Genomic DNA, 57,671 nt, shown 5'->3' with positions numbered 1-57,671 from the left:
ATGTTCGGCGACATAGAACTACCGGTTTGCCAGCCAGCTATCAACCACCTAGTTAGGCTACTGTGGATACAATTAGAATCAAAAGATCCTGACGAATCCAAACAAGCTAGTGACTACCTAAAGCGATTTGAGCAAATGCGCGTTGATGCAGATAAGTTCTTAGGGACGTCCGATCCAATATTGTTAAGCAATAAACTCAAAGAACTTTCTGACAAACACTATGATGAAAGGTCAAAGAGCCTGAAACATATTTATCTGATACCCTATAAAGAAGCTTTTCTCAAAGAGCACAGATACTGGCGAGACGTTACTTTAAAGCATGTCTCCAACCAAAAGTGGCATCAGATTGCGAAAGCAAACTGCTTCAGATGGATGCAAGTTTACAAATTCAAAGAAGGTCTTGCGGGCATAAAAAGGTTACTGGCCAAATTCAAAATCATCTAATCTTCATCCTCCTGTATATCAGGAGGATTTTTTATTCAGGCTATTTAATACTTCGTATAAATATGTTATCTTTTATAACTATTATAAGAGGTATCTATTTATGTTGAAAATTGGCGTTGTCTGCTTCGAAGATATTGAGCAGGTAGGAAAAGCATGGGCATCAATATCAGGCAATGAGGCTACACGTATTGATGGCCTCGGCGAACTTGATTCCAATGTATATTGGGTGACCAACCTTCCTTTTCGCGAGTTCAAGCGCTTTAACCTCAACAGGAAGCCTAACGTTTTCGATCAGCAGTTCTTCAGAACTTCTGTAAAGCTAATAGGGGATGAGGTCGGACTGGAAGATGATATAAAGGGTTTAGCGGAATTCTGCGCTAAAACATTCCAGCGTGTAATCAATCAGTGCCGCAATCTGTACGATATAGATCTTAAATATTCACCTTATCGCCTTAATACATTATTGAGTGACTTCGTTCTCAGCAAAGAAGTACGTCAATTTCCTATGGGAGCATCTTCAAGTCAGCTAACTGAAGCTTTCATGCAATCAACCCAGCAAAATCAAGCGATGATGCGTGAAGTTCCGCAAGGCACTAAAACCCGAACATTCTGCTTTCCTAAGGGCGCTTATGCCAGACACATAATGTCAATGCCATACCCCGTGAGCACTCAGTGGAGGGCTTTAAATGAATCTGATATTGCTACGATGATAGGCACTCGCGAAGGCATGATGATTTCAGGCACAAAGTCAGCACTAAATAAAATTCATCGCGTTTGCAAAGATAAAGCTGCCGTTTTTAGAATCTCAGTACTCCATACGGACAAGTTTTTCCGTCCTTTCGCTCTTTTCGGGCAGGGAAGCAACATCCAGAGAAACTGGGTGACTCTACCTGAGTTAGAAGAGTTATTGAAATACTGTCTGGTTGAGATCTTTGAAGGGTTTGTGTCGGAACTCGGTGAGTTGAAAGTGCATAAAGATATCGATCTTGATGCTGATGAATACTCTTATTCAAAAGGATTGATGCTGGAAAACATATGGACGGCATACTCCCTCTCTTTAAACAGAGGAAAGTTCTTTACTCCTGTCGGCGCTTACATGCGTGCTTATGATCGGATTATGTGCCTGAAAGCGGCCTACGAGTTTGAAAGGAACGGTCTTATCGTGGGTTCTTTCGGAACTGGGCGTGTCGTTGTTTACTGCAAAACCAGTGAAGAGCACATCGCCAAGGAAATAGCATTTGAAAATGGAATGATACCTCCAATGTTTATGATGAATAAGGGCTAATCAGTGGAACTATATACGAATGAAATCTTTGATTCGCTTCAAAAGCGGGTTGAGAAGGACTACTTGTTCTCGATGCACAAATTATCTTTTGAGAGAGGCGTTGCAATTTCTGAAGAGAATATCCGAGCTTTGGATGATGTTTCTGAAATTGAAAAGCCTGCTCGGCCTGAGGCATTGAAATCAATTTTTATCTCGCTATCCAAGAAAGGTAATTCCTAAATGTTTCCGTTTCAGTCAATACTCTCCAAAGCAACGAAGATGTCTATGTTTGACTACTGCAATCTCGAATCAAACGTGATTGACACTGAAGGATCGGAAAATGACACCTTCGTATGCAAGGACTCCTCTTACTCTACTATGTACCGTCTTAATGGCTCATTGGTAGCTGTAGCGGACAATGGCATCTTGGAGATCGCAAAAGACCTTGAGTCCAAGCTACAGGGCAACTTGGATAAAAAAGGTTATCGGCTTCAGTTTGTTTTCGAAAACAATCCTGAGCTATCCAGCCTGCCTATCGAAAAAAGCCTTAATCCTGTGCTTGAGTCAATGGCAAAGGTAGGAATGAAGGTATCCCCCTTAATCGAATCAAGACAAAGAGCGCTAGCGTCCTGCACAACATACGAAAGAGCTTTTCTAGTCGTTACTACGTTCCCTCTGGTAAAAAAATCTTCGCAGTCAACAATGATGCAGAACCGAGGAAAGAAAGGTCAGAAAGCTGAAACTGGGGTTAAACCTGCTGAATATGGCCAAAGCCACTTTTTTGAACTTCCCGAGCTTCTCGAAAACCACTCCGCCATTTGCTCGACAATTGAAAAAGAGCTTAAAGCCTTTATGAGCGTGGATAAGCTCAGTTGTCATGAAGCCATGTATGAAATAAAACAGTCTATTGATGACAATTCTGTAAGCGAAAAATGGAGACCTACTATTCTTGGTGACAAGATGACGCCAAGACTGGTTAAGGACGGATGTAACGATCAAGATCAATCCCACATCCTGAATATGGATATCGGATTTCAGCTATTTAATAAGATTCCTGTTCAACATGACTCGATGAGGACGAGCGTTCAGTATGGCAATAATATCATCACGCCGCTAAACATGGATCTTCCTCCTCAGGACTTGCGCCCTTTTTCAGAGCTGTTTGATGATATCGACCCTTCAATCCCATGGCGTATAAGTTTTGTCATTGAAACAGGTCACAAAGAAATTCTTTCCAAGATTAAAAACAAAAAGTCTCTGGCAAGCATCGTGGCAATCACCAGCAGTAACTCAAAAGAAGTTGTCCAAGCAGCTGAACAGCTAATTGGAGTGGGAGCCAAACATAAACTGGTGTCTTGCAAAATAGCATGCTGCACATGGGGCAAAACAGAAAAAGAAGCATCCCTGCGGAAAGAAATACTAACCCAAGCACTCCAAGGCTGGGGTTCATGCGACATAATAGAGGAGATGGGCGACCCTATAGAGCTGTGGACGAACACCATACCCGCGATATCGCAAAAATACATTGCTACCGCTTTCCCTATGCCACTAGGAGAGGCTTTTTATATCAGCCCTATAAGCAGACCTGCCAGCCCATGGAAAACAGGCTCAGGGCTATATAGAACAAAGAACAGAAAACTCTTCCCCATAGAGCAAGCGAGTGGACAACAAACTTCGTGGCTTGATATTTACGTAGCGCCACCGGGATTTGGTAAATCATTTAAGCTGGCAGCGGATAATATGTCCTTTCTAATGGGCAATGCCAGAAACGGCGTACTGCCCCGACTAGCTATGCTGGATATCGGCTATTCACTCGGCAGTTTCGTTGAATTTGCTCAGTCTCTCGCTCCTGACCATATGAAAAGCTTGTTTGCAAAAATGAAGCTAAGGATGAGCAAAACCGACACTTCTTGTGACATCAATCCATTTGATACGCCATTAGGATGTCGGACACCACTGACGCTTGATAAAGAGTTTTTATTAAACTTCCTATTGACGGCGTTTACTCCGGTTGGCTCAGACAAGACTCCTTTACGCTTGCCAGAATTATTATCATTGCTTATTGACGAGATGTATCTTCACTTTTCAGATGAAAGATCTCCCAATATATATCAATACGGGGTGGCCAAAGATGTCGATAACTATCTCGAAGAGAATGACATTGAAGTTGATGAAGAAACAACGTGGTGGCGCGTATTTGACATAATGTTTGAAAGAAAGCAGTTCGAGCTAGCGTCCAAAGCACAGCGGTTAGCGATGCCTACAATCAATGACATCAGCACTGTAATTACTGGCTCAACAAGCATTATTGAGAACTTCGGTAGCGCGATGTTCGAAGGCACAGAAGAAAAACTGGTCGATTTTGTTAAACAAATGGCAATGTCCATCGTTAATGAATATCCCATTCTTGCTCGGCCATCAGAACTTGATCTCTCTTATGCCCGTGTTGTAGCGCTCGACCTTTCGGAAGTTGCTCCTAAAGGCAGCACTGCAAAAGCCAAGCAGCGTCGCAACCTCATGTACATGGTAGGTCGATATGTATTAGGTCGGGATTTTTATCAAAACGAACAGGATACTGTTCCTCAAGTTCCTGATAAATATGCAGAATACCACAGAGTCAGACTACAAAAAGAGGGGCAAATACCTAAGAAACTGGTTTTCGACGAATTCCACCGAGTTCAGGATTGTCGCTCAATTCAAGATCAGCTTGATGGTGATGCGCGTGAAGGAAGAAAATTTTGGGTAACAATTGCTTTAGCATCTCAAGCTGTTACAGACTTCAGCCCGTCAATTCGCGGACTGGCTGATAATATATATATCCTATCAAAAGGTAAGTCTCCGGATGAATTGAAGGATATTGTTAAGTGCTTTCAGCCATCAGAGGACGCCAAAGAAGACCTTGTTCGTTATGCAACAGGCCCAACTTCCAAAGGGAGCGCATTTCTTTATTTGGGAACCATTAAGGGTTCTAACGTTCGGGTAGAACAGTTACTTTACCTTACATTAGGCCCAATTGAGCTATGGGGATACACCACCACCCTGAAAGACTATAAACTCAGACAAGAAATGATTAAGCTTGCAGGCGTAGAAGAAGGATTACAGTTTTTGGCGAAGAAATTCCCCAAAGGAAGCGCCGACAATTACATGAAGTATTTGGAAAAAACGACAGATATTCCTGAAGGAACTGCGATTTATGAAGTCGCCGCGAAAAAACTTGCTGAAGAATTATATCATTAATAGGTTGTATATATTGATTGCGGGTTAGAAAGCGTTTAGGATATGTCCAGATTATATACGTTGTATTTATTAGGGTAAGTAACATGCACAGAAAATTACTTTTACCACTAGGGTTGGTAGGCTGCTCGCTGATGATGGGCTGTACAACTACAAGTGTCAAAGAGCAGGATGTTGTTCTCGTTCAGCCAGAACAAAACGCCATGGTTGAAATTAAGCATATTGCAGCTGAAGCTCGCGATGAATTGCGCCTTTTGGCCAAGTATCAGGAGTCATTAGCACTTGAATCGCTTAGCCAAGAACAGCATGAGCAAAAATTTATGCAGGCTACGTATATACCGCCCGGATTTGAGCAAGAGGTTGATCTATATGTAACCGATAGTGCATTTAAGGTAGCTCAGGCAATTGCTGCTTTTGCAGGATACGACCTTGATCCACAAGGTGTTCCTTCTTACAAAGAACCTGACGTGACAATTAATCAGGCAGGACTGCCTTTGAATGAAGCACTGAAAGAGCTTTCCTCTCAGGTCGGCGATCTTATCACCATTGAAGTATATCCAGCTACAAAGCTAATGGTATTTAAATACAATACAGGTTACTAATATGAAGCGGATAGCAGTTGCTATAGCCGCCTTAAGTATGGTGGCAATCTCCAGTGTTGGTTATGCAAAGGAAAATCCTTCGCCCACTATAACCGAACTAATGAATATGCATCATGACAAAAGCGCAGGCAACGAACCTATCGGTGACGATGCAATTTCAGAGAAAAACTTCAATTTAAAAACGATGTACGACTCAGCCATCCAGCTAGGCATCTACTCCGGATACAACCATGAAATGAAGCGTCTTTATGCCAGCATAAAGGAGATCAAAACAAGCTTGGACATGGAATTTGATTTTGGAGTACTTATGAGAAGTACCAATACAGGTAAGTTCGAAGCGCTTTTATTACCGGGAGTGGTTGTAGAAACAAAGGAAAATCTAACAATCTCACCGGATGGCAAGCAGGCTGAGCACACTAAAAGTCGTATTGAAATTATTGCTCATGAGAGATTTGTCTCTGAAGCACCAAACTGGAGAAATTATCTGCTTATGGATGATTTCAAAGAGTATCAGCCTCCCTTTAACAGCATACTTCCGAAAACAAGCGAAGAGCAAGAGGTTTGGAGAGAAGGAATTAAGAAAGGCTGGGAGCTTGGCACCGAACAGGCAAATGAAGAGGTTATTGCAAACGCGAGAGCGTTAGGCAGAGACTTTATTGGCATGTCGAAATTCATCCGATATTCCCTATCCAATCACGTTGAAATGCCTGCGCTTGCTTTCGAGACATCGTTGGTCAAGTCTGACGGGAATGTGATGAATATAAGTGTCACAAACTATCAACTTACCTCTCCTGCCAGACTAAATAGCAAAACAGGAGAGTGGGAAATTCTGAAGCTTTCAACCCGCCAATCTCTACGTAAAGACGGAGAGTTTTAATGAGCGGATTATCAAAGGCTGAGCTGTTCGCTGAGGCAATTCAGCTACCTAGTAGAGTGCAACATAGAGAAGACTTAAACCTTTTACTTGAAAAAATGGTTTCGATGGGTGGTAGTGATATCTTTATCCGTGCGTTTGACTTCGTTATAGTTCGGCACCAAGGTAAACTTAAGAGAATCACAAACAGAACTATTTCTGACAAAGAAGCTCTGGATTTGCTTGTCTCGTTTTACGGAACTGCCGCACAAACAAAGCTAGGTATGCCTGAACCAATTGACGTCTCGTTGGTGTACAAGCGAGAAAACGAAGAAGGTAAGCAAGAATCAAGACGATTCAGGGTTAACGCCGCCAACAAAGTGCATAACGGCAGGCTCTGTTTATCAATGACGATTCGTGCTTTAGCCGCCGAACCGCCGCAAGCAGCAGATCTTAATATCCCCCAAGAGATATTGGACTTGATCCACAACTCTACAAAAGGTCTATTTATGATGGTCGGCAGTACGGGTAGTGGTAAAACCACGTCTCTCGCTGCAATGATTAGGTATGTACTGGAGCAGCCCGACTCTTATAGAAAAATGATCACAATTGAAAGCCCTGTTGAATATACTTATCACTCAATAAAAAGTGATACATGTATCATTGATCAGTTTCAGGTAGGACAAAGCTACGCTAGCTTCTATGAAGGAATGAGATCGGCGCTTCGCCAAGATCCGGATGATATTATCCTCGGTGAGGCTCGCGATGCAGAGACCATTTCTATTGCAGCTGAAGCCGCCAATACTGGCCACTTCGTAATGGCCACACTACACTCAAACTCTATTGCAGACGCCTTGCCTCGTATGATTTCTGAAATACCAGAGCATCAACAGCATTCTGTTAAAAACAATCTAATCAACGCTATGAGAGGCATGGTATGCCAAATTCTGGTCATAGGAACTGACGGGAAAAGAGTACCAATAAGGGAATGGCTAATCTTTAACGACAAAATAAAAGATGAGATCAGTAATGCTGATAATTTAGCAAGAAAGCTCAGAAGCATGGTTTTTAAGTTTGGAATGCCAATGTTTAAGCAAGCTGAAGCCCTTTATGCCAGCGGAAGAATATCAGAGCGAGAGCTTGAAAAAGTGCGTCTTAACTTTGGTGACGGCAGCGAGTTGGAGGACTAAACTATGTCGAGAGCAAACTACGCCAAAAGAGTACAGATATTCATGTTTGACATGATTGTCCTTGTACCGTTCCTGCTTTTGCTAGCCATTCCAACAGCATTTACGTTTTACCTTTGCCTGTCCGCCTTTATTCTTCTTTTTATACTGAACAAGAAGGGTCTAACTCTTGATATGCTAGGGCGCAAACTACGTACTTTTGCTGTCGGAAGGATGAGATATATCCGCCCGAGCTGGCGAAAAGAACTATAATTGCTAGCGGTTTAATTTTTATAATTAATAGTGCGTATATTTAATTGATTTATGCTTAGATTTAAGCAACAATACGCATGTTTTTACGGAAGGTATTTTAGGTATTTATTATGAAGCTGACTAAAATTTCGATTTTGCTTACAGCAGGCTTTGCTGCTTGTGTTGTGGCTGGCACCGCAAGTGCCAATCTGTACATCTCTCCAGTTAACAAAGAGTCCTCTTCTGTTAATTTTGCGAAGAATGTAATTAGCGCACCTATCACAGGACAGCAGGTTGTGACGGCTCAACAACAGCCTGTACTATATCAGCAGACCCCACAAGGGCTTGTTCAGATTCCTGTAGTTCAAGGTGTCACGCCGACTGGGCAGGTCTTTGCTGCTGCTATGCAGCAGGATGATATGTATGCTCAGTCCCAACAGCATTTCGCCACCCCGCAAAAGCGCGACGGAAACGTTGGACTAACGATGTCAGTTTACAACCAGACTCCTACTGTTCTGATGAATCAAGGTAAAGATATTCCTTTGGTTTTGGCGGTTGAAAATATTGTGCCGGACTACACAAGCTGGACGGTTAACTATGATCGCGGAATCCATAGCATGGATGTATCCTGGAGTGGTGGCGATACTTGGGAGGGTGTTCTACATTCCCTGTCACAGCAAAATGAATTGTATTCTGAAATCAATGCAGCTGAGCGCGTAATCGGAATCGCCAAAAAAGCCGAAATAGCCAAGCATCTGGCAAAGAAAATACCTACGGTATGGCACCTCGATACCGGCAAAAGTCTGCGCGAAAATATTCAAGAGTGGTGTGACAAAGCAGGATGGTCTCTGTCTTGGAAGGTTAAGGACGGAAACAAAGTAGTCGATTACTGGCCGGAGTCGAGCACAACTCTCACAGGTGATTTTGTAGGTGAAGGCGGTGTAATTGACCAAGTTCTTCGTGCAACATCATCATCTGAAATGCCTCTATCAGGTATCTTTAAGACCCGAAATAATACGCTGATAGTTGAGCGCGGCGGTTTCGAGCAACAGTTAAGCTTCTAAGGTAAGGAATATAAACAATGTATCAAAAAACCAAAGTATTTTTTCTGAGTGCCGTTGCTGCCGGTATTTTATCTGGCTGTGCGACTGCTCCAGTAGACCGAGCCGGTGAAGAAATTGAGCAAAAAGATCATGAGGCGACACAGTTGTACCGCCAAGGAAGTATTATGACCCGCTCACCATCAAGAGTAAAGGTTGTTGATGAGCTATACATCAGTGATAAGCCGTTTGTTGTAAACAATAAAGATTTGCTTCCTGATATTTTTAAAGAAAATATGATTGTATCTACCGTCAATCCCATCTCTTTGCAAGAGCTTATCTCTGATGCTGGTAAAGAGCTTGGGGTGCGTACTGAGGTAACCGCTGACGCCATTGAATACGTTACTACACTTGAGCAGGCTATGCAGGAAGATGTCTCTGCTACTGGGGTCAGACAAACAACGGCAGTAAACTCATTTGAAGTTATTGATAATGCAGGTAACGGCTTAGTTGGCAGTAAGGTCAAGTTTAGCGTAAGTTACAACGACTCTGCCGAATCTTACTTTGACTACATTAGCGCCAAAACAAATCTTAACTGGAAGTGGGAAGATAACACACTGGTGTTCTTCTACATGGACACCCAAACCTTCAAGATCGATTATCTTGGTGGTAATCGCGCTTTCACCTCTAGTGTAGGCTCAGAAGTCAGCGGAGGTTCGGATTCCGAGGGTGGCAGCGCTGCAACCGGTGGTCATACTGTAACAACTAACTACACCCCTGCTGCGGAGTGGGAGTCTCTTGCTTCCACTATTGAAACTATCAAGTCAGCTACAGGGACTTATAGCATTGATCAAGAGGCAGGCATTCTGACAATTAAAGATACTCCACGAGTTATTTCTGATGTTGAAGAGTATGTTTTAAAGCTGAACGATGTTATTACCCAGCAGATTGCAATTAAGACCGAGATTTATGAAATCAAAGTCGATGACTCAGCAGATATAGGTATCGACTGGGCAGCGCTATTCAATAGCAATACCATTAGTGCCGGTCTAACAACCAGCTTCACTGATGTTCTGTCACCCAATATTGATATCAGTATGATTGACAGCAGCAGCCCATGGGCGAATACGCGAGCACTCGTTAATGCGCTCAATAGTGTTGCTAATGTAAGCACTGTTACGAACGCCACCGCTTATACGACTCATGGCATTCCAACGCCAATCCAAAACTTGGACAAGACAGGATACCTGAAAAACGTTACTCGTGAGATTAATGACGAAGGCACCCGTGAGACGACCGGCATTGAGCAGGCGGAAGCTAAGTCTGGATTTAGCTTAGGATTCCTGCCAAAAATCACCTCTAAAGGTGAGATTATGATGGAGTTTACTGGCGACCTGTCGCAGCTTACAGGTGTAAATGACTACACCTTTGACGGAATTACAATCCAGTCTGTTAATAAAAATGAAAAGAAATTCCAAAATGTCCTTGTTGTAAGGCCGGGAACTTCGATTATGGTTGGCGGGTTTGAAAGAATCGAGAATACCGAGGAAATCGATAGTCTGGGCGGAAGAAATACTTGGATGGCCGGAGGTAAGAAGTCTGGCGGCCAGAAACGAGTGATGACTCTGATTGTACTTACACCTTACTTGATGAACCACTAAGGTTCTGCGGGGGCTTATTATGACAATGATAAAAGAGTATGGTAGCCATCAAATAGGTTTCGGCCTAAGTTGGCACCTGTCCTCTAAAGGTGCTTTAAAACGCGATATCAAGTCTGAGGCCGAAAAGCTTGGAATGACCTTCGCAGTAAGTCGTGAAATTAAATTCGACGACAAAGAGGTAATTCAGTTTTCACTGATAGATATGCCGGAGTACGAAGGCGCTCGGGCAGCAGCCGAAATGGTCGCATCATTAAAAGAAAACGCCATCTATCTTTATGCCATCTCAGAAGAAAAAATCTGGGTATGTATCATAAACAATGGAGAGGTTATCTCTGGTGGTGATGTTCTGATTAACAAAGAAGACTTTGTTGGTGAGTTTGAAGAGTTAATCGAAAGCACTGGGGTGGATACTGATCGCTTTGAGTTTTATGCAGATTCGAATATGGCTGAAATTGAGCTGGGTGACGCAGTTGGTAGCAGAGTTGATACATATATCGACTTTCTCGAATTAACTCAGTCTGTAGACTTTTCGGAGGTGCCTGCCTTCGAAAAACTACATGGAGACACTCAGAAAAAGATTTTTCTTGGCTTGGGCACTGCTGTACTGATAGGGCTTGGTTACTGGGGGATTTCGAGCATTGACTTTAGTCAGTTCGAAGAAAAAGAGCCAGTGATCAATATCGAAGAAATTCGTAAAAAGCTCCCAAACGGTATTGAAAGAGATAAGGGTGATTTTGTAAATCAAAAGGTTGGCCCTTCTCGGTCAGAAATCATAGAAACTGCATACAAGGAAGAGGTTTCTTGGGTTAATAGCGATATCAATCTGTACGACAATAAAAAGTTGCTGGATGGAATTGCGAATTACATTTCATCACAATCTCGCTTTGAGGGTGGATGGGAGGCTAACACTTACATCTTTGATTATTCACAAAAGGATTTCCACGAAGTTGTATGGGAAAAGCTTCAATATGGAACCGCCCTTATATTCAAGCAAAAAATGGGAGACAGGCTTGCTGTTAAGTTTGGAGACAAAGGACAGACTGCAAGCGTTTTCGATCCTGTCGTACATACTAAGCCTGATCACGAGAAAGATGTCCAGACTATTATGTCTTCTGATCCTCTCGTACTTGCTAATTTTATGCATAGTCTCGACAGAGCCAATATCCAATGGGTCACCGCCAAAATCCCTGTGGATGTGAGGCCTGTTCCGATTGAAGGTATTAATAACGCTGCTGAAGCGCGGAAAAGACAGTTTCAATACGAATCTCGTAACTTCACCATCACAGGACATGGCCTCTATGAACTGAAAAAGATGAGTAAGGTCATAGATGGATTTGACAGATTCATGGTAGAGCGCGTTAAGTTCGAATTCGATAACAATTTTAAGTGGATAGTTTACGGGGTATTTTATGAACAAGAAATTAGGTAAGTTAAGAGTAGTTGCGGTATTAATCACCACCACACTTGGAACTTCAGTATTTGCTGATGAGGCTTCTTCACAAGCATCTCTCGCGCTACTGAAAAAAACAGAAGTCAAGGAGGTCTCTACCCCAGCAACTTTAACTAACGCGACATCAGAAGCCACCTCCTTACCGGCAGTTGAGCCTCAAAAAGCCAATTCAGAGGTTGAAGGAGAGGCGGAAATTGATGCAATCGATCAGCTTAACTACCAAAAGCAAATGGGCGCAATTAAACTGGAGATTTTAACTCAGAAGATCGCAGAAAAGCAGGCACTAGAGGCTCTTGAGCAAAACTCCATTCAGGATAAAGTTAATGCAGCTGTAAAATCTATGGCTGAAGACTTCATGAAGAGAGAAGAAGCTTATAAGGCTCAAATTGCCGAATTGCAATCTATGGTACGAAACTTGGAAGGCCAGAATCAGGCCATTAAACTTGATTCAGCAAGAAAGTTAGCTGATATTTCTGCGACTGAAAACAAGGTGTTTGTTACGAAAGTGTTTGGACTTTCAAACAATATGAAGGCAACCGTTTACTTCAATGAAAAGGTAACTACTGTCAGAGCAGGAAGCGAGTTAAGCCCTACACTCAAGGTTGCAAAAATTCATAGCAATGGCGTGACTTTCGTGGATAATGAAGAGGAAGTTTTCGTTGCACAGACCAATGAGGAATTTGCCTTCGCGCAGACCTTCAATCAGTCAGCTATCAAGGCAGCTGAGGCAGCAGCGAAAAGTGGACGAAGCGGCTTGCGCTAATTAAACGAGCCGCATAAAGATAGTCCATCGGACTATCTTTTTTGCATTATATACGTGGTATTTTATTATGAAGACTGGATTGCTATCGAAAGCCCTCTCATTTTTTACAGATGATGAAAAAAAAGTCACTTCCTCTGCTTCGCAGCCGGTTAAGCGCAAAAAAGCTCAACTGAAAACTGGCGGTTCAGCAGCCAAACCAACCGTCAAGAAGAAACCAGCTCAGGCAAAGAAAGTGGTCACCATGCTGGAGAATTTGCCCGCAGTAAAAAAACTAATTTCTGGCCTCACCGACAAGAGCGCAATAAGAATTCCTAAGAATCAATACGGCGACTATATTGTGGCTGAAACTGAAAGCGATGACGTCCTTATTCTATGCGCAGAGCATTTAAAAGACCTTGCGGTAGACAATAACTTTCTTAAAATTGCAAATAAATGCAGAAGCTTAGGCTACAAGCCGAAAAAGGTTTTCGTTACTAAAAATGTGATGAAGATTATTTTAGAGACTCATTCCGAGAATGCCAATAAGGATGAGGTTGCCAGAAGCAAAACATCTATTGAAAACCTTAGTGATGAAGGTGAAAAGTTCCTTGAAATCGCCACACTTGCAAAAAAAATGGGTGCCTCTGACATTTTCCTTTTGGTGAGGAAAGAGCTTACAACCGTAAAATTTAAGGTTAGAGGAAAAACAGTCTTCATAGAAGAACTCACCTATAGTGAAGGTGAAACCATTTCCCGTATCACTTATTCCAAGTGGGGAGGCTTAGGCGATGTAACGTTTGTGTCATCAAAGCCTCAAGCAGCCAAGATGAAGCTAGTAATTGCCGGTGAGTTAACGGAATTTCGATTGCAGTCTTTCCCTGATGCAAACGGGTTTGATATGACCTACCGCCTGCTTGCTGGACAACCAAAAGAATTGCAACACAGAGAGCTTACAACACTGGGATTCAATAAGACTCAGGATGCCTTACTTACGATAGCGGACTCCAAACCGATTGGCGTGCATATGCTTGTAGGTGTCACAGGAAGCGGAAAAACCACAACCCTTGCGACACGCATATCAAACATTATGTGGGAAACCAACGGCGAAAAACGGGTTCTTACAATTGAAGATCCGACTGAGATCATGATTAAAGGCGTTACGCACGGCTCCGTCGTTCGCAAAAAAGGGAAAGACAAGGATGACGGCAGCACTGTAGGGTTTAATGACCTTATGGGGGCAGCATTACGTTCTGCTCCTGACATTATCATGCCGGGAGAGATCCGCGACGCTGAAGGTGCAAAGCTACTTGTTGCTGCTACGCAATCAGGTCACAGCGTACTTACTACCGTTCACTGCCCATCTGGCTTCGGCGCATATGACCGCCTAAGAGAGTTAGGGATTAGCAACAGTATATTAGCTAGTGATGACTTCATTGCGTCGATTACCTATCAATCTTTAGTTCCAGTGCTGTGCGCAGAATGCTCACTTACGGAAGAAGATTACCTTAAGAAGGTTGCGCCGGAGAAGCTTACTCTTGCCAAACGTTTAATTTCTCGCGTACATAAAGTAGCAGCGTACAATGAGTCCCTAAATGTGAGTAATGTCCGATATCCTAACACTGAAGGCTGTAAAAAATGTGCGGGAGGCCACACGGGTGTAGAGGTTATGGCTGAGGTAATTATTCCTGACAGCCATATGAGGCAGTGTATTCGCGAAGGGAATGATGAAGCCGCAAAAGATTACTACAAAAATAGCGGGGGTATGTTTTTGCGGGATCATGGCCTTGAAAAGGTGTTTTCAGGAAGATGCGACCCTGCAAGCATAGAGCGTCGGATAGGTATGATTGACGCATCCTCAGAGAGTCTGAGCGACATCCTTGCAAAAATTGCCAAAGACATTTCAGAAGATAATGCAACAGAGGGCAAGCCTAAACTGGAATCTTCACTAAACTTAAAACCTAATAAGGTAAAAAATGTTGTTGATTTAACAGGGACAAAAAAGGACAATCGTAGCAATTAATACGTTGTATATATTGGTGGGTATTTATGAGTAACATTAAAAATATTGCAGGCAGTGCCGGAAAGTGGGTTGCTAAAAAGCTGTTTACAACCAAAGCACGCTTGTCACTCTATAAAAAGCTAAAGGGATTTGTAGCAAACGGCATCCCTATGCTTGAAATTTTGCAAATGCTTGAGAAGGAATACTCTCGCAGTGATGATGTTACTGATATGAAAAAGTACGCCTTGCGAGACTGGATAAAGAAAATGGATGTGGGAGAGCCTCTTTTCAAAGCAGTAGAGGGATGGATACCAGAAAACGAAGTAATGCTTATAAGAGCCGGTGAGGAGTCTGGAGATGTCGCCTCTTCCTTTGATAACTGCATCAATGCCACTTCAGCTATCACTGCAATGAAAGGGACTATCATAGGTGCGCTAACTTATCCTGTAGGCTTACTCTTTGCCCTGTTTGGTATGATAGGAATGTTCTCGGTAAAGATTGTTCCTACCATGACTCGCATCAAGCCCCCTGAAGAGTGGCCTGCTGTTTCTCAGGACTTATATACCCTGTCAGAGTATGTAATACATCATTGGCACCACACTCTGATCGGAATAGCGGTTGGAGTATTTTTGATTGTAAAGTCTCTTGGTTTAATTACAGGAATTGCCCGAGGATATTTGGACAAGTTCCCTCCCTATTCGTTCTACCGCTCTTTTCAGTCTTCAGTGTTTTTGATTTCAATGTCCGCACTGATGCGCTCAAATGTAACCGTGCTGGAAGCGCTGATAAAGCTTCGCAGTAACGCAAACCGGTATGTCGCATCGGAAATTAATAAAATTGCGGATAAAATTAGCACAGGGACAGCCACTGGTGAATCCTTTCGAACTAATTTTTTTGATGAAGAGACAAAGGTTGATATAGCTGTGTATGCAAATACTGGAGATATTGCGTCATACATGGATGATATTGGTAAAGGCTCCATTGAAAACAGTGTCGCTGCAATTGGTAAGATTGCAAACCTTGTTAAGCTAATCATGTTCTTAGTCGTAGCCGTATTTATCGGATGGGCATACTACTCATTCTTTGCTGTCACACAATCTATGAATTAATTCACGGTTTCAAAATTAATAGGTTGTATATTTAAAAATAATCTGGTAATTTTTCAACCAGTGCAGATTACACTAACTTTGTATTTATAAGAGGTATTTATTTATGAAAACTGCAAGCTTCAAGCGCCACCCAATGAAAAATCAGAAAGGTGCGTCAATTCTCGAAATTCTGGTCTACATGGGCATCGCCGCTCTTATTTACCTTCTGGTAATGCAAGGTAGTGCCGCTGGTAGTGATACACAGAAAGTAAACGCGGAAGTGAACAATATCCTGAACATGAAAACTGTTCTGAAATCTATGTTCGCAACCCAGCGTGTCTACACCGGTTTGGATAACTCAGTGCTTACAGTTTCTGCTGGTTTTCCTGAGCAGATGCGCGTTCCCGGCAACACTGCACTTATCGCGAACGGCTGGCTGACTGACGGTGTTGATGTTGCTCCGTACAATCTGTTCGGCTCAGCAGATGATGGGTTTGAAATGACTTGGAAAGGTATCCCTGATGGCGCATGTAACGACATTCTGGATAAAACCTACCGTCAATTTGAAGAAGTTGAAGCCAATGCTGTTGATGTAACATCTGGTGTTGCTACCATCCGTGCTAACTGTACTGCTACAGCGAACGAACTTACTTTCCGTGACCGTTAAGTAGTTTAGATCTGCACGAACAAGCCCTCAAACTTTTGAGGGCTTTTTGCTATTATTAGGATTGAGAATATTATAATAGATGGTATATTTAATGATATTCTACTGAAGCAGGTATTTATTATGAAAAAACAGCGTGGAGCAAGTTTGCTGGAGCTGATTGCGGTTCTCGCCATCTTTGGCTTTATCTCAGTGATGGGAGCTGAGCAAGCAGCTAAAAAGGCAGATGAGCATGAAGCCAGAAATCTCGGGATGGAGCTATTTGCTGTCCATAATGCTGCGCGGAAATTTGCAGCAATAAATGCCGCAAACCCAAACCTCCATACTGGAGCAGGTATTACTACTGAGACAGGGCTTGACTGGCTTAAATCAGCCACAGATTGCGGTGGTACAGCAAACAGTAATTACCTCAACTGCAACCAGCAAAACACAACACGAATCGGCAATTTCATTTACAATACAGAAATTGACGGCTCTTCAGATGCCAATACGGTTAAAATTAAAACAGTACTCAACACAAAAGATGCTGGCGGAAATACCCTATTACCGTCAAACCTGCTTGGGCAAGCAGCCATAACAGCTTCTGGCGGAGCGATGTCTACCAGCGTTGATATTGCGGGTATGAGTGCAGCCATCTCCGACCCAGCGATGTCTAATACTTCGTCATTTATTATCTACTGCCCTATCGGAATTGCAGTTGGCATACTTAATCCTGAATGTACCGATGTTGGAAGTGCCACTCGCGAAGGCGGCCTAATAGTCATGATCACCGAAAGCAGCTCAAGCTCTGCCGCATGGCTGTTTACCAATGGAGGAAACGCAATGCATGCCTCCTTGGATTTTGATTCAGCAGATGAAGAGTTTCGAGAAATTATCGGTGTCGACAGGGTATATAACCTTGCTGGAGAAATACTTAAAATCGGAAATTCCGGAATCTACTATGACAGCGGCGCTTTCGCTCCCATTCTTGGAGACGGGCTAGTTATTGATACCGACATCTATGCTGTCGGAGACGTTCGCACACTAGGTGACGTGGATATCAAAGGCGACATTCTAACTGAAGGTAGCGCCTTTGTTGATGGAATGGTGTATGCAGGGGGCCAGATAACAACGGAAGATGACTTAGAAGTATGGGGCGATCAATACATACTTGGTGAGGCGATTATTAACGGCGACGCCACTGTATTCGGAACGATGACAGCCGAAAAGATCCGCTCAAGCACCTTCTTGGAGGCTCAAGAGATTTCCGCCACTGGGGGTATTTATGCTGGACAATTAGTCAATGCACCTGTAATCAGAGCGTCAGTCGACCTGATATCTGAAGGCGATTTAAGTGTCGACGGTGATAGCATTATCGGTGGTGATGAATACATATCCGGAGACTCTGTAGTTCAAGGCAGCATCTTTACGGATAGCGATCTTATCGCCGACACTGGCACAGCCTACCTGAATAACGTTTTTGCTTCTGCGGTGTATGATAATGACGGAGCATATGTACTAGACCCAAGCGGCACATCTCGGTTAAACGTAATGCGAGCTGATCAACTGGCCCCCTCAACATCGGGAAGCGAGCTGAGATTGAATGCAAATGAGTTTCTTTTTACTGCCGAAGATAATGCGTGTACTTCAGCGTCAGACACTTGTGCAACAACCCTAGAAGGCTACTTCGACATGGAGAACCTCTACGTGAAGGACGTAGATAATGGCCAATGGGTTCGTCTTGTCGACTGGATCGCTTCCAGCGTAACGTCAAATGACGATGACAGCACAGATACCGGCACTGACACCGGCACTGGCTCAGACTCCGGCCCTGCTGGATGCTGGTACGACAACCAAAACGGCGGCATTTGGAACGAAGGTACTTTCCACGCGGGCTGGACAGAGTGCCCTTAAGGAGAGCATTATGATTAAACACAGTGAGAAGGGTTTTACACTCATCGAAATGATGATTGCCCTCTCGATTATTGGTTTTGTTCTTGTTTTGACAATACAACAAACCACAATAAACGAGAAGGCTGAGCAAGGCCGAGCACTGGGAAGCCAGCTACTGGTCTTTAACAATGCAGTCAGGGGTCATATTTCAGTTAATGTGAGCAACAGTACCTACATATCGAACGGGGTCACTATGCAAAACGGTACAGACTGGCTAAAAAGTTCTAGTGAGTGCGCCGGAGGGCTTGCTGCCTACCACTATTTAAGTTGCGACTTCCCTGAGTTCTTAGGGCGGTCTAATCTCCAGTTCAACACTGAACTAGACACGACCATTGGAACAGGAAAGCTAAAAGCAAGAACGGTAATTGACGCAAAAGATGCGTCAGGAACAGACACCGTGATTGACCAATATCAACTGGGTCTTGCGGCACTAACGGCTAATGGTGGCAGCGTAATGGATGCTAATGCCCTAGATATGAATGACATCCAGATGCAAGTTGATGGTAGCGGTAACGCTAGCACTAATATCAGCCTTGCAAGTACGGATGCCAGATTTTATTTTTGTCCGCTAAATATCAACCCTTCTTTATTGGCAGACGAATGTCGCATATCTTCGTCAAGCCCCAAGGAGGGCGGCCTTATCGTAATGGTTACGGAGACGAGCGGCGAGCTTGATACGATAGTCCGGACTGATGGCTCAAACTCAATGCACAATAATCTTCAATTCGACTCTACGAACGAGAATGAGCGGCATATTAGAGGTGTGAACCGGCTATACAACTTAACTGGGGAGGTGCTCAAGCTCGGTAACTCTGGGGTGTATTATGATGGTAGCTGGCTTCCAACTCTTGGTGCAGGTCTTGTAATTGATACCGACATTTACAGCGTCGCAGATATCACAGCTGAAGGTGACTTAGACACAAGAGGTGACATTATCACAGAGTCGGATATGGTAGTGGCAGACTCAGTATACACAAAGGACAGAATCATCACTGAGGGCGATCTGGAAGTGGGTCAGGATTTAATTACACTTGGCAATTCTTATTACAACGACAACATAAGAAGCTTCGGCATCGTTGATGCTGAGATGATAAGAGTAAATTCGTTTGCTGATGCCGCCACTGTGTATGCAGGTCAAAACATCCACTCGGACACCATCGTAAATGCTCAGAGCATAACCGCTTCAGTCGACATGTACTCTGAAGGCGACATCAGCGTGTCTGGCGATAAGATCGTAGGAGGAAACCAATATGGAACTGGCGATAAAGCAATTCAGGGAGACTTAATCAGCGACGGCAACATCTTAGCTGATTCAGGAAATACTTTCCTCTCTGAGGCTTATGCGTCCGCAATCTATGATACAGATGGTAATTATATGATAGACCCTAGCGGTATTTCTCTCACAAACATAGTCAGGGCGGAAAACATCGTAGCTACATCATCTGGACAGGAGCTTAGAGTAAGTAGTAACAGAGTTGTCATGCTACGAGAAGATGATGCATGCACAATAGCGTCCGATACATGCGCGTCTACCATGTCGGGATATCTTGATATGAGTAACGTTATGGTTAAATCGCCGGGGGATGGCACTTGGGTTAACTTTATCGACCTACTAAAAGGTGATGCTACTTACACAAGTGACTAAACAATACACAAGTGACTAAACAACAAGGGTAACTTCGCAAAGTTACCCTTTTTAATTTCCTTTCAGTAAACTTCCTGAAATTCCGCTTCAATCTCGGCGAGATATTCCATAATTCCATCTTCCAAGTTTGTCGCACGATTTCGAGTACCTCGAAGACTAGCTACAGCAGGTTCAGCAGCCAACATTTGTGTGCGCTCAGCTGTCATGGAGGGGGCTATCTCAGACAATTCATCCCCCATTATCGAAGACGCAATAACAGATGCCACAACAAAGATTTGCTTCAGCGTAAGTGGACTAGGATAAGAAGACTCATTCAACTTAGATAAGCTTAATGAGCACTCTGAAAGTGTTTTGTTCTCAAGGACGGAAGTAGCAATAACTGACATAGCAGCATCTGACACCCCATACTTGATCATACATGATTCAATACTCAAATTATTCATAAATACCTCTGATAAATACCATCAAAAGACCGAAAAATGGCACTTTTGTATACTGATTAAAGCAATTTTGGTATAATAGGTCAACTAAATTAATCTGGTATTTATCATGAATTCTAAGTTTGTAAATAGTTCCTATCAGAACCCTGACCGCTATTGTTTTTATGATCATGAAAGCACCGGCACCGATACTGTTAACGATCAGGTGGTTCAGTCTTGTATAATTGAAACTGATGGAGATTTGAACCTTATTACTGATAAAAGCGGAAATCCGAAAATTACAAAGTTCTACGTCGCCTTGCGTCCAGATGTGATACCTCACCCCGAAGCTTTTATGGTACACAAAATTCCACCCAGCATACTTTATGGTAAGTCAAATCAGAACTTGCTAACGGAATTTGAAGCTGCAAAAAAGACTCAAGATATATTTATGCAAACAGCAAACACATGTGTCGCGGGCTTTAATACCATCTCTTTCGATGATGAACTAAACAGACAGATCAATTTCAGAAACCTGCTAGACCCCTATGCACAAGAATGGAAAAACGGGAATCATAGAACAGACATTTATAAACTTGTAATGTTAACGAGGCTCTATGGTGAGTCAGCACTCAAATGGCCGACAAAAGAAGACGGCTCGGTATCTTTAAAACTTGAAGATCTCTGTAATGAAAATGGGATATCTAACGGTGTAGCGCATGATGCTCAGACTGACGTACTTAATACCATCGAGGTAGCAAGACTTATAAAGAACAGAAAGCCAGAACTTTTTGCGAAATTCAAATTACTTTCTGACAAGAGGTATACTCAGCAGCTCCTTAAGAGCCAGAATATATTGGTTCATACAAGTATGTTTGTTAAAAGAGAAAACTACAGTACAGAAATGATGCTTCCCGTTTCTGTAGATCCTGTTAACAAAAACCGGTTTTACGGAATTGATTTATCTACAGATCTTACATTTCTGCTTACCGGCGACCCTCAGGAAATTGCGCATGAACTGTTCACTAAAAATAATGACAAAACTCATACCCCCATTCCTACAGGTATTAAAACCATCGTATCCAACAAACTTCCACTGCTGACCTGCCCTCAGCCTAAAGGAGCTGAGCCTAGCGAAGCGGGCTATGCAAGAGTGGCAGACAAAGCAAATATAGACTGGGACACAGTAAAGAGAAATGAAGAGATTGTTAAGAAGCACCTTGTCCAAATCAAAAGAACTATAGGAATGGTATTTAATAAACCTCCTTCAAGTGAGGTTAAAGATCCTTCTCTCAGTCTGTACAGTGGCGATTTTATGACAGATGCCGAACACTCCATAAGAAGTCGCCAGAGGCTTATTGCAGACCCCATTACCAACAGGACGTTTCTTGAGAGTGAAGATGTCGTAGACAAATTCAAGCCTTTTAAGATGAACATGGATACCCATGCACAACTCTTTCTAAGAGCAAAATGGAACACGTTCTATCAAAACCTGCTAAAGAAAAATCCGGAAGTGCATGTTGACCCAAACGAAATGCTTTTATACAGGGATTATTTGAAAAATAGGCTGTTCAATCCAGAAAGCGGATTAGGCATTACAGTCGAGCAATACAAAGAACGCTCGAATGCCGTTAGAGTCGAATGGGACTTAACAGAAGATGATCTGTCACGCCTAGAAGATTTAGATAACCATGTCGACAGAGTTGTTCAACTTTACAACTTCATAAACGAGAGATGCCAACACTTACTTCAAAAGGCGGCTGTGATAAGGAACGCCAACCCAAGTGAATATGAAAAATGCTTCAATGTAGCATTCAAGCAGTCAACTTGGGCCAACACCAGTAAAGATAAAGAAGTTGAAGAAAACAATTTATCTCCGCTATGAAAAATTGTTGACATTAATACTGTGTTGTGCTAGTGTATATTTGGGTTGAGAATATAGCGCGTATTATACGCTAGTATTCCACGCTGCTTATGCAGCACACAACAGGTAATTAATTATGCCTTTAGCTTTTGTTTTCGCATTGGGCTACTTTATCCTTATGCTATGGCAAATGGATAACATCAGAGATGGATTCCAGTCAGTCGCCGTCATGCTTTCAGGTTATCACGAAGAGTTCTTCGGAAGAACAATGTACTCTTGGGTTCTGGTGACTCGCGATTTAGTCACAGAAGGTATCTCAGTAGTTGTTGTTCCTGTAATTCTGGCGTTACTAACAACTGCTCTTATCGGAAACGAGAATGTAAGCCAGTGGGAAAGTGACTTAGATATGTAAAAAACCTAGCATAAATTTTTATGCTAGGTTTTTTATTTACTTTGCTACTAACTATTGGTAGCTAGGTGTTATCAGTTCTCGCTCTGTCTTCCTTCTTTTTCTTAAAGTTTTCAAAGACAGTTTTAAAATTATCACCCGCACTACCAAATGCATTTTCCTTTGCGTCGAGCTGCTGGGATGCTCCGCTTATTTCATTTTGCCCGAATTGTGCATTCACTCCCTGACCTACCCAGTTAAGAATAGCTGTAGGCAAACTATCAATAGACTTTATCGAATTAGATAAGACTTGATGCAGTGATGTAATATAGAGAGCAAATATCGCAAAGAAAGCGAATATATCGTCGACTACAGCACTTTCAGCCTGACTCCAGAATATTACATTAAGCACCATAAAACTGTACTTAGCAACGTATATAGCTGCAACTAAACCTACAACCATTAAGGCAGGTCGCAAATATACAGAGGCGAGCAGTATAATAGCGTTTTGGAATCGCGTACCGCTGATACCTTCTCCTTCAGGTGTTGCCATCAGGATTACTGCCAGCGGCGTCGCAACAACAGCCTCGATAACTATCAATAGGTAGGCACCAATAAGAGTTATCCAGAGTAAAGCTGGCATCATCGGGATGTAATATGCGAGCGTCCACGCCATTGCAGTAATAAGCGTAAGTGCTATGGTAAGAAGCTCTACTAGGGACGCAAGTGACGCCTTAACTGAGCCAAATACTGCGGCACCTATAGCGCCAGCGCCAAAGAATCCGGCAGCACTTGAATTAACACCATTCTCTAACGAGTCAGTCGTATAAAGCGCAACATTAGCCCCAAATTTCACCATCCACAGCAGATAGCGTATATCATTCATGCCGTGCCCGATATCTGCCGCAAACTGGAAGGGGTTGTCAGCATCGAGTCCTAAGCTACTGCCTGACTCAGCACCACTCCAGAATTCACTTGTTTTTGAACCCGCAGCAGCGAGTATTTCGATTGTTTGCTTACTTATTGCTTCATCGACAACTTTAGAGTTTAAATCAGTATTGACGCTTTGAGTCGACACCATAGGAACAACCTGAGCATTTACACCAGCATCAGGGAATCCGTAAGATCTCTCAGAATCAGTGCCATTCAAATAATTTGTCCTATAAGCATTTTTGTACATGAAACTTATAAGTTCGATTGAAGATGAAACAAGCGCCTCTTCTCTGCACTCTTTGCAGTTAGCTAGGTTGAAGGTATTGCCTGTAGCATTCATTGCTGCTGCTGCTTTAGATGCAAGACCCTCAAGCTTTGCAATCTTGTAGAAGAATGATCCAGCATATACCCAGCCCCCTTTCTTAAGCTCAGTACGCATGTCGGCGAGATCCGGCGAGCCGTCTGTGCTGGTACTCACCCATTTATCCTCTACGTTCTGAATAAATGCATCCACAAGGCGACGATATTGGACAGTTCTTTCTGCCACCTTCAGGTGAGTACTGTAGTCACTACCACTGATACCTTTAGTGGCAATATTATAAATATTAAGCTCTTCCTCCTCATCCTCCATCATTGCGACATATTCTTGTGCAACGGACTTAAAGCTGAACTTTTCAATAGAGACTGTTCCAGTAGCAATGCGAATGACACCAGTACTTGTGGCTGCGTACCCAGAAGTAGCAGCAAGTTGGTTGGCCATTCTTTGTCTCTGGCGATCTGCCGAAGAACTATAACTCCTTTCTGATTTTATAAAATCAGTCAGGAAAGAGTTAATGAAGTCAATATAAGCAGTTTGAAAATCATACAGTCTTTGTTTCGCCTGAGTTTCAGCAATGTTCACATATGTTGAAACAAGCTGCTTCTGCCCAGAAGAAACGTTACTTGAGAACTGAGTAAAATTATCAAAATTTGGAAGCATAAAGTTAATAGTTCCGCAGCTTCCATCCATAAAACTAATTTTTTCAATGTATCTATCTACCGCCACACCTGCAAGAGCAGTCGAAATCCCAGAGGCAAAAGAGGTCTTAACATCACTGGTACTGATCGTCTGCGTTCCGCCATCAGAGTATCTTACGGTTACAGCATTTGCCGTTGTTAAACTATATCCATCGGAAACTGTCTCTGTACATGCCAGAGATACTGTTGTGTCATAGGCTAGCTTGTAAGGCTGAACATAGGATGGCTTGTTAGTGGTAAGCTCTAGCGCAGTGTCGACGGTCTTATTCCACACAAAAGTAGCTGATGTCGATGCCATAATTACTAACTTTATGACAATCACCTGCGCAGTTGATAGGGCCATGCCACCAGCCTGACTCGGAACCAAAAGGCCGAATGCCGTAGCCGTCCTTATTGGCAACCAATAGCTATTCCATTGTTTTCCAAGCACCTCCCCCGTTTGAGCACTATTAATAACAGAAGCAACCGATACGTAAGAGACGATAATAATCCCAAGAATCAAGGCAAGAACATTTGTATAACCAACAACAGTTGAAAGAAGAGTCGCCTCTCCAGAACCTCCAAAAATGAAATCCCCCCACATGCCTTTGAGGATTTTATGGAAATCATCACCTGCCACTTCTTCAGCCGTAAGAATGTCCTTTATATCATCTGAGTCATCCGCATATGCATAACCTGCCACAGACACCTGTAGCACTAATACAACGAAAAACCACTTTAGAAATGCTTGCATTATAGGTCTCCGTAGCGGTTGATATTAAACACAGGAAGGGCTAGTCGCTTATGAAGTGACAGCGCGTTCATAAAATCAGAAAATGTCAACAGAACAGGTTTGTCCCGAGATTCCCAATTTGCAAACACGAACCTCGCCTTCCATGCCTTGAAGACAGACAGCGTATAGAAAATGCCGAACATCCCAAAAATCATCAAAGAGACAATTAGTGAAAGCACATTTAATGAAAACACGACAAACAGAAGTGTATATGCCCAAAAGAATATCAAAATCATCTGATATCTAACCAAGCCCTTGTACCGCTTGGTAAACTCCTCTTGAGATACATTTGAAGAGACAGCGGGTCTGGTGCTGACGGAGCCGACTTCCTGCTCATAGCTATTGCGCATAGAGTTGAAGGTTGAAAAGACATTCAGCTTTCCTAAAACCTGTTCGCGAATAACCTTAAACGGCCTTTTTATCTCATGAAACATAAATAAATACCCTATTAAATAAAAGCAGGACGCAACTTAGGTCACGCAAAACAAACCAAATCCAAAAGATGCCTCTAAAGCGCAACCCACCTTGGTGAAATGCATAGCAAAGACACCTGCAATCATATGAACAATTGCTTTTGAAAGATTCGAATTTCCTGAGTCGGCAAAGTTTTGCTTTCCCGCATCTTTAATTATATAAATACCCTTTAAGAAACTTAATACGCCGATAAAATACATTACCGCTAAAATCGCCCCCATGGTCTCTACAGGCATCATTACGTTTAATATTGAGCTAGAGCCAGAAGTCCCTGTGATCGCAGTTATGGAGGAGGGATTCAAAGCAATAAAGCTGTTATCAAAAGCAACGTTCTGATCAAAAAGAGTGTCATAGAATGCCGTATAAAGAACTCCGGACATAATCAAGCCAAGTCCCGAGAACATCCCCCATAAACATGCATTAAGAGGATACTGATTCGGATTAAAGGCGTTCTGTCTAATTCCATACCACGCCATTCCAAACATGATAAAGCCAACCAACCTTCCCGCATTTACTGCAATACCCGTATAAATCTCAAAATCAGAGAGAAGATGACTGTAATCAAGAGCAAACGCCCGAGATGGCAGTAATGAAATAATCAGGAGAAGCCAAATCCTCATATCACTTATCCAACGGTGTTGTTTCTAAGCCCAGAAGGGATGCTTGAATCGTCTCCATCCGAAGCTGAGACTTGTACTGCAACACAGCCATATGAACAAGAAATGAGTCCATAACAGCCATTTCACGCTGCACCTGTTCAATGTTGTAGGTACTTGCCTTAGCCACATCCACATCTGTATTGCTTTTATCTGCATGTGCAGCACCGATTTTCAAAAGAAACTCTGGGTCGCCATACCGGTTGTTATCAAAATCCTCAAGCGATTGAAGCAGCGAAGGAAGCGGGTCTGTTTTTTCTGCATCTGCAAACTTACTTGGCATTGTCATTTTGAGATTTTCTGAATAAACATTGAGGACAATATCCTTCATCATCTGTTTTCTTTGATGCTGTAAATGCGCCTCTCTGCCATATTTTGTGTTAAATGAATCTGCTGCTGCGGGAGCCTCCTCAACGGTAGGCTGAGCAAGAACTGCAATTGCCTGTTTCGCAGCTTCAAGATCCTTACCTGTAGGAACAGTCGTCTGATAACTATCAATCAGGAAGCGCGGGTCATAACATTTACTCTCTGATGCATCTGCGTAATCGCCAGTCACATCAGAATCAGTATTTGTAAGCATGACTTCACAGTTAAAAATTCTGTTCGCAGTATAGCTTTGAATCTTTTCTTCCTTCTCCTCCGGCGTATCGTTGCCGTTAGGGCGAGAATCTTTCGCTTCAGTAATTACTTCATCGATAATCGAGTCGCGATAGCACTCCATATCAGTACTCATAGTGAATGAAATCTGACCTGAATCCTGACAAATATCAAAAAGAGGCTCTTGCTGTCTGGCCACTTCAGAGTTTCTCAGGTTTTCTGCCAAACGCTGCTCTGCTATGACTTCCTGTGCAGCTGTTGCCGCCTCTGATTCCAGACCTAACTTCGACAACTCTTTCTCAAGCATTCTTTGCGCCTGATTCTCAAGCTCTTCTGCAATTCGGTGCTCTACGTCCTGAAGGTTAGTAAATGAGTTCTGTAGTGTATTAAGTGGATCGTTAAATGTAGCGCTGACCGCTACACCAGACGCCATACATGATGCAATACCAGATGCGATTAATACCTTCTTAAATAGCTTTTTCACGTTCTAACCCCAGACCTTGCTCAACCTTGCTTTCATAAGTACTGTGCTCAGAAAGCCCCTTAAAGAACTGATCTCGCGTAATGCCATGTCGGTCACGAAAAATATCCGCCATGATATTCATATTTCGGGAAATCAAAGTACGTCTGTGCTTATTTCCGCCCATATGCTTAGAGCGACCAAACCCCAAGTCTGCGTGTTCGACCTCAGCTCTGGTAACAAACCTAGCGGCATCTGCCGCAGAAGTTGAAAATTGGTACTTCATATAAATACACCTTACACATAACTAGACCCCGAATGTGCGAAATCTATTGAATATATGATCTATTAATTCTAAAATAAAATCAATTAAAAAGTGGTATATTCGCTTAAGAGGTATTTTACGTGGCAACAATAGAAAAATATTTTGAGCCAGAGACACAGGATGCTTTTTGGAAGGCGCTTACGCCTGACGTAAGAGGATTTCTTGATGATCTAGAGAAGCGAGAATCTTGGACATATTCATATAATGAGTTCTCTGACTTATTCACCAAGCTAGCTTCTGCATTACCAGACATTGTTAAGCTCCCACTGGAGCAGGAGCAGCAGGAAATCATTCACAAGCTGATACCTGTTCTTTTATCAATGCCGCTTCGGCAGTGTATAAGCGCAGTAGCTTATCTTGACCGGTATGGCAGCACAGAGACCAACCCTGTTGGATGGGGGGTGGTATGTTATTTGGAATCTGCTGAAATGATGAGGGAAGAAAGCACCCCGCAAGAGCAACAGGTTTATTTTCGGATATTTTGTGGACGAGTTCAGGCATTTCTCCATAGGTCGATTTGCGTTGATTTGTTCATACACTTAAACAAAGAGGTAATGGAAAGTGTTAATGACTAAGAAATCAAGTACCACAGCCGCACTTATGGCTGTCTTGGCGTTGTCGGGACTTTATTTTGGTGGAACTGAAACGGCGGAAGCCGGAGAGTGCCGTCTGAAAGTCAGAAGTCGTGCGACTGATGATATAATTTCAGAATATTGTAGAACGCAGGCCGATACTACCAGCCCTGATATGAACGCCGAAGTTGGCGATCCGGGCTGGATTCCCTATTTCTTCGAAAATCCTGACTCTTGTGATCTCGGACTAAACTTCCCCGGTCTCCCTGACTTCGGTATCGATATATCGAAAATAAATTCTTGTCAGATCCTAAAGGCCGTATCTGAAAACGCAGTAAATCAGGTTAATGAAAAATTCAGTGAACTGGAAGATGGTATTGACGAAGCAGTCGGCGATGGCGAAATCGACCTCGACCTCAATGAAGATGTTCAGACCCGAATTGACTAAATAGCATCAAAATGAAGCCTTTAGTTATCTACGAATCACCCAACAAATACAACCTGTTCAGAGACCTGTTCTCTGACAGGGATGTAGGATTTTGTTATACACAGGGACGTATTTTTGACCTGCCTAATGACTCATTAGGGCTGGACAACAAGCTTAACCCTGAACTAGTGGCCATAAGCCCTAAACGTGAAAGCGTAATAACCAGTAAAATTAATTCTCACAGCGAAGTGCTTTGCCTTACAGATAACGATGCAGAAGGCGAATGGATAGCACAACACATAAAAGATATAGCGACATCCTGTGGAAAGAAATTTTGGAGAGTCAGAACCAACGCTCTCACCAAAGACGACCTCAACAGCGCGATAAAAAAGGCCAGTAGTGAAATAGATATCGGCCTTATGACCAAGGCTGCATCTAGGCGTTTACTTGATCGAGTAATAGGTTTCTATCAGAACGAAGACAAGATGCTTACGCGAGGCAGAATTCTTACTCCAGCAATCAGCGCTATCCACCAGCAGCCTACATTACCAACGCACGCACTGCTTTACTCGAAGGAAGGCACGCAGGTATTGTTTGAAGGAAAAGCGGAAGATATCCACACACTAAAGTCTTCATTAGAGTCCGCCTCAGAGTCAGTTATTACCGACTCCACCAGTCAGACAGTAGGCTTATATAATACAATGGACTACCTGAAGGAGCGGTCACTACTATCAGGAAAAGATCCCTGTGATTCGTTTTCAGAATTACAGCAAATGTACGAACAGGGATTGGTATCTTATACACGCACATACAATCAAGCATACGAAGTAATGAATGGCGAGCATTCTGGCATCTCAGCCCTTGATCTTGATGCAGATGAAGACTCTTCATCTGAAGGGTTCTCAATGATATTGACAAGAACACTACTGCACCGCAAACCGGAGCGCTTTAAAATTAGCGTTCCAACTCTCTCTAACCCCATACTTCGGGTTTGTAGAGATAACAATATAAATGTAATTTCCGCGCACACAATCCATGAGGTCTCAGACAGTCATCATTCGATGCCAAAACCTGTATATCTGTTTAAAGGCACTTCCATACCGAGAAGAGGTGCTGAGATAAAAGTGTTGGCCTTTAATCAGGATTTCCAGCTGCTACGTCTCTTGGACTCAATGGAGCTAGGGCAGCCATCCACATTTCATTCACACATCAAGAAACTAAGGGAGTTTACGAATTTTGAGAACAGTCAGTTGAGATTGAACTTGAAGGGCATGAGAATAGCGTTACAAACAGACTCGCTATCATTATTGCTGACCACACCCAAAATCACTAGATCCCTTGAGGAACTTCTGGATAATAATACTTTGTCTATTGAACAGAAGAAGCAAAAATGCTTAAATATACTTCGCATTACACCCTCTGATGACGGGACTTTTGTTCTCAATAATCAGGGGTTTTAATTTACGGAGAATTTTATATGTTTAAGCAAGTAAAGAGCGCCATCAGTATTTTATCTAAGTTCGACCCCTCCATCATCAAAGTGGCTGGTAGTGTGGTTAAGCGCATTGGGAAAAATGAAGTGGCTCAGATGATTCGCAGTGAAGAAGGTCGCAAAGAATTTGTTGGTCGTGTGTTCTTCCAGCTCAAACCAGAAACCAAGGCTTCAATGATCCGCAACGCTGGTTCCGAAGAAAGTGCAAAGCTGTATGTTGAAGAAAAAATTTCCGCGTATTTTGAAAATCCAAAAAACGCCAAGCATTTTGATAAAAAACTGAAGAAGCAGGCGAAAGCGGCTTAAACGCATAGGTGATATCATGAAAATAAACAGGAACGGAAAAATAGCGCTTGGCATTATTTTAGCCGGTGTGTTGGCAACAGGCGGTTACGCCTATTCAGAAATGAATAAAGAGGTTACACCAAAGGGGTACTCTTACTCTGTCAGTGGCCATATCGTTCCTGATATTGATATCAAGCTAATGCCAAAATCATCCCCTAGACTGCAACCTGCAATGTATCGGGATGCAACAGGTGCGCTTGGCAAGTATGCATTAGGATTTAAGCATCTTGTGGACAATTTCAAGGTTCGCGAAAATGTAATGACTAAGCGCCCATTGATTGAATATGTATCGTCTGATAAAGAAGGTGTAAAGCTTCAGCCTAACGGCATTGCAGCCGGTATTACGTTTAACGGACGATCAAACTTAAACCGCATGGTTTGGGACGAAGTTACTTTCGGGTTATTAAGCTCTTGGTTGAATACTTCAGAAGTTGAAAAAATTTCTGATCTTGTATTCGGCGATGCTGTCAGCAGCGACATCGGCTTCCCTCTGGCAATCCTTTATGTGCAAAGGCAGTTTTTTGAGAAAACTCTGTTAAAAGATTTTGGCGCAAAATCAGGATATAAACCTATTTTTGCTGATTTCTCTTACCTCTATGGAAAATATATCGCAGAAGGCAAACCTTTCGAAGACAAGGCATTGGAAAAATTACGAGAGAAAGTTTCACACAACGTTGTTGCAGTGACAAAGTATCTTGCATCCGAACAAAGCTCCGGAGCCGGAAGCGTCAATGAAAAAGCCGTCCTCCTGCTGGAGTTCTACATCAATGAAGATTTGAAAATAATCAAATCCTTAGAGAGAGATTTGAAAATGGTGACTCCACCTGATAACTCCTTGAAAGAGGAAAAGCGAAGAGCCAGAATGGAAGCAGAAATTCGTCAGGAGCAGTTAATCCAAAATGCTCGTGACAAGGCTGCAAGAAAATCTCCAGCCATGCAAAAACAGATCATTCGTTAACCAAAATTGGTTAAAACCCTCTTCAAGCCCGTTATTACGGGCTTTTTAGTTGCATTTTTTAAATTTATGGTTATTATAAGTTCATAGCTCTCCGCTTACACAACAATCTGATCCATTTTTTACTGAGCCAACTATCCGCTTAGGTATACACAACATATCGAGGTTTTTCCATGAACATGAATATGATTGAGCAAGTTCTAGCAAACTCTGTTATTCAAAGCTCCCCTACCCCATTAACCCAAGATCATGTTGAGAAAGTACTTAGCTTGGTTACAAACGAAGGAAAAACGGCAGGTGAAATTTCAAAACAGGCCAATATTCCAAGAGGGACTATCAACGCCATCTTGAATACAGCCTCGGAAATTCCAGATTCACACATTGTATGTGAAAACAGAGCTTTTCGAATTACCGATGAAGGCAAAACATCACAAAACACCCGCGCCACAGAAAAACAAAACACCGTTAAAGAAGCAAAAGCGGAAACAAAACCAGCAAAACCAGCAAAATCAACTCAACCAGCAAATATTACAAACAAGCTTCTTAATGATACAATAATCACACTACAAGAAAGACCTCAGACTGCCTCAAATCTGGCAGACGAACTTAATTCCACCGTAGAACAGATAGATCAAATTCTGAATTTTCTCGTTGAAAAAGGAGGTCTAACTGTAAACAAGGACACTGAGTGGGAAGAAGATATTTACATCTTCAATGCAGAAGGCTATTCAAAATTCATTAAAGAAAGAGAAGAGGCCAAGAAAAAAGCTGCGAGCGAAAAACCAAAAGCAAAACCTGAAAAGACTCAGGCAGCTAAAGCCACGAAAAAGACTGCCTCATCAACCAAATCCTCAACGCCAGAGCTGGTGCCAATCGAAGAAATGGTACTGGATGTCATCAAAAATGCTGAAGGCGGAGTCATTAAGCTGAATCGAATTCAAGGAAAGCTTCCAAATAGCTTTACTCGGGTTGATATCAACGATGCAATCAGCAAACTGGAAAAAGAAAACAAAATATTTAGCCTCAACAAGAAGGTCAAATTCCCTGAATATACAACTGATGCAAAACTCGAAGGTAGCAAAGATCCAGCTGTTAAGGCAAAGAAAGCCGCAGCCTTAAAAGCGAGCAGCGAAACAAAGGAAACAACGCCCACGAAATCTGGTAGCGAAACGACAAAAGCAACTGCAACCCAAGCAGATAAATCCGCGAAGGCAAAAGAAGCGAAGGCAAAAGAAGCGAAGAATACTGACAGCAAACCATCACCAGTTAAACAAAAAGAAGCAAAGGCTGACACCAATACCGACACGTCAGTGGAAGAAATGCCTAGACCAGTACAGGTCAGTACAGAGCTTTCTGATCTCCCTGAAATCGCAAACCTCCAAGCGTCTCTGGCCGAAGTGCTGCCGATGCTGGATGAAACAAGCCGCTATCGTATTGAAGTTGCCATCAGCAGTGTGGAAAAGCGTCAACAGAAACTTAAAAATGCTCTTGTAAACGCTTTCGGATCTATGAAAGATATCGTAAGCGAAATCTCGTAATCAAAAAATTAGAAAAAAGTAAGCACGCTTCGGGTAACCAAGCGTGCTTTTTTGTGCTTCAAAATGCTGTGTTTTTATACAGAAAAAACCGCCGCTCACTTGACATTTAGTTTTTTTGTGTTATTCTATATAGACACAACAGCAGAGGGTATTAAGTTGAATATTAAGCAATTATACTTAGCATCAGTAGTGATGCTTGTCTCCGGCGCGGCAATCGTTCCACTCTCCAGTATGGCTGGGGCAGGGCTTGTCTGGTTATCTGTTATGACAGTAGTTCTTTCCACTATATCATGGTTTGCTAGTCGGGCTTATTTGTTTGCACTCAAAACAATAAACCGGCACCTAAAAAAAGCACCGGTTTTCGCAAGATTGGGGCGAACTTGGGGGCATTAGCTCCCCCCACACTCCTGAATACCTTCGAACACAGATAAATTCATTACCATTCCATCTTTTGTATCTAATTTCGCACTCGCAAAAACCTTATTTCCGCTTAGTTTGTCAGTCAGGCATATTTCACGCACAACAAACGGAAATTCCTTTTTTTTAAATTCAGAAGCATCAGGATTCAAAACATCAACATCAACCATGCTTAAATCGTAGCGCAATGCCTCATGAAAGCTTTCTCTTGCGATAGACAACACGAGTTCATTAAAGTGCTTTGTGTAGCTCACAACAGCTTCAGGATTAGAAAGGAACTGTTTCTCCATTACATTTACACCATTCAGCTCTTTCCAGTAGATGTCTGAGCGAATCAGATACCCTCTATCGTCTGATAAAACAGGGAGGAAATTAATATTCTGTTCTCTGCGCTTTAGAGCTTCAAATTTATCATATCCGCTATGATGCCCGACACCCAAAACCGCTCTCACTGGCGGAGTAATCGTACTTTTCCTCTCTTCCTCATTGTGCGGCTTAACAACAGCATAGCTCATGTCTTTAAAGCCAGAAATATCTACACTGCCATCACTGCCCTCTTCTGCTGAGGAATAATCAAAACTTAATTGCTCATGCTGATAAACAGTGCTTCTTTCGGCATCTCCCCAATACCGCGCATTAGAGAGTTCAGGATGAGAATCCACGAAATCAGCACCCAAAAGGGGAGCCTTCTTAATATCCGGACTTGCCTCACTCTCCACCTGAGATGCATCCTGCTTACCGAGAAAGCGATCTTTTGTGCGTTCCTTAGCCTGAACCATGGAAACGCTCATCGCCAAAACACTTAAAGCTAAAAGTACTTTCTTCATTATCGTTTATTCCCAAATTCGTCGTAAAAATCATTTAAGCGGTTCTTCCAGTACGAACGACTCGAACCTGCTGTGGTACAAAGGTGGCCCATAGCGTAATTAGCAGGGAACGCTGTTTGAAAAGTAGCAAATTGAGAAGCTGTCATTTCGTAGAAAGTATCCTCAATATGATTCTCCAAGCGGCACAGCATTACAGGCTTGTTATCATGATTTGAAACAGGTGCAATGCCCGCCATCATGCGGATTTTATTTGTAAGTACACCAGTGGACTGTAAAGCAGATGCGGAATTCATCACCTGATAACCAGAGCGTCTGGCAGGCATATGACTAATTTCCACATCTCTGTAGGCTACATCATCAAGAGAAAATAAACCGTCCTGCTTATATATCACGACACCATCATCAAGACGCTCTCGCTTAGTCCATAAATTTCTAAAAGACGGGATTTTACTTTCAAGCATACTCATTGTGATATGCGTTACTGTTAACGCCTGAGAATCCATCACATTTACGGGCGCAGGTGTATGCGTCGCTGCCTTAACAGAAGTTGTAAACATGATTGATGCGAGAATATATTTTAATTTCATCGTATTTTTTCCTTAAAGACCTGATGCAGAAATCTTAAGCATAGGGAGGATCGACATGCCGAAGAGAACGCCTGCACCTATCATAAGGAATAGCGCCGCGATACCCTGAAGCACAGGGGCTGTCATTGCAATACGACTTGCATAAATAGCTTTGTACTGTTCTGCAATTGCATTCAGTGACTCAGCAATTTGCGAGCGATCTTCCGAAGTGGATAATGCCGCTTTGTCTGTAGGGTGTAAGCCATACATAGCCTGTGCCCATTCTTTACCTCGGTTAACCGCCGCTGCGGCAGCTTTAAAGTCTTCTTTCATCTGCCCCTTGCGTGTAGCATCAGCTGATATAGTCAGTGACTGCACCATGCTTACACCAGACTCAATCAGCATCGAGAGGCCAAAAATAGCGGTATAGTTGTTCTTGGCCAGAATCAGGTCTTTAACGATAGGAATCCCCATAATCACCCTGTCAGCCTTCTGCGGCACATTTCCCGGCCCTACCCGAGACAAAGCGGACATAAACATTACGAACATCAAAAACAGAATAAAAATACCCATGAAAACAGCAGAGATGTCTGCAACCATCTTCCAAAAGTTAACCGTTGCTTCGACCTCTTCCCATTTCATCTGAATGATATCGGAGGACAGCATTTTGGGAGCAAAGAAGAATCGCGTACCAAGAATAAGGATTGCTGCCACAAAGAACGAAGAAAGACCGCTCCATATACCTGACCCTGCACTCTTTTTAATGCGATCCATCTCCATTTCGAACTGAGCTGCATTTTTTAGCGCTTTGGACGTATTGCCACCCCGCTCACCAGCCTGAACAAGCGCAATAACCTGAGCACCGAAGTGACGGTTTCCAATCTTCTCCATCGCTTTACCGATATTATCGCCTGACTCAACCATATTGAGCATGCGACCACTTACCTTGCTGATTGGCCCTTTAAAGGTATCACGCATAAGGCGAAGCGCCTGCCCCGCACCTACACGGGAGGCTAACATCGCTGCCAATCTTTGTAAGAAGATCTGGCGCTCAGAGTCATCCATTTTGATTTCAAAGCTTTTATACCAAGGCTGTTTGTCGATGGCGACAACCTTCCCCATAGTTTTGGCACGACGAAGCGCCTGCTCCTTTGACTCAGCCTCAACAATTTCTTTTCGAATTTGACGTCGCGACTCAATCTGAACAATGAATTTGATATTCTTAGCCATAATAATTACTCGTACTCGCTCATATCAATCTTGCCTGCCGCCATCAGCGCTTTGTCCCGTTCATTCATACCGTTCTCAAGAACTAAGTCAGTTCCTTCAACACCAAATACACGATACATCTCTCTAATGTCCGTATCACCTCGGGCATACTGGTTATAAGCATCTTGAGCCATGTTCTCCCACCAGATATCATCGGTAGTCAGCAGGCGCTTTACATCATCGAAACTTTTGAAGTAATTCGCCTCCGAAACGATGGTTCGTGATGAATAGCCACGACCAAAACAATGCGGACAATCCGGATTTTCGCCATAGCAGGTCTTGCAGATAACTTTCATTAGCCGCTGAACCATGATGGCTCGGAGGATCTGTTTTAATTCATGCGCTTCAACACCAATGTCGCGCAAACGGTCAATGGCACCGCGAATTGATTCAGTATGGAGCGTACCGATAACCAAGTGTCCCGTCTCGGCAGCTTTCAGTGCATTTCGAGCTGTTTCAATATCTCGAATCTCACCAACAATAATGACATCCGGATCGCCCCGCATGAATGCACGCACACCACGGGCAAAGGTTAGGCCTATAAGTTCATTTACGTTAATCTGCGTTACGTAAGGGATAGAGTACTCAACAGGATCTTCGATTGTGCCGATACACTTACCAAATCGGTCTAAGTGTCGTGTCGTAGCGTTCAGAGTGGTTGTCTTACCAGAACCAGTCGGGCCACAAATCAGACACAGACCTGATGACAAACTTGTACCCTGACGCCATGCCTTCAGGTTACTGATACCTAAATCGGTAAGTTTTTTGTTTGCGTTTTTCGGGTCAAGCAGACGGATTACAACTTTCTCACCCTCACGCATAGGAATAGTCACCACACGAAGGTCGATGATGCGCCCGTTATATTCGTATGAAAACTTACCATCTTGGTCGATTCGACGTTCAGCGATATCCATCCCGCACTTATCTTTGATTCGCGAAACAAGTGACATGTGCTCATCAAGCGTGCCTTCATAAACAATACTTCGCTCACCCAAAACCCTAAAGAAAACAGTGTATGAGTCAGTCTTAGGCTCAATGTGTATATCAGACGCACTCTGAACAACAGATTGATGCAGCAGGTTTTCTAAAACAGTTTCTTCGGAGTTTTCGAGACCTGTCAGCTTATCCAGATAATTCTCGATGTCTGTCAGGTTGGCAGGTGTGAACTTGATGTTCAGACCCTGAAAGTAGCGTTCCAGCCTGTATCTGACCTCATTTTCAGAACTCATTGTCGCGATATAAACAGTCTTGACTGTTAAGGCCACAATCTTTGTTTGTGTATCCCAAAGGATATCTGCTGGTACATGAGGAACAATTAGCTCTTCATCAAATAACGCATCATCAGTAACTTCAACAAGGGCATTAATTAATGTGTCCTGATCGATAAAACCATTTTTCACGAGCGCCTTACCTAGTCGCTCTTTTGTAATTTCAACTTCAGTAACACAAGCCTCAAGCTCAATCGGCTTAACCAGCTCGTGCCTTGTTATATAATCACGTAATTTCTGATCTCTAACTGCCACAAATAAAATACTCCGTATAAATAATGCCGCTCATTATGCATTAATTAATGACACAATTCCAGTTGCTTCGGTTCACACCCTTAAAGGTATCCGATGTCGGCTCTGATGTATTGCCGCTCACCTGACCATTAGCATCGGTAAATATCACCCCATCCCAGCATGCACTTGATGCGACTATACCGGAACCTGTGCCAACTACAAATTTTGCGCCGCCTATATCCTGAACACCAATCACAGGAGCGCTGCCGGTTGCAGCAATCGAAGAACCTTCAAAGTCAAGCGTCCCACTTCCACCTAACATAACAGCCACATTAGGAGAACTGGTGAATGTCATTGCGCTATTGTATAGCGTAAAATCTGACAGCATATAGAATGCAGCATCAACAACATTCTGAATGGCAATCGGCCCACCAACATAGATTTCACTACCCTTGTCACCACTAATAACAGCATCAAGTGATGATCCCTGAGACATCAAACTTCCCGTCACCGTAAGCTTTGAGCCATGACCAAAAACCATCATGACACCGCCGTTGTTAAAATTACGCATGGACAGATCATTAATAGCAAGGTCTGAGTTCTGAACATCAAAAGCAAGCCCGCCCATATAACTTCTTAAATAAAGCTCTGAGTTTGGCGCATTAAACGAACTGTTTTTGATGGTAACAACATCACCATATGCACTGATATGAGCAATATCAACTACAGAGACAGTGGAGTTTTCAAATTTTGCCAGAGGAAGATTTGCGTTATTCAAAGTCACTTTAGAGTTAATAAACTCAAGTGTCATGCCCAGTCTGAATGTTACATTACTTAGATTTACTGTCACGTTCTCAAACCGCAAAACAGTTCCAGTTGCCATTCTGTCAAACCTACTGACATCCATACCCTCGCCAAAAATATTGATGACCTTTTCCTTGCTACCAACAGGGTTCACAAAATTAATTGTTTCAGTAAGATAATAACCGTCAGCAGAAGGCGCATTCACGGTAAATACATCAGGAAGCACAGAGGGCCATAATTCCGCCTCCGCATCAAGCGACGTGCCACCGGATTCAAGCACGACACTATCAGCCACATTACTAACCACCATTGCGTTGTAATTCAGGCCGTACACTACACCATTGTAATTGACAGTATAGTAACTTTTATTGATAGAGTCGTAACGAATATCATCACATGAAAGCTCGTCAGCACTAGGCAGTGGGGAAATAATGGCTGCAACAAGACCAGTACTTGTGGGATCTGCGTCAGCAGCCACTGAGGCTACATACTCGATACCATCCGCACCCGTTATAAGCGTACCTGAGTAGGTATTACCTGCGCCCGATTTAAAAGACGCTGTTCCCGACGCTTCTGTCCTTGCATACGGACAGTAGATGTAGTCATTTCCCCAGCTATTCACCTCCGGAAGATTAATTTGTGACGGAGGCTTCATGTAATCAATTTCACTGTTTGTTACACCATTCGGTACAACTAAGGTTCTGTTAACACCATAGGGCCGCATAGCAGACTGAATAGAAGAAACCCAGCTCGTAACAGTTGTGCGCTCTGAAATAGATTTATACAGCTGATTGCTGCTATTCATCATATTCAACTGAGTATTATATGAAACCGCAACCACCCCCAGCACAAGGATAAGGATAATGAATAGTGAAAGCATAAATAAGGACTCCTTATGCCTTAATAAGATAGATAAGGTTAAAGCTGGCTGGGTATGCCAGAGGCGCAGATATTTCGTCTAAACTACTACAAGATGATGTTATTTTGATGCGAGACCCCCCCATATCACCCTTAAGCCCCGAAGCAGCCATGTAGGTTGAAAGCGGAACCTGACTGAAGCTTAAGCAGATCCCGAAACGCTGACCCACTGAAGGGACACTATAGGTAGAAAACTGCTCAACTACAGTGCCTGAGGTTAAGGCCGGTGCATCCACAAGCGCTGGAGAAACTTCACCAACCGAAACGGGATTCTTACCGAACAAAACACTAAACTGAACGACACCGGACGCATACTCCGACAAGGCAGACTGCAAAACTGCTCGTTTTTTCTGTGACTCCAGTCTGTCCGTATCCACATAGTTGGAGCCTGCTGCCATGAATACTGAGAATATAGCGATACCGATTATAGATAGAATAAGTCCGTACATCGTAGAATACCAAGTTAAATAGTCGGGCTATTATAAACAGAAAGGTCGAAAATTGAAATAAAACTAGGTGATTTTACAAACAAAAAAAAGGAGGCAAAGCCCCCTTTTTTATACTTTCAGCTCGATTACAGAGCGAAAGTCACAACGTTGGTGTTAGTGCCAGCAGCACAAGTCAGGCCGTTTGCAGTGGCATTAACGTATCCACACACTTCATCACTGATAGCTTCGTCCACATCGGCAGAGTCAGAAGTAACAAGATCAGTGCCAGAGATAACCCAATCAGTGATAGGCGCAGCTTTCAGGTAATCGTCAGTTACCAGTTCAGCGATGTCTAATGGAGCAGTACCGCCGTTCTCTACACGGTGCATGTCATATGCGCCGGAGATTTGCTGCGCTTCGTTGGCCAGTTTTGCTGCCTCAGCTTTCGCAGAACCTTCAGTCAGGGCGTCGCCACCGTAGAAAGCAGAAGTCAGAAGCAGAACAGCAGCCAGAGCGATAGCGATGATAGAGATGATCAATGAAAACATAAATAAAATACCTTATATAAATACCAAATTTCAAAGTGTTTACCGAGTGCTCCTCGGCAACTGTGGTAATATTAATACGTGGTATATTTAACGTCAAACACTTTTTGTGAAAAACTTCTGATTTTTATTGAAAATAACTGCCTCGAACTATCTTTGTCGCTCCAACCTATTGATATAATGGGGGAATATACGAATCCCTTATGTCGAAAAAAATGTGAATAATTTCATATTTTCCCGATTAAATAGGTTGTTTATATAATAATGCGCGTTGCGTGGCTTTTTTGGGTCTCGAAACGGGGCAATTAAAGTGCAGCAATTAAGCATTAAACACAAAAAAGCCCGCTAGACGCGGGCTTTTAACTTTAGGAGGCTTAATTCCAGTTTCGCTCTATACGTGGGTCTATATGTTTATCGTCATAAGTCAGCTCGAAATATAGGCCATTATGCCTTACAGGCTTCGCTTTATTGCCAGACAATTCGGCGACGTTACAGTTTTCACCAAAACACATCTTGGTCAGCCCTAACCCTTCACACTGCGATTCAACCTGAGATACCATGTTGAATTTACCTTCCCACTCTTTGAGACCGTGAGCCAAGAAAGTAACAGTATCCCCCTTACGCTCAACAGCCATATTCATGTAAGTCTTGTTGTTGGCAAAGTTAACTGCACAGAAGTTAATCTTAGCCTCCTTCACCCTCTGGTAATTTACGGGCTTTACAGGTTCAATAAAGTGCATTGCAGAGAGACCCATTGCCCCGAACCCCACGAGAGACAACAATACTCCGGAGGTAATGTAAAAACTTTTCCCTAAAATATTCATGGTTGCACCTCAACTTCTAAGTCCTCAAGACCTTCCCCTTCTTCCTGATAGATAGGGGCTGTATCAAGTTCAAGATTTTCACCAACAGCATTATCTGGGTCGACAATTTCCCCTTCAGCACTGTCTTTTTGAATTTCAATCTTTCCCTTCTCGACTGACCATACTGGGTTAGCTTTAACATCATAGGTAGCAGACTTGAAGAACTCTGTCGATAAATCCAGTGAATACATTTGTTTCTTCAGATCTCCGACATAATCCGTAGGAAAGTACTTATTCATATTGGTAAAGAAAATATTCTCCTCTTTATCCACTACAAAATACTTGTACGCTGAAGATGCACCCAAAGTAATTAAACCGAGCACAGCAATTGTCAAGCCGAACATGAAAACACCAAATCCTACAGACTTAATTGGTGATAGCTTATCCACTCCTGTAAGTATGTCGTAATCTTCAGGCGAATTCGACACTGCATCAACATCATCGCCCGTCAGTTTGTAAGTAACAATATTACCACTACTGTCTGATGTCAGGCGATAAATTGAGTCAGAAGTAACAATCATAGGGTCAGGGTAATTGTTGGCCAACATGTCACCAAGAAAACCCCTGCCGTTACCACTTTGATGAATCTCATACAGATACCCGTCGCCATGCGGCAACATTTGGTAGGTCACATCGTTTAATGACGTGAACTGCTTTTCAGCTACCGCCAAAATATGTTTCTTGAGACGCTTCTTGTCTTTGATTGCGTAGAAATCAACATAAACATCCTTAGGCAGGCTAAACTCAGCTGATTCACCATAATCATTGTCAGAAACACCTGCACCTTCATCAGATGAGAGGGTATCATTCAGCTCCTTAACATGGCCAGCGTCATCCTTTTTTGACTTAAACAAACCCATAACCCTACTCCTTAACCACGATGACCTGATCTTGGTCAAAATCACCAAAAACAGTAATGGTTGGCCTCAACAAAATGAACATCGCATTGCGTGAGATAACAAGATTCTGACTGGCTGTCTCGTAGTCCTTTAAGAATGCCAGATTCGAACGGGAATCCGCGATCTGATTGTAAGTAATACCACCAACAATCACTGGCTCGCCAGCCCGAAGCTTAACGATATCCTTGAATGACTGCTTTTGTGTATTAGGGTATGAAATAGTACCCAGCTGGTTACCTGCTTGAAGCTCCATCATGCCGAGAAGAGAACTCAGCTCCAGCTGGATATCGATAGTCACAATCTCAGAATCAGAGCTGTAATATGGTTTAAGCGTCAGATCTAATCCAATTTCCAGTGTTTCCACGTTGGTTGTGCCGAAGCCTGTGCCATTAGTGTAGCCACTCTGAGAACTAGCAGTACCTACATTATCAATATAAGGCACTTCATTAATCGACTTGATGCCGACCTCTTTACCGGACAGTGTTTTCATTAATACGCTTTGTTTTGTTTCAGTATTACCATAGGTATTTAGAAAGTTAATCGCTGCCGTAAAATTCAAATCACCCTTTAAAAGACTCAGCGAGCCACCGCCGTTTGTTAGCGACATCAGAGCTTTGGTTTCAGACAGGCTGCTTGACAGGAAGCTACCTACAGAAGAGCCTGAGGTTGAAGTATCATCGCTATCCGTATCAGTCGTAGAAGTGTCTGTCGTACTGGTTGTACTCTCACTTGACTCAAAAGCACTCGCATTACCAATCGTGGCATTAAGAGACGACCAGTCAAAACCGCGATTCAGGTTGTTATCAAGTGCTACAGTAACCACAGAAGCTTGGATGCTAATCATTGCAGCATTAATACTCAGACGCTCAACGTAGTCAACAATGCGCTCATGACTACTAAGAGGGGCGCTGTAAAGAATAGATCCACTCTCAAGGGAAAAATGCACATTAGAGGCACCCAGCTTTTCCAGTGACGTCTGAATAGCTGTTGCGAGGTCTTCATCCTGCGGTATGCGAAGGATATAGTCTGACGCCTTTTCAATTGTCAAAACATTTCCACGCTTCCAGTTGAAACTAACGTTGTAAGCTGAGCTTACAGCATCTAAGTAGTCACCCAGCTTCCCTTCAAAAGCAAAGAGAGCAATAGGCATGTCGCGTACTTCTTTCTCGGGAATAACCGCATAAACTCCGAGCTGATCAAGCATAACCGCTAAGTCTGTAACGGTAGATTCAGGAGACAGGCCTGTCGAAATATCAATATTCTTGATAGCTGTAGGAATGCCATTGGGTTCTGCGATAACCAGACCACCATCAACCTTAAAAAATTTGATCGCAGGTTCTTTTGCCTTCCATTCTTCAATCATTGGATTTGCATAGTAATCATTATCTTTAATTACCTCATCATCCGCTGGCATAGAGGCGCAGCCTGATAACAACATGGCAGCCGCCACAGAACCCAGATAAAATAGCGATTGTCTCATAAATAATCCTTAAAAATTCACGTCTTTGAGTGCAGGCAGAGAGGTTGTCAGTGTTTTCACTGGCTCAACGCCAGATTTATCGAAGATGTACTCTCGCGCCTTTGTGTCGAAATAAAGATGCGTGCCGTTAATAAAGCCACGATACACAACTGTCTCGCTTGACAGGCGAGGGTCTACAAATTTCTTTTGGGCACCAAAATGATCTTTGAAACCCGACATCTCCAGCTCATCCATTGAAGATTCATAGGGATTAACAGCCGGACTCTGAGGCTGGACTACCATCGCCTTATCAACGGAAACTGTTTTAATTTCTGGACGCAAAAATGGATTTGAGTTGTCAGCACTTGCCTGAAAAACCGCCATTAAGGAGGCGGTCAAGATAATTACATTGCTAAGCTTCATAAATATAATACACCTTAAAAAAATGTCGCCTAATAATAGAACAACTAAAAAAAACCTGCAACAAATGCAGGTTATAAATGAAGTATTAATTGGTCTTACGCGGCTTGCGGGGCGATATTACCCCCTGTTACCGAGACTACACCATCACCTTTTACCACAACCACAGCACCACCTTCCATACTTGGCAAATTAAAAACAGCGTCATCAAGCAGATCATCCACCAGCTTATCAAGTGCCCGTGCGCCACGAGAAGATTCTAAAGCTTGCTCGGCAATATACTGAAGGCCTTTGTCTTCAAAAATCAAATCCACACCCTCAGACGCGAATAAAGCTGTATAGTATTTAACGATTGAGTCTTCAGGCTCAACAAGGATGCGCTTGAGAATATCAACAGTTAGATCATTCAGCACTGTCGTTACCGGAAAGCGGCCAATAAACTCAGGAATCATGCCATATTGAACTAAGTGCTCATCAGTCAAACCTTTCATGCCAGCTGACTCTTTTTTAGATGAGGAGAGACTTGCACCAAAACCAATGCCTGCACTCTCTTCGCGAGTTTCTTTAATAAACGACTCAATCCCAGCGAAAGCTCCGCCTGCGATAAACAAGATATTTGACGTATCGAACTGGATATTCTGTGCTGATGGATTTTTTCTGCTACCCGTTACTGGAACGCTTACAACCGTACCTTCTATCATCTTAAGAAGCGATTGCTGAACCCCCTCACCTGAGACATCACGAGTAATGGAAGCATTCTGAGACAACTTTCTTATTTTACAAACTTCATCAAGGTAGATGATTCCATTCTGTGCTTTTTCCACATCCCAGTTAGCCGCCTCAAGTAGTCGTTTGAAAATCGATTCAACGTCATCACCCACATAGCCTGCCTCCGTAAGTGACGTACAGGAAATATCAGTAAATGGAACACCCAAGAATTTTGCCATAGCTCTGGCAAACTGCGTTTTTCCCGTTCCGGTCTTACCCACCAGAAGGATATTACTCTTGCGCTTAAGCTTACCAGTAGGGTCTGATATAGTTTTTGCATGTCGATAAACAGCATTAGCGATAGCACGCTTGGCGTGCTCCTGACCAACCACATCTTTGTCCAGATATGACACAATTTCAGCAGGTTTCCTAACTAAGTCGGTGACAGTCTCGATTGACGGAGACGGTAAACCATCCCATTCATCTTCAGCCTCCGGATAAAAAAGGTTGTTAGCCTCTTTTACACAGGCCTTGCAAATAAAAGCAGGAAAACCATCAGATGTTACACCAGTTATTAATTCCTGATTAGCAACCTCTGATTTTGGCTGTTGGCAAAATGAGCAGCAAATCTCTTTATCTTGCACATCTGAATCTGACATAAAACCCCTATTTAAGATCTAAATTGTTCATCAGCTTATAAAAACTGTTGCCGTACTCAATTTTGCCATTATCAGCAACAATCATTGGCGTACCGCGAATATTAAATAATAGACCTAGAATATAATGCTCACGGACAGGGCTGTCCAATTTCGTGCCGTCTTTTTTACATTCTGATGGAGGAACGAACCCCTTTGACCATAAATCATGCGTTGCTTTTACCTGATCGTCACTACACCAAGCAGAATTCATATTGCTCACAACAACTTTTGCCTGAGCATCACTCCCTTCCGCAATCGCCCGTGGGTAAAAGAGGTAGTTAACCGTAACGCCTTTGTCATTAAACCGGTCAATCAGTCTGTGAAAACTCTGACAATAGCCACATGTATAATCAGTAAACACAAAGATCTGATGCTTCTCTTCTTTAGCCTTGAATGAGACATAAAACTCTTCAGGTAAGCCTGTCACTATCTTTTTGGCCTGCTCTTGCTTTTGCTCGGGAGTCAAGCTGTTGCATTCCATGTCGTAACCAACCATTGGCTGCTTGAACCCGCCCCACTCTATAAAGCAATTATTTGGAGCGGGAACCGCCCCGCCCATGGGGTTACCATAAGCGCTTGCAGCAGAATTTACTGAAGGCTTAACAACATCAGGCAGCGATTCAATCTGACCTATCCTGGCTAACATCGCCTTCTTGTAGGCTTCCTCATCGAAGGCCGCTTCATTTGGCCGCACGGCCTCAGGAGCAGTCTTTTTCTGAGTGACTAAACCTGTATTATTTTTTTTAGCACTGCTTACATCGACACTAACAGACTTAGTTCTCACCGGACTAAACATCAGGCCGTGAGCATCAGATAGCTGCATGCCATTTTCAACATCATAAACATCACCATCGATAATGCTCTGACGACCTTTTGCTTCAACAAGAAAATAAACCTTTCTCGATTCGGTTATAAGAGAGACGAAACCGAATTTCTTATCCTCAAAAGCAACAATAACTTCCTCTCCCGATATACTTTTTACCCTTGAAACCGCGTCTTTGAATTGCGATAGAGGAACACTGGGATAATCGGTAGGAGAAACCACAATCACAGGAGTTGTACTCACCGCCCCTGAATTATCGCTTTTCGCTACCGTCATCAGCGGGCCGAAAAACATATAAAGAGTAAACAGAGTCAGAAGCCCTATGAAAACATTTGGAATCCAACGAGCCAAGGTGCGAGATTTGTCTGATGTTGCCATAATAAAATAGTCCGTAAATATAATGCTGGGAGTGTATCATAGAAAAATAGAATGTAAAAAAATCGGGGCTACGTTTAGCCCGATTTTCTATGCTTCAGCTTCTTCCTCGCTTTCTATCTGCATTAAGATACTGGCTAAGGTGTCATCCAGACGCTCTTGTGAGATTTTCTCCGGAACCGGCTTTTCAGGATACATTTGAGCCTTACTGAGCGCATCCATAGCCTCTTCCTCGTCATTTTCGCCATGCGCTGCCATTTGCCTAGCGGGCGACATGGTTTCTGATTTGTAGGGCATTTTCTTGCTGATATTTGCTGACACTGAATCTTCAAGTAATGTAGCAAATTTCTCTGCAACCAGATTTGCCTCAATCTCCATATCTTCAGAGGTATCCTCCATTCCGCTAAGTAAGACTGAGAGCATCTCTTCCTGATCGATTTCATCGAAGCTATCTACCATGGCATTGATTTCTTCAGCATCCATTGAATCATCAATACCCTGCTCCTCTTCTGATCCCTTATCTTCGTCAGACTCATACTCAGGCTCCTTGGCAGACGATTTCGCCATTAGCTCAAGCTCTCTGGCAATCTTCGTAGCCAAATCATCAGAGGACGTCTCCTCGGGCGCGTTATCAGACTCATCAGCCGCCAAAGGAATGTCAGTATCAAAGCTATCAATGGCATCAACCTTACCCTTAAGCTCTATATCCTTAAGTTTATTTCTAATCTCAATCATACCAATAGCGTGGATGGCAGCGTCCGTTGGATTCTCATTGAACTTCAGTGCTACACCCATATCTGCAAACAGAGCTTTGATCCCATTGTCAGCAATTTTTCCACTTCCTTTAAAAGCTTCTTTTTGCGTCAAAATGTTGTCAAGCTTCGTTGAGGCGTTCATGATTTTTCTGACGAGCGCTTCCTTGGGCCTTTGACACATAATAAATGAGTTCAGGCGGGCAGCAAACGCCTGAGGCGGATCGAAAAAGAAGAATCTGCACCGGCTTATGTCGTCTTTATAAAAAACGTGTGCTTCACCAGCACCCTGACGAACCAAGTCTCGCAGATTTACCCTCTTCTTAACTTCTATCCTTGTAGTTTTCTGATCTGAATACCCAAACAAACTACCTTCTTTTATTTCCTGTCCGGATGAGCTGGCTACTTCAGCTTCTCCGCCTCGCGCCTCAATAACCTTAAAGGTGTCTTCAGGGTCTTCGAGCTTCATGCAAATTTTAACGTTAGTGTTTGCCAACGTCGAGGCAGCTTCCTCTTTTGATGCCTTTTGGAATGACGGGTAGTCTTGCCCTGCGAAGATCACACTACACCCAAGCGATCTGGCCTGTGCGGCAACAACTGCGAATCCGGGAACGCTGTAGTAGCCGTATTCATCAAGTATCAATACAAAAGGTGTCTTCGAGTTGGTTGGCTTCTTATCTATTACGTCGCGCTTAGAACCCTCAACTTGGTTACCTAGTGATGGCGCGAGCGCAGAACGCACTCCGGCAACAACCAACTTACCCAAGCCCTCCAAAGCATCCGGATCTTTCTCCAGCGCTGGCAAAAGAACGAATAGTATTCTACGGTTAAAAACAACATCCTTGAAGTCAATTTCACCTAATGGTACGCCAAAGATATGCCCGTAAGTCTCTGATAAATCAGACATTACCTCTGTGAGCTGCATTGTCAGGAAGTTGTGCTGCTCCAATGCTTTAGGAGGTATTTCACCGACAGCAGCTTGTTCCTCAGAATATCCGGGCAGCTCACTTAAGTATTTGCGAAGCGGATCTCTCGCCGAATCCTCAAGAGAAGGGTCTCGTGAAAGATTGAAAATTTTGTCAAGCGGAAAGTAGTTACGCACTTCCATGATATCAAGGTTAAGCCCTTCATGATCGCGCTTATAAACCAATGCATTAAGCAAGCCCTTAAGCATGGTTCGGGCACGACCCTTCCACATTGCACCATCACCACCAGCATCCCTCATAAGACCAACTATGAGAGAGTTAAGGTTATCTGCACTTCCGTAACTCAGAGGGTTGTTTGTATTACTTAACCTATGGTTCCAAGGCGATTTTTCCTTGATAGAGTCACCACCAGTAAGGTAGTTGATGACTAACAAGTCGTCCTCCCTACCTACCCTCCTAGCAAAGGAGTAGACGAGCCAGAAGACAGTGTTATCTCCTTTTCCGTCCACATACATACAAGAAGTACCCACCAACAGACACTGGTATAGGATACCCAGCAAAAAGCGACTCTTGCCCGATCCGGTACTACCGAACACTAGGAAATGGACAGACATGTCGTCTTTGGCAAACCAAAGCGATGAAAAATCATCTTTATCATTACCTAAATAGAACTGGCCCGTTTCTTCATCCCATTGCTCAGGCGCATCCTCATCAACTGGTTTTCTGAACATAAAGTCGCGAGAACGGGATTTTATGACCCAATACCAAAAGACTCCCAGAAGGGCGAAGACCTCTGGGACATCATAAAAAGCCGTCATTAAACCGGTGGAGTAACCAGATGTCGTTTGCATCATCTGGTTAAAGAAAGGAAGCACAAGCGTCATGAATGCAACCAGCAGGAGCACACTCTGACCGCTTTCCACCAGAAACTGGTTGACCTTATAGCGCAACGGACGCACGTCAGGTTTTATTAATGAAGGGTCAAGGTCGAGGTTCTTAGTAACCCCAAAGTATCTAACCGCCATACACAAACCCTCCGTCCGGCTTTTTCTTAGCCCTGCGCTTCAGAGACTTCTTGTCGCAGTGGAGCGCTAATTTAAGACCTTCAACAGCCTCAGACACTTCAGGTTGGGTAATTGCCCTTCCTACCATCACCTCCAGCTGCCAATGAACATACGCCCCCCCTGCTTCAGGGAAAGGAGTTTGGCGACCCACACTATGAAGGGCATACCACAAAGCCCTGTCTTCACCCTTTAACCACTGGAATTCAGGGCATACCAGAACACCACCGTTACGCGCTTCTTCCAGAAGACTCATCAAACCTGTCTTAACAAAGCCATGACGATTCATAATCTCTTCGGCGTTAATCTGGACGTAAATACTTTGAAGATTCTCATCGAACGAGAGGGCTTTGGATGTCTTCTCCGTCGAATTTATTTCCTTAATCACCGCCTGCTCGCCATGCAAAGCAACCTGCTTGGCATATGAAGCTTCAAGGATTTTTACAAGACGCATTTTTCTGTCTGTGAATTTTTTACGTTCATCGCCTTTTGGCTTAAAAGTCCCTTTACCCTTAGCAATACCAAGGCGGATACTATGAATAAGCTTTACAATTTGGGGCCGGTCAAATCCAACACGCGGCGAAATGTACTCAAATACCTTCATCTGCGAATCGGTAAGGCTCTCTTCGATAGTGGTATAGTGATTTCCCAGTTGTTTCTCAAAGCAACGACGGGCCAGATCATCATCAAACATGTCTTCACCGTCCCATATAGGCATTCTAAATGCCTCTTTCTCCTCAGCCTCTTTCTCAAGACCAAGTGCTGGCACCAGCGTGGCAAATTCGACATTACTAAGCGAAGGAAGAAACTGAAGCTTATGACTGTCCGTGCGATCAAACTCCAAATCCTCCATTGAAGCAGGATTGAAATTCACATAGGGCTTAAGAAAGTGAAAGGTCTTTGACTGCCTTTCTAGCATTTCCTGCATTGAGAATTTTTGTGTCGTACCCCTGTCCCGCTTGCCATGCTTTCGATAAAGCAAATACACAAAGAGAGCAGGAATCCATGAAGTGAAAACGCCAAAATTACTATCGAACTCTTTGATAAACGAGCCATTAAATTGTGACGGTTCGTATTGACTTAAAAGCTCATAACCCTTTTCGTAAGGTATTACCGAGTTGAAGTTCATCCAGTCCGGAAGAAATGACAACATCATCAATTCGACCATCCGCATGTAATACCACGCACCTACAAAAACCCAACTAAAGTAGTTGATTACAAAATAGATCACCAACGCATAAACGATAAAAAGGATTATCGAGGTTTCTTCCGATATCCTGTTAGCATTTCCTGACATAATAAATACACCGTATAAATACCACCAATTAAATACTGTAACTAAATATCTTTAAACATGTCCTCGAAATTAGCCAAAGGATCAAATTCATCCTGCTCAGAAATACTACTGCCTCGCTCTTCTTTATCTGTAGTCCTTTCATGCTCGATATCCGCCACAGCAGAGGAAGATTCTACATCAGTTACTTCTGAAATAATAGGTTGTATATTTAGTTTATCTCTGTCGGGATAAGCAGAAGAACCACCAGCCTGCTGCTGATTTTTTTCTTCACACTCTACCCTTCCCTTCTCAATCTCCCTGCTCTCAGAGTGATCGGACGCTACCGAGACATTTGATGATGGCACCCGACCATCTTGAGTCCCTGTATGCCGCTGTGAGGCTTTATCTTTTGACTCTTGAGCTGAGTTGTCGGGCTTATATGAAAATGTCGGCGAGAGAGGCGCAGGTGACGCTCCACCACCATAAAGGGCTGCATAGCCTGCCGTAATCATCGAACGCAAAACTTCTTGCCTCCGATATCTATCCAGCCCTGATAACAAATCAGCTATTTGCCGATCTGTTGCGAACTCACTGTAGAGATTGACGCTGTAACGATGCCGCATAGCAAGACCCCATCAAAGAACAAATCTACTTGCTCTTTGCTACCATTAGCTCGACGTACTTTTGCATTCCGCGTCCATTAGCGAAGTTCGGCTCGTCTGCAATTCTTTGCTGGCGGAACCAGCCATCAAGATGGGGTTCGATTTTACTAACAGTGCCACCCACAAAAATGACCTCATCAATATCAGCCGCCTTTTTCAACTTATGGCTACACTCAGAATGAATTCTGTTGGCGATGTCGATTTCCGCATTACGCACAACATCCGTAACACCCTCCCACTTACCAAACATCTTCACCCTGCCCTCGTGAAGCGCCGTATATACCTGCTCATTTGTAAGCTCAACCCCGTCGAAATCATTAAAAATACTTTCACGGATTTTGTCTTTTACATTCAGCATGCCACAATCAATAGTGCTTGAGCGATCATAGTCCAAAGCACCAGCCTGAACGACGGCGATATCAGTAGTTTTCCCACCAATATCAATTATGGCCGTTCGCTTTGCATAGTTCTCTGCATTCCTTATCAATTTACCGTCAGCATCACGCTCAATAACAAAATCAAACCAAGCCGCCAGACCTTCAGCAATAACAATATGCTGAGCAATAACAGGAAGCTTATACCCGTCTTTTGACTTAACATCATTGAGTTTGAGGTTTGCTGTTTTTGCAGCCACCAACGCCTTATTGATCGAAGAGCCACGATAGATTCTTTTCAGCGGCAACCCTGAGCATACAGCCAACTGATGATTAATATTCAGGCCTGCCACACGAAGTGCATGAGACACAATAGCCCTGTTCATACCACTTACCGGATAATCATCAAACGCCGTACTGTCGCTTTCGAGAATCTCCCCAGTTGTATAAACACCCGAACCTGTCTCATAAACAAAGGTCTTCTGGACAGAATCATCAATGGAAACAGTTTCAATTGCGCCAGATCGCGCAAGAGATGGGACGCGAATATTGTTACCATCTGGCAGGACAACTTTTGATTCGTCAAAACCATCATCCATACCAACTGGAACAACACCGCCGTTTTGCAATGCCTCTATAAATTTTTTCACGATAAAATACTCCTTAAACGGAGCCTATCTTATCAAAGCAGCATCCTATATGGAATTAAAATGTTGTATATTTATCGGATGTCATAACTTTATTTTAGATACAAAAAAGGGCTGCCCGCTGACAACCCTCATCTTAGTGCATTGAAATTTATGATTGGCGTTTACGCTTCTTACTCTTCCAGTCAATATGACCCTTTTCGTATGCATTTTTAACATCAGCCTCTGTGATCTTGAACTTTTCCAAGCACAATTCGACTGCTTGATTAAGGGAGAACTTTCTTAGTACTTCCTGCATGCTACGTAACTTATATTGCTTTTTAATCAGATGAAGACACGCCTTTTCAAATTGATTCAAATATAGCAAAAATTGGCCATCCGAGGTTGGGTACTCAAGAGAATACTGACTTATATCTTTCGCTTCTTCTGCAAACAACTCACGAGGAGGCAAAGCCTCACCTTCCGTAGGACGTTCTCTCGGCTCATCGCGATCTTCAGCGTTTATAAGTTTAGCCTTGTGCGCTGGCGCATCTGCTTCATCTGGTGCTTCTACAGGCGGCTTATTGAAACGCTTCGACCCCTGACCCTGAGGTTCCACATCTCCTTCATTCAGAGGCTTTGCATCCTCCTGACCCTGAGGCTCTATATCCTCTTGAGTCTGAGGTTCTATATCCCCTTGTTTCTGAGGTTCTGAACTCTTTTCATCATTAACCTCAGAGTCTCTTGCTTTCTGAGGCGGCCTTCTTTTTCCTAAGTGTCTTACATTGTTCGGTTTTCTTGAAGCTGACATTTGCTCTCTCCCATTATAATGATTTTAGGATACTTTCTACATTCGCTGCGAGATTACTAACCTCAGCCCTCGCCTTTGAATGATCCCATTCCCTAACTCCAAGCCCGTAGTTCAAACAATTTTTATAGGCTTTATAAGTAGACAAACCCTGCACTTGCTCTGAAAGTATCGGGTATAGCTTTAACATCATTGCAAATTCTTTTGCGCTATAATCATTACTATTGTTTGATTTTTCATTACAAACAGAGCGTATAGTTTGGCAGAAACTTGCATTCTGCAAGGTCTCAAACATATCAGTGACTTCAGGCATTGTATCCATATCAAATGCTGACGGCTTGAATGGAACAAGCACTAAGTCTGCAAATTGACAAGTATATGTGTTTAGTTGAGTGTCACCACCAGCCGTATCTATGATAGTTATGTCATGCTCGTTAATAATACTAGGCAGAGTATTTTTAACGGTTGTTTTTTCTGCAAATGAGTATGTGTCAGGCATTAAAAACTTGCCGTTCTCAAGCAACATTCTGCAATTTTTTTCTACTGACTTTGGCAGGATAGAGATTCTATCTTCAGTGATAAAATCATTTTCAGGCAGTTCTCCTGTGGTAAGCCAGTCCATGAATGCCAGCCTTCTCTCACCCCAATAGAAAGCACCCAGCTTCGTATCAGTATCCACTACAGCCACGTTGTACCCAAGATATAGTAGCTCTGATGTGAGATTCACCGTTGTAGTCGATTTGCCGCTACCACCTTTTTGTCCTGCTACTACTATTGTCATCCCCATAACGCGCTCCCTATAAGCATATTATTATCGTTTAATCTTTGTAAGTGAATTCAGTGTGACCTTATTACACCTGTGCGTTCAGCATCGCTGCATATGTTTTTTGAATGCAATCTAACTTGAACACGCATGTGAGTGGAACATGAATCTGCAATCTTGTTGTTGTTAGGATAAATATAATAACAAAAGCGATACGAAGTCAAGAGGGTGTTAAGTAATCAGTGAGTGCTAGTAGAGTTTATCCGCAATGTACTATTGTTAGCTAATTACTTGCAATGTACTAGCAATGTGCTGGTATTGTATGTGCAGTATGTGTGCAGAGTAAGTTCCGTGTGATCGGGATTCGGAAGCTGTTTAACTGGTCGGTGCGTGCAAAGTGGTTTTAATGGGGTAACACAAAGATGGTGTCTAGTTGCTAGTATGCGTTTGCAGGTCATATGTTATGTGCGTAATGACGCTGTGTGGGGAATACAAAGCGAACTGAAGTACTTGTTACACTAACCACATAGATAATATCTAATTGGCTATGCACTCTATGTATGGCTAGGTTATTTTTGACTGAGATGTAGCTTTGAAAGCAATATGCAGATAGATTGAATGTAGAGACAGAAAGGGTGTAAAGGCAGAAAGAACACAGTCACTAAACAAAGTTAGGGAGTATGTGAGCGTAGAATCCAACTGTAGATACTTTGCATTTGACCCTAGAATAATGTTGAAGAGATATAAGGTTTAAAAGGCAGACAACAATACTTCGAAGCTACCCGCCATTAGAACTCAAAAGTTACTTATCGATATTACCAGCTTAACTCTGAATCCAATTTACCCAGATAATGCTTATGAGCAACCTCATCCTCGTCATCAAGACTTGCGACAGGGAGGGCGAGGGAGATCTCTTTGGAAATAGGCTTCACGATTTCGGCTAAATCAAAAGTACGTACCTTTGCATCTGTTGACTTGATGACGTCAGACATTTGCAAGTGCTTCTGAGACTTCCGCATAGCAAGAAAAACTTCAGCTAGAATTTGAGAATCCAGCAATGCGCCGTGTAATTCGCGAGCAGAATTATCTATGCCATAACGTTTGGCAAGGGCATCAAGGTTGTTCTTTTGAGTTGGAAAAATGCCATTGGCATAGCCTAATGTGTCAATTACTTTAACGTGAGGAGAGATATGTCCGAAACCTACAGTTTCAAATTCATGATCTAAAAATGACATATCGAAGTTTGCATTGTGAGCAACAAGAACCCTGCCATGAAGAAAATTCCACAGATCCTGTGCGATATCCTTAAATACCCTGCCACCGCCAAGGGAGATACAATCATCCCTAGTCATCCCGTGAACAGAAGTTGCCTCTTCAGGGATCTCGCGCTGAGGGTCGATATAGAATTGAAGTTCTTCCTCAGTAACTTCACCAACAATCTTAACAGCACCAAACTCAATGATCTTGTGGCCAGCCTCTGGCTCTAAGCCAGTTGTCTCGGTATCCAGAACTACGAACTCATCATCTTGAAAAATCATTGCAATACCCAAATTAAAGAAATAAATACCAACTTAAAGTACGACGGGCTGATAACTGGTAAACATAGTAGTTGGCCCATGGAATCTTGCCAAAGCCGTTCCGGTAGCGCCATTTCGCTGCTTAGCTACGATAATTTCCACCTTATCAGGCTCCTTAGTTTTATCATTATACACGACATCACGGTAAGGGAAAATTACGAGATCCGCATCTTGCTCGATAGACCCTGATTCACGCAAGTCAGACATCATAGGACGCTTATCAACGCGCTTTTCCAAATCCCTTGATAACTGCGCCAACAAGATGACAGGTATATCAAGTTCTTTAGCAAGAGCCTTAAGTCCTGCTGTTATAAATCCAATCTGAAGCGTCCGGTTGTCGGTATTGGTGTCCGACACACCCATGATTCCTACGTAATCAACAACCAGATAATGCAATTTACCTTCTTTATGAAGAGCAGTAGCCTTTCTCTTTACTTGTGAAAATGTTTGCTGAGGAGTTTCTGTCACATAAAGCGAAATCTCATTCTCGACCCACTCAAAGGCTTCCGAAATAGCCTGCTGCTGTCTTTGACTGTATCTACCTGACTTTAAAACATCCTGATCAATTCCCGTTCGCATAGACATCAATCGCAACAGAAGCTGCTCTGACGGCATTTCAAGAGAGACAAACAAGCCCTTCAATCCCTGCTTGATAGAATTATATATCATAGACAGTGCCAAGGCCGTTTTACCCATCGACGGACGACCAGCTATTACAATCAAATCAGTAGGCATTAGCCCGCCAGTCAGCTGATCGTACTCCTGAATACCAGTCGACAATCCAAGTGTAGGCTTATTCGAAGCCGCACGGTCTGCGAGTTTGGAAAGGAGAGGGGAGATAGAACTTTTAAGGGGTTTTACATCATCATTTTGCATGCCAGAGTCTTCAAAGACAGCTTGAAGCTCTTTGGTTGCAAAATCGACAAGAGCATCTTTATTAGACGCCTCGCTTATAATCTTATCAATTTTACCCTTATATGCATGTAGACCTGTGGCGCAAGAGCGCATTCTTGCGGCCTCAATATAACCGAAGACGCTATCAGGATGAGCACCTTCCGAAAAAACAGACGATACAAAGTTAGGACTGACATTTTGACGAAGCATTTCGCTTTCAAAGATCGCGAAATCAAGTGGCAAGCCGGAGGTAAAGCAGTGCTTTATAGTCTTGAAGGCCTTCGCCTCAACCCCCTTGAAGAAGTTATCACCAAGAGAAGTACACAAAATACTACGGCATTCTGAGTCCTCTATAGCAAGACGAATAAGCTTTGTGTTGATGTTGTTGTTGAGTTGCATAGCGTAAAATACTCCGTAAGAGGCAGGTTATTCTCCACAAACGTAACAATAAGTCAAGAATATAGATGAAGTAATTAAATGACCAGATTGTTGTTTGTTAAAGAAGCCTTCTGGTATAATACGTCAACTAATTTAATGGTTATTATATTCAGAGTTATTATGGGATTTTGTCATCTACGTGTTCATACCGACCATAGCCTGCGGGACTCTACCTTGCGGGTGTCTGACATCACAAATAGTGAATTCGCCAAGGAGCATAAAGCGATTGCCGTAACGGACATTCACAATACTTATGCGGCAATTAAGCTGTTTGAAAAAGCCCGTGGCAGCAAAATGAAGCCTATAATCGGTGCAGACTTGTTTATAGATACGGAGTATGGTTCGGACATTCTGCCAGTCATCTGCCAAACCAACACTGGCTATAAAAACTTACTTGAGTTAATTACAGAATCTCAGGACACAAAGGAAAAAGCAGGGCAAGACCCGCACATCCCACTGGATAGGCTAATTGAAAAATCAGAGGGCTTAGTTGTCCTATCGGGCGGCAACAACTCAAAGCTATGCGAACTATTACTAACAAACTCTGATGCAGCAACTGAATACGCAAACAAGTTAAAAACTTCTTTCGGGCGCAATTTCTTTATCGAACTTCAGCGATACGGGGCTATTAATGAGGCTGAATACATTGAGTCCGCAACAAGTATGGCTGCACGATTACAAATCCCAGTTGTTGCTACCAACAATGTTAGATTTCTGAAAAAA

General features: G+C 43.0%; 53 protein-coding genes (2 of these 53 cut by a window edge). 26 read left to right on the top strand and 27 right to left on the bottom strand.

All coding sequences use genetic code 11. The features are described from left to right. The 17 genes from ACXAGR_RS12620 to ACXAGR_RS12540 all read left to right on the top strand — a co-directional run. Nucleotides 1–444, top strand: the 3' portion of a protein-coding gene (locus ACXAGR_RS12620; protein WP_474850760.1) for an HNH endonuclease. Its footprint begins 300 nt before the window's first position; only the last 444 of its 744 coding nucleotides appear in the window; the start codon falls outside the window, past its left edge; it ends in the stop codon at nt 442–444. A gap of 100 nt (nt 445–544) precedes the next feature. Beyond that, nucleotides 545–1,729 carry a hypothetical protein gene (locus tag ACXAGR_RS12615; protein WP_474850758.1) on the top strand — a complete coding sequence of 395 codons (1,185 nt, stop codon included), beginning with the start codon at nt 545–547 and terminating at the stop codon, nt 1,727–1,729. A gap of 3 nt (nt 1,730–1,732) precedes the next feature. After that, entirely contained in the window at nt 1,733–1,948 is a 216-nt protein-coding gene (locus tag ACXAGR_RS12610; RefSeq protein WP_474850756.1) for a hypothetical protein, read from the top strand. 39 nt (nt 1,949–1,987) lie between these two features. After that, the gene (locus ACXAGR_RS12605) at nt 1,988–4,945 is read left to right on the top strand and encodes a hypothetical protein (RefSeq protein ID WP_474850754.1); all 2,958 of its coding nucleotides are present in this window, start codon (nt 1,988–1,990) and stop codon (nt 4,943–4,945) included. An 83-nt stretch (nt 4,946–5,028) separates the two neighbouring features. After that, a complete protein-coding gene (locus tag ACXAGR_RS12600) occupies nt 5,029–5,544 on the top strand; it encodes a hypothetical protein (RefSeq protein ID WP_474850752.1) in 516 nt (171 codons plus the stop codon). Nucleotide 5,545: 1 nt separating this feature from the next. Continuing rightward, nucleotides 5,546–6,421 (top strand): type IV secretory system conjugative DNA transfer family protein, encoded by an 876-nt coding sequence (locus ACXAGR_RS12595; RefSeq protein WP_474850750.1) that lies wholly within the window; start codon nt 5,546–5,548, stop codon nt 6,419–6,421. Next, complete coding sequence (locus ACXAGR_RS12590) at nt 6,421–7,587, top strand: type IV pilus twitching motility protein PilT (RefSeq protein ID WP_474850748.1); 1,167 nt, start codon at nt 6,421–6,423, stop codon at nt 7,585–7,587. Before ACXAGR_RS12595 ends, ACXAGR_RS12590 begins: the two co-directional genes overlap by 1 nt. 3 nt (nt 7,588–7,590) lie before the next feature. Beyond that, nucleotides 7,591–7,836 carry an IcmT/TraK family protein gene (icmT, locus tag ACXAGR_RS12585; RefSeq protein WP_474850746.1) on the top strand — a complete coding sequence of 82 codons (246 nt, stop codon included), beginning with the start codon at nt 7,591–7,593 and terminating at the stop codon, nt 7,834–7,836. Between the two features lie 110 nt (nt 7,837–7,946). Further along, complete coding sequence (locus tag ACXAGR_RS12580) at nt 7,947–8,879, top strand: TcpQ domain-containing protein (RefSeq protein WP_474850743.1); 933 nt, start codon at nt 7,947–7,949, stop codon at nt 8,877–8,879. A 17-nt stretch (nt 8,880–8,896) separates the two neighbouring features. Next, nucleotides 8,897–10,516 carry a hypothetical protein gene (locus ACXAGR_RS12575; RefSeq protein ID WP_474850741.1) on the top strand — a complete coding sequence of 540 codons (1,620 nt, stop codon included), beginning with the start codon at nt 8,897–8,899 and terminating at the stop codon, nt 10,514–10,516. 19 nt (nt 10,517–10,535) lie between these two features. Further along, nucleotides 10,536–11,945 (top strand): hypothetical protein, encoded by a 1,410-nt coding sequence (locus ACXAGR_RS12570; protein ID WP_474850739.1) that lies wholly within the window; start codon nt 10,536–10,538, stop codon nt 11,943–11,945. After that, nucleotides 11,926–12,729 (top strand): hypothetical protein, encoded by an 804-nt coding sequence (locus ACXAGR_RS12565; protein WP_474850737.1) that lies wholly within the window; start codon nt 11,926–11,928, stop codon nt 12,727–12,729. Before ACXAGR_RS12570 ends, ACXAGR_RS12565 begins: the two co-directional genes overlap by 20 nt. Before the next feature lie 67 nt (nt 12,730–12,796). Beyond that, nucleotides 12,797–14,728, top strand: coding sequence for a GspE/PulE family protein (locus tag ACXAGR_RS12560; protein WP_474850735.1), 1,932 nt, complete (start codon nt 12,797–12,799; stop codon nt 14,726–14,728). Nucleotides 14,729–14,754: 26 nt separating this feature from the next. Beyond that, on the top strand, nt 14,755–15,816 hold the full coding sequence (locus ACXAGR_RS12555) for a type II secretion system F family protein (RefSeq protein WP_474850733.1): 1,062 nt from the start codon (nt 14,755–14,757) through the stop codon (nt 15,814–15,816). A gap of 103 nt (nt 15,817–15,919) precedes the next feature. Continuing rightward, nucleotides 15,920–16,462 carry a type 4 pilus major pilin gene (locus tag ACXAGR_RS12550; RefSeq protein ID WP_474850731.1) on the top strand — a complete coding sequence of 181 codons (543 nt, stop codon included), beginning with the start codon at nt 15,920–15,922 and terminating at the stop codon, nt 16,460–16,462. A 120-nt stretch (nt 16,463–16,582) separates the two neighbouring features. Then, complete coding sequence (locus ACXAGR_RS12545; RefSeq protein ID WP_474850729.1) at nt 16,583–18,352, top strand: type II secretion system protein; 1,770 nt, start codon at nt 16,583–16,585, stop codon at nt 18,350–18,352. Between the two features lie 10 nt (nt 18,353–18,362). Continuing rightward, on the top strand, nt 18,363–20,036 hold the full coding sequence (locus tag ACXAGR_RS12540; RefSeq protein ID WP_474850727.1) for a prepilin-type N-terminal cleavage/methylation domain-containing protein: 1,674 nt from the start codon (nt 18,363–18,365) through the stop codon (nt 20,034–20,036). A gap of 62 nt (nt 20,037–20,098) precedes the next feature. On the opposite strand, the gene ACXAGR_RS12535 is transcribed toward ACXAGR_RS12540, so the two are convergent. Further along, nucleotides 20,099–20,479: a hypothetical protein gene (locus tag ACXAGR_RS12535; protein WP_474850725.1), complete on the bottom strand. Its 381-nt coding sequence runs from the start codon at nt 20,477–20,479 to the stop codon at nt 20,099–20,101. A gap of 106 nt (nt 20,480–20,585) precedes the next feature. On the opposite strand from ACXAGR_RS12535, the gene sbcB reads away from it, so the two are divergent. Together sbcB and ACXAGR_RS12525 are read left to right on the top strand one after the other, a co-directional pair. Next, nucleotides 20,586–22,340 (top strand): exodeoxyribonuclease I, encoded by a 1,755-nt coding sequence (sbcB, locus tag ACXAGR_RS12530; protein WP_474850723.1) that lies wholly within the window; start codon nt 20,586–20,588, stop codon nt 22,338–22,340. Nucleotides 22,341–22,455: 115 nt separating this feature from the next. Further along, nucleotides 22,456–22,731 carry a hypothetical protein gene (locus tag ACXAGR_RS12525; RefSeq protein ID WP_474850722.1) on the top strand — a complete coding sequence of 92 codons (276 nt, stop codon included), beginning with the start codon at nt 22,456–22,458 and terminating at the stop codon, nt 22,729–22,731. Between the two features lie 61 nt (nt 22,732–22,792). On the opposite strand, the gene ACXAGR_RS12520 is transcribed toward ACXAGR_RS12525, so the two are convergent. From ACXAGR_RS12520 to ACXAGR_RS12500, 5 genes are read right to left on the bottom strand one after another with little or no spacing between them, the layout of a single operon-like run. Further along, on the bottom strand, nt 22,793–25,390 hold the full coding sequence (locus ACXAGR_RS12520) for a DotA/TraY family protein (protein ID WP_474850720.1): 2,598 nt from the start codon (nt 25,388–25,390) through the stop codon (nt 22,793–22,795). Continuing rightward, on the bottom strand, nt 25,390–25,863 hold the full coding sequence (locus tag ACXAGR_RS12515; protein ID WP_474850718.1) for a hypothetical protein: 474 nt from the start codon (nt 25,861–25,863) through the stop codon (nt 25,390–25,392). The genes ACXAGR_RS12520 and ACXAGR_RS12515 overlap by 1 nt, the downstream gene beginning before the upstream one ends. A gap of 36 nt (nt 25,864–25,899) precedes the next feature. Further along, entirely contained in the window at nt 25,900–26,523 is a 624-nt protein-coding gene (locus ACXAGR_RS12510) for a hypothetical protein (protein WP_474850716.1), read from the bottom strand. A 1-nt stretch (nt 26,524) separates the two neighbouring features. Then, nucleotides 26,525–27,640 carry a hypothetical protein gene (locus tag ACXAGR_RS12505; RefSeq protein ID WP_474850714.1) on the bottom strand — a complete coding sequence of 372 codons (1,116 nt, stop codon included), beginning with the start codon at nt 27,638–27,640 and terminating at the stop codon, nt 26,525–26,527. Continuing rightward, the gene (locus tag ACXAGR_RS12500) at nt 27,624–27,902 is read right to left on the bottom strand and encodes a hypothetical protein (RefSeq protein WP_474850712.1); all 279 of its coding nucleotides are present in this window, start codon (nt 27,900–27,902) and stop codon (nt 27,624–27,626) included. Before ACXAGR_RS12500 ends, ACXAGR_RS12505 begins: the two co-directional genes overlap by 17 nt. A gap of 119 nt (nt 27,903–28,021) precedes the next feature. Here ACXAGR_RS12500 and ACXAGR_RS12495 point away from each other — a divergent pair, with 119 nt between their 5' ends. From ACXAGR_RS12495 to ACXAGR_RS12470, 6 genes are all read left to right on the top strand, one after another. Then, complete coding sequence (locus tag ACXAGR_RS12495; protein ID WP_474850710.1) at nt 28,022–28,516, top strand: hypothetical protein; 495 nt, start codon at nt 28,022–28,024, stop codon at nt 28,514–28,516. Next, a complete protein-coding gene (locus ACXAGR_RS12490; RefSeq protein ID WP_474850708.1) occupies nt 28,509–28,961 on the top strand; it encodes a hypothetical protein in 453 nt (150 codons plus the stop codon). The genes ACXAGR_RS12495 and ACXAGR_RS12490 overlap by 8 nt, the downstream gene beginning before the upstream one ends. Nucleotides 28,962–28,972: 11 nt before the next feature. After that, the gene (locus ACXAGR_RS12485) at nt 28,973–30,400 is read left to right on the top strand and encodes a toprim domain-containing protein (protein ID WP_474850706.1); all 1,428 of its coding nucleotides are present in this window, start codon (nt 28,973–28,975) and stop codon (nt 30,398–30,400) included. 17 nt (nt 30,401–30,417) lie between these two features. Next, nucleotides 30,418–30,738: a hypothetical protein gene (locus ACXAGR_RS12480; protein WP_474850704.1), complete on the top strand. Its 321-nt coding sequence runs from the start codon at nt 30,418–30,420 to the stop codon at nt 30,736–30,738. A 16-nt stretch (nt 30,739–30,754) separates the two neighbouring features. Beyond that, on the top strand, nt 30,755–31,735 hold the full coding sequence (locus ACXAGR_RS12475) for a hypothetical protein (RefSeq protein WP_474850702.1): 981 nt from the start codon (nt 30,755–30,757) through the stop codon (nt 31,733–31,735). Between the two features lie 170 nt (nt 31,736–31,905). Beyond that, nucleotides 31,906–33,270 carry a hypothetical protein gene (locus ACXAGR_RS12470; protein ID WP_474850700.1) on the top strand — a complete coding sequence of 455 codons (1,365 nt, stop codon included), beginning with the start codon at nt 31,906–31,908 and terminating at the stop codon, nt 33,268–33,270. Between the two features lie 389 nt (nt 33,271–33,659). Here the strand turns inward: ACXAGR_RS12470 and ACXAGR_RS12465 are convergent, their stop codons facing one another. The 21 genes from ACXAGR_RS12465 to ACXAGR_RS12365 all read right to left on the bottom strand — a co-directional run bounded on the left by ACXAGR_RS12465 (nt 33,660) and on the right by ACXAGR_RS12365 (nt 56,909). Then, entirely contained in the window at nt 33,660–34,514 is an 855-nt protein-coding gene (locus ACXAGR_RS12465; RefSeq protein WP_474850698.1) for a hypothetical protein, read from the bottom strand. Then, nucleotides 34,514–35,101, bottom strand: coding sequence for a hypothetical protein (locus ACXAGR_RS12460; protein WP_474850696.1), 588 nt, complete (start codon nt 35,099–35,101; stop codon nt 34,514–34,516). The genes ACXAGR_RS12465 and ACXAGR_RS12460 overlap by 1 nt, the downstream gene beginning before the upstream one ends. A gap of 12 nt (nt 35,102–35,113) precedes the next feature. Then, the gene (locus tag ACXAGR_RS12455; RefSeq protein ID WP_474850694.1) at nt 35,114–36,310 is read right to left on the bottom strand and encodes a type II secretion system F family protein; all 1,197 of its coding nucleotides are present in this window, start codon (nt 36,308–36,310) and stop codon (nt 35,114–35,116) included. A 5-nt stretch (nt 36,311–36,315) separates the two neighbouring features. Then, nucleotides 36,316–37,872 carry a GspE/PulE family protein gene (locus tag ACXAGR_RS12450; RefSeq protein ID WP_474850692.1) on the bottom strand — a complete coding sequence of 519 codons (1,557 nt, stop codon included), beginning with the start codon at nt 37,870–37,872 and terminating at the stop codon, nt 36,316–36,318. A 40-nt stretch (nt 37,873–37,912) separates the two neighbouring features. Next, nucleotides 37,913–39,535: a hypothetical protein gene (locus ACXAGR_RS12445; RefSeq protein ID WP_474850690.1), complete on the bottom strand. Its 1,623-nt coding sequence runs from the start codon at nt 39,533–39,535 to the stop codon at nt 37,913–37,915. A gap of 13 nt (nt 39,536–39,548) precedes the next feature. Next, entirely contained in the window at nt 39,549–40,022 is a 474-nt protein-coding gene (locus ACXAGR_RS12440) for a hypothetical protein (protein ID WP_474850688.1), read from the bottom strand. Between the two features lie 125 nt (nt 40,023–40,147). After that, on the bottom strand, nt 40,148–40,549 hold the full coding sequence (locus ACXAGR_RS12435; protein WP_474850686.1) for a hypothetical protein: 402 nt from the start codon (nt 40,547–40,549) through the stop codon (nt 40,148–40,150). Between the two features lie 371 nt (nt 40,550–40,920). Beyond that, nucleotides 40,921–41,370, bottom strand: coding sequence for a hypothetical protein (locus ACXAGR_RS12430; protein WP_474850685.1), 450 nt, complete (start codon nt 41,368–41,370; stop codon nt 40,921–40,923). Continuing rightward, the gene (locus ACXAGR_RS12425) at nt 41,367–42,269 is read right to left on the bottom strand and encodes a hypothetical protein (protein WP_474850683.1); all 903 of its coding nucleotides are present in this window, start codon (nt 42,267–42,269) and stop codon (nt 41,367–41,369) included. The genes ACXAGR_RS12430 and ACXAGR_RS12425 overlap by 4 nt, the downstream gene beginning before the upstream one ends. A gap of 4 nt (nt 42,270–42,273) precedes the next feature. Next, entirely contained in the window at nt 42,274–43,788 is a 1,515-nt protein-coding gene (locus tag ACXAGR_RS12420; protein ID WP_474850681.1) for a type II secretion system protein GspD, read from the bottom strand. Between the two features lie 9 nt (nt 43,789–43,797). Continuing rightward, nucleotides 43,798–44,190 (bottom strand): hypothetical protein, encoded by a 393-nt coding sequence (locus ACXAGR_RS12415; protein WP_474850679.1) that lies wholly within the window; start codon nt 44,188–44,190, stop codon nt 43,798–43,800. Nucleotides 44,191–44,285: 95 nt separating this feature from the next. After that, nucleotides 44,286–45,554: an ATP-dependent Clp protease ATP-binding subunit ClpX gene (clpX, locus tag ACXAGR_RS12410; RefSeq protein ID WP_474850677.1), complete on the bottom strand. Its 1,269-nt coding sequence runs from the start codon at nt 45,552–45,554 to the stop codon at nt 44,286–44,288. A gap of 7 nt (nt 45,555–45,561) precedes the next feature. Continuing rightward, nucleotides 45,562–46,794, bottom strand: coding sequence for a thioredoxin fold domain-containing protein (locus ACXAGR_RS12405; RefSeq protein WP_474850675.1), 1,233 nt, complete (start codon nt 46,792–46,794; stop codon nt 45,562–45,564). 87 nt (nt 46,795–46,881) lie between these two features. Next, complete coding sequence (locus ACXAGR_RS12400) at nt 46,882–49,494, bottom strand: type IV secretory system conjugative DNA transfer family protein (RefSeq protein ID WP_474850673.1); 2,613 nt, start codon at nt 49,492–49,494, stop codon at nt 46,882–46,884. After that, the gene (locus tag ACXAGR_RS12395) at nt 49,484–50,827 is read right to left on the bottom strand and encodes a secretion/conjugation apparatus DotM-related subunit (RefSeq protein ID WP_474850671.1); all 1,344 of its coding nucleotides are present in this window, start codon (nt 50,825–50,827) and stop codon (nt 49,484–49,486) included. The genes ACXAGR_RS12400 and ACXAGR_RS12395 overlap by 11 nt, the downstream gene beginning before the upstream one ends. Before the next feature lie 41 nt (nt 50,828–50,868). Then, a complete protein-coding gene (locus ACXAGR_RS12390) occupies nt 50,869–51,429 on the bottom strand; it encodes a hypothetical protein (RefSeq protein ID WP_474850669.1) in 561 nt (186 codons plus the stop codon). 25 nt (nt 51,430–51,454) lie between these two features. Further along, nucleotides 51,455–52,492 carry a hypothetical protein gene (locus ACXAGR_RS12385; protein WP_474850667.1) on the bottom strand — a complete coding sequence of 346 codons (1,038 nt, stop codon included), beginning with the start codon at nt 52,490–52,492 and terminating at the stop codon, nt 51,455–51,457. 148 nt (nt 52,493–52,640) lie between these two features. After that, nucleotides 52,641–53,279 (bottom strand): hypothetical protein, encoded by a 639-nt coding sequence (locus ACXAGR_RS12380; RefSeq protein WP_474850665.1) that lies wholly within the window; start codon nt 53,277–53,279, stop codon nt 52,641–52,643. Nucleotides 53,280–53,292: 13 nt separating this feature from the next. Continuing rightward, complete coding sequence (locus ACXAGR_RS12375; protein WP_474850663.1) at nt 53,293–54,057, bottom strand: division plane positioning ATPase MipZ; 765 nt, start codon at nt 54,055–54,057, stop codon at nt 53,293–53,295. 797 nt (nt 54,058–54,854) lie between these two features. Continuing rightward, nucleotides 54,855–55,577 carry a DNA polymerase III subunit epsilon gene (gene dnaQ, locus ACXAGR_RS12370; RefSeq protein ID WP_474850662.1) on the bottom strand — a complete coding sequence of 241 codons (723 nt, stop codon included), beginning with the start codon at nt 55,575–55,577 and terminating at the stop codon, nt 54,855–54,857. 33 nt (nt 55,578–55,610) lie between these two features. Continuing rightward, the gene (locus ACXAGR_RS12365; RefSeq protein WP_474850660.1) at nt 55,611–56,909 is read right to left on the bottom strand and encodes a replicative DNA helicase; all 1,299 of its coding nucleotides are present in this window, start codon (nt 56,907–56,909) and stop codon (nt 55,611–55,613) included. Between the two features lie 78 nt (nt 56,910–56,987). Between ACXAGR_RS12365 and dnaE the strand changes: the two genes are divergently transcribed. After that, nucleotides 56,988–57,671: the beginning of a DNA polymerase III subunit alpha gene (dnaE, locus tag ACXAGR_RS12360; protein ID WP_474850658.1), read on the top strand. 3,054 nt of this gene lie beyond the right edge of the window; 684 of the gene's 3,738 nt are visible here — the first part of the coding sequence; the start codon lies at nt 56,988–56,990; its stop codon lies off the right edge, out of view.

This window comes from Alteromonas sp. ABH4_457 (genome assembly GCF_056160625.1).
The sequence above is the reverse complement of the archived record's forward strand: the minus strand, read 5'-3'. Positions and strand labels throughout refer to the sequence as shown.

Excerpts from the sequence above, each read along its gene's own strand:
- ACXAGR_RS12615 (WP_474850758.1), top strand. The coding sequence starts at position 545 with ATGTTGAAAATTGGCGTTGTCTGCTTCGAAGATATTGAGCAGGTAGGA.
- ACXAGR_RS12605 (WP_474850754.1), top strand. The coding sequence starts at position 1,988 with ATGTCTATGTTTGACTACTGCAATCTCGAATCAAACGTGATTGACACT.
- ACXAGR_RS12600 (WP_474850752.1), top strand. The coding sequence starts at position 5,029 with ATGCACAGAAAATTACTTTTACCACTAGGGTTGGTAGGCTGCTCGCTG.
- ACXAGR_RS12595 (WP_474850750.1), top strand. The coding sequence starts at position 5,546 with ATGAAGCGGATAGCAGTTGCTATAGCCGCCTTAAGTATGGTGGCAATC.
- ACXAGR_RS12590 (WP_474850748.1), top strand. The coding sequence starts at position 6,421 with ATGAGCGGATTATCAAAGGCTGAGCTGTTCGCTGAGGCAATTCAGCTA.
- icmT (WP_474850746.1), top strand. The coding sequence starts at position 7,591 with ATGTCGAGAGCAAACTACGCCAAAAGAGTACAGATATTCATGTTTGAC.
- ACXAGR_RS12580 (WP_474850743.1), top strand. The coding sequence starts at position 7,947 with ATGAAGCTGACTAAAATTTCGATTTTGCTTACAGCAGGCTTTGCTGCT.
- ACXAGR_RS12575 (WP_474850741.1), top strand. The coding sequence starts at position 8,897 with ATGTATCAAAAAACCAAAGTATTTTTTCTGAGTGCCGTTGCTGCCGGT.
- ACXAGR_RS12570 (WP_474850739.1), top strand. The coding sequence starts at position 10,536 with ATGACAATGATAAAAGAGTATGGTAGCCATCAAATAGGTTTCGGCCTA.
- ACXAGR_RS12565 (WP_474850737.1), top strand. The coding sequence starts at position 11,926 with ATGAACAAGAAATTAGGTAAGTTAAGAGTAGTTGCGGTATTAATCACC.
- ACXAGR_RS12560 (WP_474850735.1), top strand. The coding sequence starts at position 12,797 with ATGAAGACTGGATTGCTATCGAAAGCCCTCTCATTTTTTACAGATGAT.
- ACXAGR_RS12555 (WP_474850733.1), top strand. The coding sequence starts at position 14,755 with ATGAGTAACATTAAAAATATTGCAGGCAGTGCCGGAAAGTGGGTTGCT.
- ACXAGR_RS12550 (WP_474850731.1), top strand. The coding sequence starts at position 15,920 with ATGAAAACTGCAAGCTTCAAGCGCCACCCAATGAAAAATCAGAAAGGT.
- ACXAGR_RS12545 (WP_474850729.1), top strand. The coding sequence starts at position 16,583 with ATGAAAAAACAGCGTGGAGCAAGTTTGCTGGAGCTGATTGCGGTTCTC.
- ACXAGR_RS12540 (WP_474850727.1), top strand. The coding sequence starts at position 18,363 with ATGATTAAACACAGTGAGAAGGGTTTTACACTCATCGAAATGATGATT.
- ACXAGR_RS12535 (WP_474850725.1), bottom strand. The coding sequence starts at position 20,479 with ATGAATAATTTGAGTATTGAATCATGTATGATCAAGTATGGGGTGTCA.
- sbcB (WP_474850723.1), top strand. The coding sequence starts at position 20,586 with ATGAATTCTAAGTTTGTAAATAGTTCCTATCAGAACCCTGACCGCTAT.
- ACXAGR_RS12525 (WP_474850722.1), top strand. The coding sequence starts at position 22,456 with ATGCCTTTAGCTTTTGTTTTCGCATTGGGCTACTTTATCCTTATGCTA.
- ACXAGR_RS12520 (WP_474850720.1), bottom strand. The coding sequence starts at position 25,390 with ATGCAAGCATTTCTAAAGTGGTTTTTCGTTGTATTAGTGCTACAGGTG.
- ACXAGR_RS12515 (WP_474850718.1), bottom strand. The coding sequence starts at position 25,863 with ATGTTTCATGAGATAAAAAGGCCGTTTAAGGTTATTCGCGAACAGGTT.
- ACXAGR_RS12510 (WP_474850716.1), bottom strand. The coding sequence starts at position 26,523 with ATGAGGATTTGGCTTCTCCTGATTATTTCATTACTGCCATCTCGGGCG.
- ACXAGR_RS12500 (WP_474850712.1), bottom strand. The coding sequence starts at position 27,902 with ATGAAGTACCAATTTTCAACTTCTGCGGCAGATGCCGCTAGGTTTGTT.
- ACXAGR_RS12490 (WP_474850708.1), top strand. The coding sequence starts at position 28,509 with ATGACTAAGAAATCAAGTACCACAGCCGCACTTATGGCTGTCTTGGCG.
- ACXAGR_RS12485 (WP_474850706.1), top strand. The coding sequence starts at position 28,973 with ATGAAGCCTTTAGTTATCTACGAATCACCCAACAAATACAACCTGTTC.
- ACXAGR_RS12480 (WP_474850704.1), top strand. The coding sequence starts at position 30,418 with ATGTTTAAGCAAGTAAAGAGCGCCATCAGTATTTTATCTAAGTTCGAC.
- ACXAGR_RS12475 (WP_474850702.1), top strand. The coding sequence starts at position 30,755 with ATGAAAATAAACAGGAACGGAAAAATAGCGCTTGGCATTATTTTAGCC.
- ACXAGR_RS12470 (WP_474850700.1), top strand. The coding sequence starts at position 31,906 with ATGAACATGAATATGATTGAGCAAGTTCTAGCAAACTCTGTTATTCAA.
- ACXAGR_RS12465 (WP_474850698.1), bottom strand. The coding sequence starts at position 34,514 with ATGAAGAAAGTACTTTTAGCTTTAAGTGTTTTGGCGATGAGCGTTTCC.
- ACXAGR_RS12460 (WP_474850696.1), bottom strand. The coding sequence starts at position 35,101 with ATGAAATTAAAATATATTCTCGCATCAATCATGTTTACAACTTCTGTT.
- ACXAGR_RS12455 (WP_474850694.1), bottom strand. The coding sequence starts at position 36,310 with ATGGCTAAGAATATCAAATTCATTGTTCAGATTGAGTCGCGACGTCAA.
- ACXAGR_RS12445 (WP_474850690.1), bottom strand. The coding sequence starts at position 39,535 with ATGCTTTCACTATTCATTATCCTTATCCTTGTGCTGGGGGTGGTTGCG.
- ACXAGR_RS12440 (WP_474850688.1), bottom strand. The coding sequence starts at position 40,022 with ATGTACGGACTTATTCTATCTATAATCGGTATCGCTATATTCTCAGTA.
- ACXAGR_RS12435 (WP_474850686.1), bottom strand. The coding sequence starts at position 40,549 with ATGTTTTCATTGATCATCTCTATCATCGCTATCGCTCTGGCTGCTGTT.
- ACXAGR_RS12430 (WP_474850685.1), bottom strand. The coding sequence starts at position 41,370 with ATGAATATTTTAGGGAAAAGTTTTTACATTACCTCCGGAGTATTGTTG.
- ACXAGR_RS12425 (WP_474850683.1), bottom strand. The coding sequence starts at position 42,269 with ATGGGTTTGTTTAAGTCAAAAAAGGATGACGCTGGCCATGTTAAGGAG.
- ACXAGR_RS12420 (WP_474850681.1), bottom strand. The coding sequence starts at position 43,788 with ATGAGACAATCGCTATTTTATCTGGGTTCTGTGGCGGCTGCCATGTTG.
- ACXAGR_RS12415 (WP_474850679.1), bottom strand. The coding sequence starts at position 44,190 with ATGAAGCTTAGCAATGTAATTATCTTGACCGCCTCCTTAATGGCGGTT.
- clpX (WP_474850677.1), bottom strand. The coding sequence starts at position 45,554 with ATGTCAGATTCAGATGTGCAAGATAAAGAGATTTGCTGCTCATTTTGC.
- ACXAGR_RS12405 (WP_474850675.1), bottom strand. The coding sequence starts at position 46,794 with ATGGCAACATCAGACAAATCTCGCACCTTGGCTCGTTGGATTCCAAAT.
- ACXAGR_RS12400 (WP_474850673.1), bottom strand. The coding sequence starts at position 49,494 with ATGGCGGTTAGATACTTTGGGGTTACTAAGAACCTCGACCTTGACCCT.
- ACXAGR_RS12395 (WP_474850671.1), bottom strand. The coding sequence starts at position 50,827 with ATGTCAGGAAATGCTAACAGGATATCGGAAGAAACCTCGATAATCCTT.
- ACXAGR_RS12390 (WP_474850669.1), bottom strand. The coding sequence starts at position 51,429 with ATGCGGCATCGTTACAGCGTCAATCTCTACAGTGAGTTCGCAACAGAT.
- ACXAGR_RS12380 (WP_474850665.1), bottom strand. The coding sequence starts at position 53,279 with ATGTCAGCTTCAAGAAAACCGAACAATGTAAGACACTTAGGAAAAAGA.
- ACXAGR_RS12375 (WP_474850663.1), bottom strand. The coding sequence starts at position 54,057 with ATGACAATAGTAGTAGCAGGACAAAAAGGTGGTAGCGGCAAATCGACT.
- dnaQ (WP_474850662.1), bottom strand. The coding sequence starts at position 55,577 with ATGATTTTTCAAGATGATGAGTTCGTAGTTCTGGATACCGAGACAACT.
- ACXAGR_RS12365 (WP_474850660.1), bottom strand. The coding sequence starts at position 56,909 with ATGCAACTCAACAACAACATCAACACAAAGCTTATTCGTCTTGCTATA.